At 72.8% G+C, this 57,671-nt stretch carries 43 protein-coding genes, 2 pseudogenes and 1 riboswitch (2 of these 46 cut by a window edge); of the genes and pseudogenes, 23 read left to right on the top strand and 22 right to left on the bottom strand.

Annotated features, from left to right (window positions below; all coding sequences use genetic code 11):
• From ABT345_RS11945 to ABT345_RS11890, 12 genes are all read right to left on the bottom strand, one after another.
• Nucleotides 1–468 carry the 5' portion of an alpha/beta fold hydrolase gene (locus tag ABT345_RS11945; RefSeq protein WP_345086021.1) on the bottom strand. 441 nt of this gene lie to the left of the window's left edge, so the window shows 468 of its 909 coding nt (coding positions 1–468); it begins with the start codon at nucleotides 466–468; the stop codon falls past the left edge of the window.
• 85 nt (nucleotides 469–553) lie between these two features.
• Nucleotides 554–1,852, bottom strand: a complete 1,299-nt coding sequence (locus tag ABT345_RS11940; RefSeq protein WP_345086023.1) for an ATP-grasp domain-containing protein — start codon at nucleotides 1,850–1,852, stop codon at nucleotides 554–556.
• Nucleotides 1,842–2,786: an alpha/beta hydrolase gene (locus tag ABT345_RS11935; RefSeq protein WP_345086025.1), complete on the bottom strand. Its 945-nt coding sequence runs from the start codon at nucleotides 2,784–2,786 to the stop codon at nucleotides 1,842–1,844. The genes ABT345_RS11940 and ABT345_RS11935 overlap by 11 nt, the downstream gene beginning before the upstream one ends.
• A gap of 74 nt (nucleotides 2,787–2,860) precedes the next feature.
• The gene (locus ABT345_RS11930; RefSeq protein ID WP_345086027.1) at nucleotides 2,861–4,192 is read right to left on the bottom strand and encodes an MFS transporter; all 1,332 of its coding nucleotides are present in this window, start codon (nucleotides 4,190–4,192) and stop codon (nucleotides 2,861–2,863) included.
• 222 nt (nucleotides 4,193–4,414) lie between these two features.
• The gene (locus ABT345_RS11925) at nucleotides 4,415–5,461 is read right to left on the bottom strand and encodes an ABC transporter ATP-binding protein (RefSeq protein WP_345086648.1); all 1,047 of its coding nucleotides are present in this window, start codon (nucleotides 5,459–5,461) and stop codon (nucleotides 4,415–4,417) included.
• Nucleotides 5,462–5,856: 395 nt separating this feature from the next.
• The gene (locus ABT345_RS11920; protein WP_345086029.1) at nucleotides 5,857–6,945 is read right to left on the bottom strand and encodes an ABC transporter ATP-binding protein; all 1,089 of its coding nucleotides are present in this window, start codon (nucleotides 6,943–6,945) and stop codon (nucleotides 5,857–5,859) included.
• On the bottom strand, nucleotides 6,942–7,952 hold the full coding sequence (locus tag ABT345_RS11915; RefSeq protein ID WP_345086031.1) for an ABC transporter permease: 1,011 nt from the start codon (nucleotides 7,950–7,952) through the stop codon (nucleotides 6,942–6,944). The genes ABT345_RS11920 and ABT345_RS11915 overlap by 4 nt, the downstream gene beginning before the upstream one ends.
• Nucleotides 7,953–8,028: 76 nt before the next feature.
• Entirely contained in the window at nucleotides 8,029–9,774 is a 1,746-nt protein-coding gene (locus ABT345_RS11910) for an ABC transporter substrate-binding protein (protein WP_345086033.1), read from the bottom strand.
• A gap of 97 nt (nucleotides 9,775–9,871) precedes the next feature.
• A complete protein-coding gene (locus ABT345_RS11905; protein ID WP_345086035.1) occupies nucleotides 9,872–10,873 on the bottom strand; it encodes an ABC transporter permease in 1,002 nt (333 codons plus the stop codon).
• Between the two features lie 409 nt (nucleotides 10,874–11,282).
• A complete protein-coding gene (locus ABT345_RS11900) occupies nucleotides 11,283–12,020 on the bottom strand; it encodes an enhanced serine sensitivity protein SseB C-terminal domain-containing protein (RefSeq protein WP_345086650.1) in 738 nt (245 codons plus the stop codon).
• Nucleotides 12,021–12,126: 106 nt separating this feature from the next.
• The gene (locus ABT345_RS11895; RefSeq protein ID WP_345086652.1) at nucleotides 12,127–12,930 is read right to left on the bottom strand and encodes an enhanced serine sensitivity protein SseB; all 804 of its coding nucleotides are present in this window, start codon (nucleotides 12,928–12,930) and stop codon (nucleotides 12,127–12,129) included.
• A gap of 177 nt (nucleotides 12,931–13,107) precedes the next feature.
• On the bottom strand, nucleotides 13,108–13,935 hold the full coding sequence (locus ABT345_RS11890; RefSeq protein ID WP_345086037.1) for an AAA family ATPase: 828 nt from the start codon (nucleotides 13,933–13,935) through the stop codon (nucleotides 13,108–13,110).
• A gap of 291 nt (nucleotides 13,936–14,226) precedes the next feature.
• Nucleotides 14,227–14,319, top strand: a riboswitch (glycine riboswitch).
• 147 nt (nucleotides 14,320–14,466) lie between these two features.
• On the opposite strand from ABT345_RS11890, the gene gcvT reads away from it, so the two are divergent.
• The 8 genes from gcvT to ABT345_RS11850 all read left to right on the top strand — a co-directional run bounded on the left by gcvT (nucleotide 14,467) and on the right by ABT345_RS11850 (nucleotide 22,160).
• Nucleotides 14,467–15,594, top strand: coding sequence for a glycine cleavage system aminomethyltransferase GcvT (gcvT, locus tag ABT345_RS11885; RefSeq protein WP_345086039.1), 1,128 nt, complete (start codon nucleotides 14,467–14,469; stop codon nucleotides 15,592–15,594).
• 154 nt (nucleotides 15,595–15,748) lie between these two features.
• Nucleotides 15,749–16,126, top strand: coding sequence for a glycine cleavage system protein GcvH (gene gcvH, locus ABT345_RS11880; RefSeq protein ID WP_345086041.1), 378 nt, complete (start codon nucleotides 15,749–15,751; stop codon nucleotides 16,124–16,126).
• Nucleotides 16,127–16,194: 68 nt separating this feature from the next.
• On the top strand, nucleotides 16,195–17,454 hold the full coding sequence (glyA, locus tag ABT345_RS11875; protein WP_345086043.1) for a serine hydroxymethyltransferase: 1,260 nt from the start codon (nucleotides 16,195–16,197) through the stop codon (nucleotides 17,452–17,454).
• Between the two features lie 419 nt (nucleotides 17,455–17,873).
• On the top strand, nucleotides 17,874–19,256 hold the full coding sequence (locus ABT345_RS11870) for an L-serine ammonia-lyase (protein WP_345086045.1): 1,383 nt from the start codon (nucleotides 17,874–17,876) through the stop codon (nucleotides 19,254–19,256).
• 222 nt (nucleotides 19,257–19,478) lie between these two features.
• Entirely contained in the window at nucleotides 19,479–19,934 is a 456-nt protein-coding gene (locus ABT345_RS11865) for a MarR family winged helix-turn-helix transcriptional regulator (protein WP_345086047.1), read from the top strand.
• Nucleotides 19,935–20,126: 192 nt separating this feature from the next.
• Complete coding sequence (locus ABT345_RS11860) at nucleotides 20,127–20,681, top strand: GH25 family lysozyme (protein ID WP_345086048.1); 555 nt, start codon at nucleotides 20,127–20,129, stop codon at nucleotides 20,679–20,681.
• 60 nt (nucleotides 20,682–20,741) lie between these two features.
• Complete coding sequence (gene nadE / locus ABT345_RS11855; protein ID WP_345086050.1) at nucleotides 20,742–21,569, top strand: NAD(+) synthase; 828 nt, start codon at nucleotides 20,742–20,744, stop codon at nucleotides 21,567–21,569.
• Between the two features lie 249 nt (nucleotides 21,570–21,818).
• Nucleotides 21,819–22,160 carry a hypothetical protein gene (locus ABT345_RS11850; protein ID WP_345086052.1) on the top strand — a complete coding sequence of 114 codons (342 nt, stop codon included), beginning with the start codon at nucleotides 21,819–21,821 and terminating at the stop codon, nucleotides 22,158–22,160.
• A 110-nt stretch (nucleotides 22,161–22,270) separates the two neighbouring features.
• Here ABT345_RS11850 and ABT345_RS11845 read toward each other — a convergent pair whose 3' ends face one another.
• From ABT345_RS11845 to ABT345_RS11815, 7 genes are all read right to left on the bottom strand, one after another.
• Complete coding sequence (locus tag ABT345_RS11845; protein WP_345086054.1) at nucleotides 22,271–23,164, bottom strand: cytochrome c biogenesis CcdA family protein; 894 nt, start codon at nucleotides 23,162–23,164, stop codon at nucleotides 22,271–22,273.
• On the bottom strand, nucleotides 23,161–23,931 hold the full coding sequence (locus ABT345_RS11840; protein ID WP_345086056.1) for a DsbA family protein: 771 nt from the start codon (nucleotides 23,929–23,931) through the stop codon (nucleotides 23,161–23,163). Before ABT345_RS11840 ends, ABT345_RS11845 begins: the two co-directional genes overlap by 4 nt.
• 131 nt (nucleotides 23,932–24,062) lie before the next feature.
• Complete coding sequence (locus ABT345_RS11835) at nucleotides 24,063–24,575, bottom strand: hypothetical protein (protein WP_345086058.1); 513 nt, start codon at nucleotides 24,573–24,575, stop codon at nucleotides 24,063–24,065.
• A 553-nt stretch (nucleotides 24,576–25,128) separates the two neighbouring features.
• The gene (locus tag ABT345_RS11830; RefSeq protein WP_345086060.1) at nucleotides 25,129–25,656 is read right to left on the bottom strand and encodes an ATP-binding protein; all 528 of its coding nucleotides are present in this window, start codon (nucleotides 25,654–25,656) and stop codon (nucleotides 25,129–25,131) included.
• A 269-nt stretch (nucleotides 25,657–25,925) separates the two neighbouring features.
• The gene (locus tag ABT345_RS11825) at nucleotides 25,926–26,696 is read right to left on the bottom strand and encodes an enoyl-CoA hydratase/isomerase family protein (protein ID WP_345086062.1); all 771 of its coding nucleotides are present in this window, start codon (nucleotides 26,694–26,696) and stop codon (nucleotides 25,926–25,928) included.
• An 83-nt stretch (nucleotides 26,697–26,779) separates the two neighbouring features.
• A complete protein-coding gene (locus tag ABT345_RS11820) occupies nucleotides 26,780–28,033 on the bottom strand; it encodes a L,D-transpeptidase (protein WP_345086064.1) in 1,254 nt (417 codons plus the stop codon).
• Between the two features lie 329 nt (nucleotides 28,034–28,362).
• A complete protein-coding gene (locus ABT345_RS11815) occupies nucleotides 28,363–29,598 on the bottom strand; it encodes a L,D-transpeptidase (protein WP_345086066.1) in 1,236 nt (411 codons plus the stop codon).
• Between the two features lie 382 nt (nucleotides 29,599–29,980).
• On the opposite strand from ABT345_RS11815, the gene ABT345_RS11810 reads away from it, so the two are divergent.
• The 9 genes and pseudogenes from ABT345_RS11810 (at nucleotide 29,981) to treS (ending at nucleotide 45,598) form a co-directional block, all read left to right on the top strand.
• Nucleotides 29,981–31,993, top strand: a complete 2,013-nt coding sequence (locus tag ABT345_RS11810) for an ABC transporter ATP-binding protein (RefSeq protein WP_345086068.1) — start codon at nucleotides 29,981–29,983, stop codon at nucleotides 31,991–31,993.
• Nucleotides 31,990–33,849, top strand: coding sequence for an ABC transporter ATP-binding protein (locus ABT345_RS11805; protein ID WP_345086070.1), 1,860 nt, complete (start codon nucleotides 31,990–31,992; stop codon nucleotides 33,847–33,849). The genes ABT345_RS11810 and ABT345_RS11805 overlap by 4 nt, the downstream gene beginning before the upstream one ends.
• 254 nt (nucleotides 33,850–34,103) lie before the next feature.
• Nucleotides 34,104–35,312: a methyltransferase gene (locus ABT345_RS11800; protein ID WP_345086072.1), complete on the top strand. Its 1,209-nt coding sequence runs from the start codon at nucleotides 34,104–34,106 to the stop codon at nucleotides 35,310–35,312.
• 31 nt (nucleotides 35,313–35,343) lie between these two features.
• Nucleotides 35,344–37,257 carry an ABC transporter ATP-binding protein gene (locus tag ABT345_RS11795; RefSeq protein WP_345086074.1) on the top strand — a complete coding sequence of 638 codons (1,914 nt, stop codon included), beginning with the start codon at nucleotides 35,344–35,346 and terminating at the stop codon, nucleotides 37,255–37,257.
• Nucleotides 37,254–39,128 (top strand): ABC transporter ATP-binding protein, encoded by a 1,875-nt coding sequence (locus ABT345_RS11790; RefSeq protein ID WP_345086076.1) that lies wholly within the window; start codon nucleotides 37,254–37,256, stop codon nucleotides 39,126–39,128. Before ABT345_RS11795 ends, ABT345_RS11790 begins: the two co-directional genes overlap by 4 nt.
• A 516-nt stretch (nucleotides 39,129–39,644) precedes the next feature.
• A pseudogene (locus ABT345_RS11785) lies at nucleotides 39,645–41,309 on the top strand (M4 family metallopeptidase); the annotation flags it as partial.
• Nucleotides 41,310–41,608: 299 nt separating this feature from the next.
• The gene (locus ABT345_RS11780) at nucleotides 41,609–43,234 is read left to right on the top strand and encodes a M4 family metallopeptidase (protein ID WP_345086080.1); all 1,626 of its coding nucleotides are present in this window, start codon (nucleotides 41,609–41,611) and stop codon (nucleotides 43,232–43,234) included.
• Nucleotides 43,235–43,407: 173 nt separating this feature from the next.
• A pseudogene (locus ABT345_RS11775) lies at nucleotides 43,408–43,883 on the top strand (alpha-1,4-glucan--maltose-1-phosphate maltosyltransferase); the annotation flags it as partial.
• A complete protein-coding gene (gene treS, locus ABT345_RS11770; RefSeq protein ID WP_345086082.1) occupies nucleotides 43,880–45,598 on the top strand; it encodes a maltose alpha-D-glucosyltransferase in 1,719 nt (572 codons plus the stop codon). The pseudogene ABT345_RS11775 and the gene treS, both read left to right, overlap by 4 nt.
• A 207-nt stretch (nucleotides 45,599–45,805) precedes the next feature.
• Here treS and ABT345_RS11765 read toward each other — a convergent pair whose 3' ends face one another.
• Both ABT345_RS11765 and ABT345_RS11760 read right to left on the bottom strand, forming a co-directional pair.
• Complete coding sequence (locus ABT345_RS11765) at nucleotides 45,806–46,306, bottom strand: DUF4259 domain-containing protein (protein WP_345086084.1); 501 nt, start codon at nucleotides 46,304–46,306, stop codon at nucleotides 45,806–45,808.
• 239 nt (nucleotides 46,307–46,545) lie between these two features.
• On the bottom strand, nucleotides 46,546–47,943 hold the full coding sequence (locus ABT345_RS11760) for a cation:dicarboxylate symporter family transporter (RefSeq protein WP_345086086.1): 1,398 nt from the start codon (nucleotides 47,941–47,943) through the stop codon (nucleotides 46,546–46,548).
• A 140-nt stretch (nucleotides 47,944–48,083) separates the two neighbouring features.
• Here ABT345_RS11760 and ABT345_RS11755 point away from each other — a divergent pair, with 140 nt between their 5' ends.
• From ABT345_RS11755 to ABT345_RS11740, 4 genes are all read left to right on the top strand, one after another.
• On the top strand, nucleotides 48,084–49,778 hold the full coding sequence (locus ABT345_RS11755) for a sensor histidine kinase (RefSeq protein WP_345086088.1): 1,695 nt from the start codon (nucleotides 48,084–48,086) through the stop codon (nucleotides 49,776–49,778).
• Nucleotides 49,775–50,458 carry a response regulator gene (locus ABT345_RS11750; protein ID WP_345086090.1) on the top strand — a complete coding sequence of 228 codons (684 nt, stop codon included), beginning with the start codon at nucleotides 49,775–49,777 and terminating at the stop codon, nucleotides 50,456–50,458. The genes ABT345_RS11755 and ABT345_RS11750 overlap by 4 nt, the downstream gene beginning before the upstream one ends.
• A gap of 279 nt (nucleotides 50,459–50,737) precedes the next feature.
• Entirely contained in the window at nucleotides 50,738–51,520 is a 783-nt protein-coding gene (locus ABT345_RS11745; protein ID WP_345086092.1) for an ABC transporter ATP-binding protein, read from the top strand.
• Nucleotides 51,521–51,585: 65 nt separating this feature from the next.
• Nucleotides 51,586–54,129, top strand: a complete 2,544-nt coding sequence (locus ABT345_RS11740) for an ABC transporter permease (RefSeq protein ID WP_345086094.1) — start codon at nucleotides 51,586–51,588, stop codon at nucleotides 54,127–54,129.
• 74 nt (nucleotides 54,130–54,203) lie between these two features.
• Here the strand turns inward: ABT345_RS11740 and ABT345_RS11735 are convergent, their stop codons facing one another.
• A complete protein-coding gene (locus tag ABT345_RS11735) occupies nucleotides 54,204–55,229 on the bottom strand; it encodes an ATP-dependent 6-phosphofructokinase (RefSeq protein WP_345086096.1) in 1,026 nt (341 codons plus the stop codon).
• Between the two features lie 251 nt (nucleotides 55,230–55,480).
• Here ABT345_RS11735 and pta point away from each other — a divergent pair, with 251 nt between their 5' ends.
• Together pta and ABT345_RS11725 are read left to right on the top strand one after the other, a co-directional pair.
• Complete coding sequence (gene pta, locus ABT345_RS11730) at nucleotides 55,481–57,571, top strand: phosphate acetyltransferase (RefSeq protein ID WP_345086098.1); 2,091 nt, start codon at nucleotides 55,481–55,483, stop codon at nucleotides 57,569–57,571.
• Between the two features lie 38 nt (nucleotides 57,572–57,609).
• A protein-coding gene (locus ABT345_RS11725) for an acetate kinase (protein ID WP_345086100.1) crosses the window boundary here: on the top strand, nucleotides 57,610–57,671 show its start. The gene runs 1,150 nt beyond the window's last position; the window shows 62 of its 1,212 coding nt (coding positions 1–62); the start codon lies at nucleotides 57,610–57,612; its stop codon lies beyond the right edge, outside the window.

Below are 57,671 nucleotides of genomic sequence, written 5' to 3'. Positions count from 1 at the left end.
GAACTGCAACTCCAGCTCGCGGTTGATGTTCTCGTGGTTGAGCTGCCACATCTGCGGGCTGTGCAGGCTGTTGGCGAGGGTGAGGGTGCGCACCGTCTCCGGGTGGTCCAGCGCCAGGGCCTGACCGATCAGTCCGCCGTAGGAAAAGCCGTAGAGGTGGACCGGGCCGAGGTCGAGGGTGGTGAGGAGGGCGGCGATGTCGGCGACGTCGCGGGCGAAGGTCAGCTCGGTGAGGTCGTCGGGGGCATCGGAGCGGCCGCGTCCGTGCAGGTCGACGTAGAGGACGCGGTGGTCGGAGGCGAGCGCGTCGAAGTGCGGGTGGAAGACGACGTGCGATCCGGCCGGGCCGAGCCCGGCGAGCAGCAGAACAGGGTCGCCCTGTCCTTCGCTCTCCACCCAGAGGCGGTGGCCGTTGACTTCGTGGTACGCGCCGTCGGGGTGCCGGACGGCCGGTGCGTCGTGGGACATGGTTCGGCTTCTTCCTGTTCCGTGTGGTGCGTTGTCGCAGGGTGCGGTCGCACGTGGGGCGTGCCGCATGGGGCGGTGCGGGGCGTCAGACGGGGTCGAGCCGGAGGCGTTCCTCCATCCGCCGCACCGCCCGGCAGTCGGCCTCGACCTGCTCGGGGTCTTCGTGGGCGAGGACCACGAAGCCCAGGGTGAGGGTCCCCAGCAGGTCCTGGGTGACGCCCAGGCGCTGGCCGTTGCGGAGATGGACGGCGGAGTGGTGGAGCGACGGCAGATTCTGGACGGCGTCGAAGACCTCGGCGTTGGTGACCGTTCCGGCGGCGCGGCTGATGAGGAACACCACCCGCATGTGCCGATGCAGGTCGAAGCCGTCGGGTATGGGCGCGCCGGGGCCGCCGAGCACGCTGCGGACGGTCCGGTCGATCTGGCTGTCGCCGGTGGCGTGGCGGTTGAACGGGGGGTGGCCGCCGCCGTGCGGGCGGGCGTTCAGCTCGATGAGGCGGGGGCCGTCGGCGGTCCGCATGACCTCGACATGGGCGGCGCCGAACCGCATGCCGACGGCGTCCAGGACGCCTCGGGTGTAGTCGGTCAGCTCGGCGACGACCGGGTCGTCGGGGGCCAGCCACTCCATCGTCGAATAGACCGCCATGTGCGGGCCGTTGTCGACCTTGGAGTAGCGGGTGACATCGGCGACGGTGTGCCGGCCGTGGTGGCTGAAGGTGTCGACGACGTACTCGGTGCCGGTGGCGTACTCCATCAGCAGCATGCGGTCGTTGATGACGTCCCACTGGTTGGGGCTGCCGAGCTGCTTCTCGAACGCCTCGCGCCATCCCTCGCCGCGTGGCAGGCGTTCGACGCCGTCCGTGCTGGCGCTGCGGGGCGGCTTGATCACCAGATCACGGCCGGTCAGCCCCGCGCGGGCGATCCAGGCGCGGGCCTCCTCGGGATCGGCGGTGCAGATCTGGGCGAGGGTGGGCAGCCCCGCGGCGGCGACCGCGGCGGCCATCGCGCCCTTGTCGCGGCGGGCGGCGGTCAGGGCGGGGACGTTGGCGATGCCGGGCAGCAGCCGCGCGGCGAGCAGATCGGCCAGCTCGACGCCAGGGTCGGCGCCGGCCACCACACAGCTCGGGGCCACCTCCCGCAACCGGGCGACGACCGGCTCCGGATCGCCGTCGTACCGGATGATCTCGTCGAAGTCCTCCGGATGCCACGAGGGGGCGTAGACCGGCATGACCTCGGGGCGGGAGAGGACGGCGACGGTCCGTACGCCCGCCTCCCGGAAGGCCGGGGCGAAGTACATGCCGGAGGAGTACGGGTCGACGATGACGGCGGGGCCGGGTGCGCCACCCGGGGCGGGTGCGGTGGCGCCGGGGAGATCAGTGGTCATGGGGCGTGCCTCCTTCGGCGAGTGCGGCGGCGGCGTGGCAGAAGCGTTCCCAGGCGTCGTCGACCGCGGGGCTCAGCGCGCGGGCGCGGACGGCGGCGTGCACCAGGCCCTCCTCGATGACGAGCTGGACATCGGTGGAGTGGGTCCGGAGGTTCTTGGCGTACTCCTCGGAGTCGACGCGGAGAGAATCCATCTCGGCGCCCATGATGTAGGCGACGGGCAGCCCTTCGAAGGTGCCGGAGACCAGCGGGGAGACGTAGGGGTCGGCGGCTTGGGCGGGCTCGGGGCAGTAGCAGGCGGTGTAGTACTCCATCTCGCCGCCGGTGAGCAACGGGACGTCCTCGCCGCCGTGCCGCCAGCGGGTGAAGTCGAGAACCGGGCTGATCAGTGCCTGGCCGCGAAGCGCGGGGCCACGGCGGTCCCGGCTCATCATGGCGAGCACCACGGCCATGTTGCCGCCGGAGCTGTCACCGCAGACCACGACGCGCTCCGGGTCCACATCGAGGCGGTCCGCCTCGGCGACCACGCCGCACAGGGCGCCGTAACAGTCCTCCAGCGCGGCCGGGAAGGGGTGCTCGGGCGCCATCCGGAAGTCGACGGCGACGGCGGTCAGCCCGGAGCGGGCGGCGAGTTCGGCGACGGCGGTGTGGTGGGTCTCCAGGGAGCCGACGACGAAGCCGCCGCCGCGGAGGTAGAGCAGCACGCCCCGGCCCCTGCGCCGCTCGGGGCGGTAGACGCGGATGCGGTGCTCGGCGCTGCCGTGCCGGACGGTGTCGTCGGTGTGGGTGACGCCTTCGGGTTCCGCGTAGGGGAATTCGGCGGTCAGGCCGTGGTAGAGACGGCGCTGCTCGGCCACCGGGTGGCGGTAGAAGTCCGGCGGCATGGCGTTGTTGCTGCGTGCGACGAATTCCTCGATGCCGGGCGCGTAGGGCATGTGCGGTTCTCCTCACGTGCGGATCGCCGGTGCGGCGGACGTCGGGCGGTGCGGGCGGGCCGGCAGGGGCCGGTTCAGGTGTCGAGGGGCTGAGCGGCGGCGGCCGGCGGGGCCGGGAGCGCGGCGTCCGCGGCGGCGTCGGCTCCCGGGACGGGGTGGCCGCGGAACTGGGCGCGTATGCCCTTGCGGACGAGGACCGGCAGGCACAGGACCGTGCCGAGCGCGCCGACCCAGACGGCCGCGCTGAGACCGGCTCCGGCGATGACCGCGGAGGCCAGGGCGCTGCCGAGCGGGATGCTGCCCCACAGCAGGAAGCGCTGGACGGAGTTGACGCGGCTGAGGAGTTCGGGCGGGGAGTCCGTCTGCCGCAGGGTCTGGGAGGTGGGGCCGAAGGCGCCTTCCCCGACGCCGTGGATGACGCTGCCGGCGACGAGTCCGGCGACCGAGCCCAGGCTGCCGGAGAGCGGCATCAGCACCAGGCCGAGGACCGAGACAAAGGCTCCGGCGACCAGCGTGCGGGCCATGCCCCAGCGCTCCACCAGCCGGCCGCTGAGCAGATTGCCGACCGGGAATCCCGCGGCCGCGGCGCCCACCACGAGGCCGATGCCGACGGCTCCCAGATGGAGTTCCGCGCGGCTGTAGAGCACCAGGGACGCCTCGACCATGGTGAGGAAGAGGACGTAGACGGTGCCGCAGAGGATCACCGGCTCCAGCCGGGGGTGCTTGATGAAGAACCGCAGGCCCTCGCCGACGTCCCGGATCAGCCAGCCGCGCTCGCGGGTCCGCGCCTGCGCCGGCTTCCTCGGTTCGCGGATGCGGATCCATGCCACGGCGAGCACGGAGAGCGCGAAGGTGAGGGAATTCAGCGCGACGGCCGCCGCCACTCCGACGAAGGCGATGACCGGGCCCGCGATGACCGGGCCGAGCGACCGGCTGACCGATTCGGAGAGGAAGAGCCGGGCGTTGCCGCGGTGCAGCTTCTTCTCGCCGGTGAAGAGCACGGGCAGATAGGAGGTGTAGGCGACCTGGAAGAAGACCGTGCCGCAGCCGGCGACGCCGACCAGGGCCAGCAGACCGGTCAGCGAGAGCGAGTCCGTCAGCGCGAGCACCGCGATCAGGGCGAAGCAGACGGCCTGGAGCGCATCGCAGCCGAGCATGACCGTGCGCCGCGGCAGCCGTTCGATGATCGCTCCGGCCGGAAGCCCGAGCAGCAGGAACGGACCGAAGAGAAACATCGGGATCAGCGCCGCCTGGGCCGGGGTGGCGTCCAGCGCCGCCACGGCGAGCAGGGGCAGCCCCAGCACCATGATCTGGTCGCCCAGCAGGCTGGCCGACTGGCCGGCCCAGAGCTTGGCGAAGTCGCGGTCGGCTCCGGCCGGCTCCTCGGCAGGGGTTTCGGTGGTCATGATCGGGCGCACTCCCGTCTCTCCGGACCACGGGAGGGCGTCGGCCGGCCACGGCGCCACCGGCGCCGCGGGAGCGTCCGCCGTCCCGTCTCACAGAAGAAACACCGGCCGGACGCCGGGGGTTGCAAGGAATGCACAGAGATTTCGGGGCGCCGGCACCGGCTGCCGACGCCCCGAAGGACATCCGAATCCCGTGCCCCGGCCGCCGCCGGGGCACGGCCGTCACGCCGTCCCGGGCCCGGGCGCGTTCTCCGGGTGGTGGCAGGCCACCTTGTGTCCGTCCTTGAGCGAGACCAGCGGCGGTTCGGTCGTCGTGCAGGTCTCGGTCGCCTTCCAGCAGCGGGTGCGGAACCGGCAGCCGGAGGGCGGGTTGATCGGGGACGGTACGTCGCCCTTGAGCAGGATGCGGTCCCGCTCGGTGCGCCGCTTCGGGTCGGGCACCGGCACCGCCGACATCAGCGCCTTGGTGTAGGGGTGCATCGGCGTGGTGTAGAGGGAGGTGCGGTCGGCCAGTTCGACGATCTTGCCGAGGTACATGACCACGATCCGGTCCGAGACGTGCCGGATGACGGACAGGTCGTGCGCGATGATCACATACGTCAGGCCCAGTTCGTCCTGGAGGTCGTCCATGAGGTTGACGACCTGCGCCTGGATGGAGACGTCCAGCGCGGAGACCGGCTCGTCGGCGACGACCAGCTTCGGCTTGAGGGCGAGGGCACGGGCGATGCCGATGCGCTGGCGCTGGCCGCCGGAGAACTCGTGCGGGTAGCGGTTGTAGTGCTCGGGGCTGAGGCCCACCAGCTCCAGCAGCCGCTGGACCTCCTTCTTGACGCCGCCCTCGGGCTCGACGCCCTGGAGGCGGAAGGGTGTGGAGACGATGCCGCCGATGGTGTGCCGCGGATTGAGCGACCCGTACGGGTCCTGGAAGATCATCTGCACGTCGCGGCGCATCGGGCGGAGCCGCCCCGGGGAGAGGTGGGTGATGTCCTGCCCTTCGAACTCGACGGTGCCGCCGGTGGGCTCGTCGAGCCGGGTGATGAGCCGCCCCATGGTCGACTTGCCGCAGCCGGACTCGCCGACCACGCCCAGCGTCTCGCCCGGGTACACGTCGAAGTCGATGCCGTCGACCGCCTGGACGGCGCCGACCTGCCGCTTGAGCAGCCCCTTGGTGATCGGGAAGTGCCTGGTCAGCCCGCGTACCCGCAGCAGCGGGGTGCGCACCTCGTCGCCGTCCGCCCGGGGCGCGGGCACGGCCGCGGCAGGCTTCACGGACGCGTCGGACTCCCCGTCGGCGGCCTCGGCGGGCGTCTCGGAATCCGCGGGCGTCTCGGGCTCGGCAGACTCCTCGGGCTCCGCGGGCTTCTGGGCCTCAGCCGCCTCGGCAGGCGCAGGCTCCACAGCCTTCTCGACCTCAGCAGACTCGGTGGCCTTCTCGACCTCAGCAGGCTCGGCGGCCTTCTCGACCTCACCGGCCTCCGCAGGCTTCCCGGCCTCCGCAGGCTTCCCGGCCTCAGCCGCCTCGGCAGGCTCCATAGCCTTCTCGGCCCCAGCAGCGCCAGCAGTCCCAGCCGCCGACGCGGCCTCCGCCACCTCCACCGCCTCCGCGGCCTCCGCCGCCTTCCCGGTTTTCCCGGCCTTCCCGGACTTCTTCTTCTCGTTCTGGCTCACAGCTTCGGCGCAATCTCTTCGGTCCAGATCCGCTTCCGCTCCGCCGGTGCCATGTGGCACGCGGAGAAGTGGCCGGTCGTGGCCTCGGTGAGGTCGGGGCGGACCGTACGGGTGAGGTCGTCCTTGGGCACGTCCGCGTACGGGCAGCGCGGGTTGAAGGCGCATCCGGAGGGGACGTTGATCAGGCTGGGCGGCGAGCCCTTGACCGGGATCAGCCGGTCGGTGTGGTCCCGGTCGATGCGCGGCATGGAGCCCAGCAGGCCCCAGGTGTAGGGGTGTTGCGGCGCCGAGAAGATCTTGTCGGCGGGGCCGCGCTCGACGCACCGTCCGCCGTACATGACCAGCAGGTCGTCCGCGAGTTCGGCGACCACGCCCAGATCGTGGGTGATCACGATGACGGCGGAGCCGAACTCCTTCTGCAGATCGCGGATCAGGTCGAGGATCTGCGCCTGGACGGTGACGTCCAGCGCGGTCGTCGGCTCGTCCGCGATGAGCAGTTCGGGGTTGTTGACCAGCGCCATCGCGATCATCGCGCGCTGGCGCATCCCGCCGGAGAACTGGTGCGGATGGTCGTCCACCCGCTTGTCCGGCTGCGGGATGCCGACCCGGTCCAGCATCTCGATCGCCCGCTTGCGCGCCGTCTTCTTGTCGACGTCGTGGTGGACGCGGTACGCCTCCACGATCTGCTTGCCGACGGTGTAGTAGGGGTGCAGCGCGGAGAGCGGGTCCTGGAAGATCATCGCCATCCGGCGGCCGCGCAGCCGGCGCACCTCGTCCGGGTCGGCGCCGATCAGCTCCTGGCCGTCCAGCCGGATCTCGCCGGACATCCGGACCTTGGCGCGCTGCCGCCGCGACGCCCGGTGCAGGCCCATCACGGCGAGCGAGGTGACGGACTTGCCGGAGCCGGACTCGCCGACGATGCCGAGGGTCTTGCCCTTCTCCAGCGTGAAGGAGAGGCCGTCGACGGACTTGACCAGGCCGTCGTCGGTCGGGAAATGCACCTTCAGATCGCGGACGTCGAGGAACGGGGAGCCGCCGTCGGCCGGGCCCGGGGCGCCGGATGCGGTGTCGTCGGAGTCGGTCACGAGAGCCTCACGCGCGGGTCGACGGCGGCGTACAGGACGTCCACCACCAGGTTGCACAGGACGATGAAGAACGCGGCGAGCAGGGTGACGCCGAGGATGTTGGGCAGGTCGTTGGCGGTGATCGCCTGGACGGCGAAGGCGCCCACGCCCTGGAGCGAGAAGACCTGTTCGGTGATGAGCGCCCCGCCGAGCAGCAGCCCCAGGTCCATGCCGAACACGGTGATGAGCGGGGTGAGGGCGGCGCGCAGCCCGTGCCGGACGACGACGGTGCGCTCCCCCAGACCCTTGGCGCGCGCGGTGCGGATGTAGTCCTCGCTCAGCGTCTCCAGCATGCCCGCCCTGGTCAGCCGGGCGTAGAGCGCCGAGTAGAGGAACGCCAGCGTCACCCAGGGCAGGACCAGCGTTCTCGCCCACAGCAGGGGGTTGTCGAAGAGCGGGACGTAGTCGCTGCGTTCGAAGATCGGCCACTGGTAGGTGAAGAGCGCCAGGGCGATGGCTCCGGTGAAGAACATCGGCAGCGACACGCCGGCCAGGGCGACGCCCATCGACAGCCGGTCGAAGAGCGAGCCGGGGCGCAGTGCGGAGATGACGCCGGTGGTGATGCCGGAGACGAGCCAGACGACGGCCGCGCCGAAGGCGAGCGACAGGGTGACCGGCAGCCGGGACTGGATCTCCGGCCAGACCTCGATGTGGGTCTTGAAGGAGTAGCCGAAGCACGGGACGTGGCACCGGGCCGCCTCGGGGCCGAACTTGTAGTCGACGCCGGTGAAGATGCCCTTGAGGAACTCCCAGTACTGTTCGTACACGGGCTTGTCCAGGCCGAGGTTCTTCTTCACCGCCGCGATGTCGGCGGGCGTCGGCGACTTGCCGATGTACTGCTGCGCGAGCTGGTCGGTGGTCTGCCCGGCGATCTTCGGCAACAGGAAGAAGATGCCGAAGGTGACCGCGCTGACGATCAGCAGCAGGATCACCGCGCTGATCACCCTGCGGATGAGGTACGAGAACACGGGGATGCGGCGTCGGTGCCCGCGGGGCCGAGGGGGCCGGCCGCGGGCACCAATGCCTTCACCTGCCTTCCGGGACTTACTTCTTGACGCCGATGTTGAGGTAGTCGTACTGCCCGCTGTAGGCCGAGGTCGCCACCATGTTCGTGGCCTTCGGGGAGCGGTAGTTCAGGACCTTGAAGTAGGTGAGCGGGACCATCAGGGCCTGGCTCATCGCCTTCTTGTCGATCTCGGCGTACGCCTTCTCGCGCCCGGCCTTGTCGGGGTTGGCGACGGCCGAGTCGAGGAGCTTGTTGATCTCCGGGTCGTCCGTCTCGGAGAGGTTGACGTTGCCGGAGCTGGAGATGGCCTTGCCGTTGAGGATCTGCTGGAGGTAGCCGTAGCCGGTCGGGAAGTCGGCGCCCCACTGCATCATGATCAGGCCGACGTTGTTCTTCTTGTTGAACGACGGCACGCCCGCGTAGTCCGAGAAGTACTTGCTGCTCGGGTACTGCTGGATCTTGGCGTTGATGCCGATCTTCTTCAGCGAGGAGATGACGGAGGTCGCCGCGTCCACCTCCTCCTGCCGGTCACTGCGGGCGAGGATGGTGGTGGAGATGTTCCCGGCGCCGCACTCGGCCCACTTCTTCTTGGCCTCGGTGAGGTCGAGGGTGTCGCCCGAGTACTTCTGCGGGTACTGGTCGAACTTCTGGTAGCCGGGGATGTCCGTCGGCAGGACGGTGGAGGCGATGTCGCCGCGGATCGGGCCGCCGAGGGAGGTCTGCACGGCCTTCTTGTCGACGGCGTACTCGACGGCCTGGCGGCAGGCGAGCTTGTCGAACGGCTTCACCTTGGTGTCGATCGACAGGTAGTTGAGCCGCTGGCCGAGCGCGTTGTCGGTGTTGCCCTTCTCCTTGGCGTCGGTCAGCAGCTGCGCCTGGGTCTGCGCGTCGACGCCCTTGCCGGCCAGGTCGACGGTGGTGTTGCCGGCCAGCAGGTCCTTGTCGATGGTGGACTGCGCCACCTTCAGCTTCAGGACGATCTTGTCCGGCAGCTGCTTGCGCAGCGGGTCCGTCTTGGCCGACCAGTGCGGGTTGCGGACGAGGGTGAGCTGCTTGCCCTCCTGGTAGTCCTGGAACTTGTACGAACCGGAGGAAACCACGGCCCTGGTGTAGTCGGCGCCCTTGTCCTTGGCCTGCGGGACCGGCGCCGTCTGCGGGGCGCTGACCAGCTGGTCGAACTCCGCGAACGCCTTCTTCAGGTGGAAGACGATGGTGTGGTCGTCCGGCGTCTCGATGGACTTCAGGCCGGCCTTGCTCTTGTCCTTGTACGGACCCTTGTAGCCGCCGTCGTTGTCCTTGAGGAACTGCTGGAAGTAGTTGGGGCCCAGGGACAGCGTGTCGCGGGCGAAGTTGGAGCGCTCGACGGCGTACTTGACGTCCTGCGAGGTGACGTCGGTGCCGTCGTCGTACTTCACGCCCTTGCGGAGCTTGTACGTCCAGGTCTTGCCGCCGTCGGAGGACTTGCCCATGGATTCGGCGAGGTCCGGGACGATCTCGTTGCCCTTGGGCCCGGGGCCCGGCTTGAAGGTCGTCAGGGAACGCGCGTAGAGACGGCTGAAGTTGTACACGAACGCGTAGTAGGTGTTGCCCGGGTCGAAGGACTCCGGGGCGTCGCTCATCGCGTAGGTGACCGTGCCGCCCTTGGCGTCCGAGGTGTTGACGATGCCCTCGGTGGCGGCGTTCGCCTTGCCGGAGGCGGTGGATCCGGCGCCCCCCGTGCAGCCGGCCAGCAGGCCTGCGCTGGTGATGGCCGCTATCGCCGCGACCGGAACTGACCTTCGCATGTTGGTGGCGCTCCCCTTCAATCGTCGAGCACTTCGAGAGATGACTTCGGAAAACTTCGGAACGACCGGACGCGGTTGCGGCGGGCGGGGGGCCGGCTCAGCGGCCGCCGCGGGGGTCCAGTGCGTCCCGCAGACCGTCACCGAGCAGGTTGAACGCGAGCACGGTGACGAAGATGGCGAGACCGGGGACGAGCATGTACTGCGGGTCGACCTCGTAGTACTTGACCGCCTGGTTGAGCATGCCGCCCCAGGACGCCTGGGGCGGCTGGATGCCGACGCCCAGGAAGCTCAGCGCCGCCTCGAAGAGGATGTTGGAGGGGATCAGCAGCGTCGAGTAGACGACGATCGGGCCGACGAGGTTGGGCAGCAGTTCGCGGAAGAGGATGAACGGACCGCGCGCACCCATGCCGCGCGCCGCGTCGACGAACTCCCGCTCCCGCAGCGACAGGGTCTGTGCCCGCACGATGCGGCCCATGTACGGCCAGTTGAAGAAGCCGATCACGAAGATCAGCACGGAGAGGTGGAGCGGCAGTCCGGTGAGGCCGAAAGCGCCTCCCTGGAGCGAGGCGGAAATCGCGATGGCGAACAGCAACAGCGGGAACGCCAGGAAGACATCCATCAGCCGGCTGATCACCGCGTCGACGCGCCCGCGGTAGAAACCGGCGACGACTCCCATGACCGTGCCGATCGCCACCGACAGCAGGGTGGCGCCGAAGGCGACGATCAGCGAGACCCAGGAGCCCTCCAGCACCCGGGCGAGCAGATCGCGGCCGAACTTCGGGTCGACGCCCAGCGGATGGTCACCGCTCATCCCGCCCAGGTCGCCCTTGGGGAGCGTGGTGTTGGGGTCGATCAGCGACTGGTTGGGGCTGTCCGGGTCGAGACCGAGCAGCGCCTGGAGCGGGCGGGAGAGCGCGGCGACGGCGATCAGCAGGATGACAACGATGGCACCGGCCATCGCGACCTTGTCGCGCCGGAAGCGCAGCAGTGCGATGCGGCCCAGCGAGCGGCCTTCGATCCGCTTGCTCTCCACGCCCTCCAGCACCGCTTCCGGCTGCGCCTGGGCAGCCGCGCCGGTGGTCTCGATCGGTGCGGTCACAGTGCCTTTGACCCCTCTCGGCCGACGACGGCCGGCCTCACACCCCGCCGCGCTCGCGGCCTGGCCCCATCACCGCCGCACGCCTCGTACGGATTGCCACGGAACGTTCGCAACACGAAACGCTGCGCGTTCACCTGGCAGGTGTCCGGATGGTGTTCGTACACAGGGCCGATGCCCTGCTGCCGGAGTCTTCATCCGATTCGCGATCACTCACCAGCCCTCAAGGCCAATGGATGCGCAACTGTGATCTGGTCCACAACTCTCCGCTATACGGACGCAAGGGACGTCTGAGCGGCGATTTCGGTGGCGCGAAAGAGCCCGTCAACTCACGGGCGAACAGGGAGATTTGCGGCGCGGCGTCCGAGGCGGCGGATCGCCCGGGAGCGTCCCGGCGGGCGCGCCGCCCGGGTCAGTAGGGGCGCGGGTAGCCGTACCCGGGGGCGGGCGGCTGGGCCGGGACGCCGTAGCCCTCGCGGTCGAAGAAGGGGCGGGCGCAGGCCCGCATCCACATGGCGACCGGGTCGTACTCGTCGTTCATCGCGACGGTCGAGACGGGCAGCCCCTCGGGGACCGCGCCCATGGACTGCTGGATCATCAACCGGGCGGAATCCACGCCCGGTTGGCCCGCGTCGTAGAGGTCCAGACCGAGGGCGAGGTACGGCGCGCCGAGGGCGGGCTGCACCCAGGCGCGGCGCAACGACCGTACGGCGGGCGTGCGGTGGGCGTTCTGTGCGAGCAGGGCGTAGAACTGCGGGAGGTCGATGACCGGTTCGGTGATGCGCAGCGGTCCGGCGGGGAGCCGGTCGAGGCCGCCGGCGATCCGGCGCAGATCCAGCCAGGGGATGCCGACGCCGCCGCCAGGGGCGTGCGGATTCAGCCACAGGCCCCAGCGGTCGGGGAAGAGGGCGGAGGCGATCTCGACACCGGTGACCAACTCGTGGTCGCGGTTCCAGCCGGAGGCGGCCAGCTCGGGCGCGGAGGTGACGCAGGGCGCGTAGCCCAGGCCGTCGACCTCCATGTTCCCGTACTGCGCGTCGGGCATCCCGGCGCGGCCGTGCCAGAGCAGCATCCAGACCTGACCGGCGGCGAGCGCGTGCAGCAGCGCTTCATAGGCGTCGTAGCGGCCGGGCGTGACCTGTCCCAGCATCTGCTCGACCCGGCCTGCCGCCGCTCCCTGATGCGCACCCGCGCTCACGTGGTCCGTCCCTTCTCCGGCGGCCGCGTGGGGTACGTCCGCCCGTCGTCCGTCCAGCTTACGAGTGGTCCCGCGAGTAGAAGGGCCGTACGCGCGCGCCCATCCAGTCGGCGACCGGGTCGCCCTGGGCGACGTCCAGCAGCACCAACTGGACGGGCCAGGCCACCGGGACCGCGCCGAGCGCGCGCCCCAGGGCCGCGACGGCCGCTTCGCGGGTGGCGTCGTCGAAGGGGTCGGCGAGGGTGGCGTCGATCTCGACTCCGACGAAGAGCGCGGGCGTGTCGCCCTCCACGCTCGCCAGGGCACGGCGGGCAGTTCGGACAATTCCGACGGAGGAGAACTCCAGCCCGGCGGCCGCGAGGAAGTCCACCGGCTCCTCCTGCCAGTCCGGCTCGAAGAGCCGCACCCGGCCGCCGACCGGTGCCGCCCCGGCCCCCGTCTCCCGGCACAGCGCGGCCACCGCGGGCGCCGGCAGCATCGTGCCGACCGTGCCGCCGGGGTTGACGGCGATACCGAGCTGGGGCGGCAGCCCGCGGGCGAACTCCTGCGCCGGGGCGACGGTGAACGACATGTGCGCGCCGACGGTCCGCAGGAACTCCTGCTCGGAGCTGAACACCGGGACGTACGCCACGTCGTCGATCAGAACGGTGGGCAGGTCCAGGCCCCGGCCACCGGGGCCCGCGCCGTCCGGGCCACCGCCGTTGGGCAGCGGCACCCACACCCGGCTGCGGCCCAGCACCTCCACGAGCCGGCCGCCCGCGCCGGGGTGGCCGACCGAGGCCGCGAGGACCTCTTCGAGTTCGTTGGCGGGCCACGCCAGCTGCGGTATTCCCTGCTCGATCCCCTGCTCGGGAAAGTCCATGTCCATCCATCCGCTTCCGTACCGCGCGCTCTGGCCGACGAGCCCGGGGTGGGTGTCCGTGAAGTCCCGTCGTCCGCCCGGCGCGCGCCAGGCGGGACTTTGCGGACACACCCTAGGGCCTGTCGCCACCCTCCCGCCGCCGCCCGGAGGGCGCGAACGGGAGTGTGACGACCGACCCTAGACGAGTGGCGGCGGCGCCGCGTCCGCCGCCCGGGGCGCGGGGCCCCCGCCGTCGAAGCGGAGTGCGCGCAACCGGTCCGCCGCGGCCCGGTCCAGCAGCACCGCCGAGGCGAAACCCCGGGGCGGACGCCCTGCCGCCGCGTCCCCGATCAGCCGCCGGGTGGCCGCGCGATGGCGGGCGAAGGCGTAGCCGGACACCCCGCGCCCGCGCGAGCGCTGACCGCACCGCGCCACCTCCGGCGGGACGTCGAGCAGCAGCAGGTGCGGGCGGCGCCCGCCGCGGGCGATCCAGCGGCGCACCCAGCGCTGCGTCCCGCAGTCGTGCACCACCGCGCCCCGGCCCGAGCGCAGCACCCGGCGCAGTCCGAGGTAGTGCGCCACCCGGACGAGTGGCCGGTAGAGCGCGTACGGCACCCGGCGCAGCCGGCCGCGCTCCCAGCGCTCGCGCACGTCCTGGGAGTCGACGCGGTGGACGGGCGCGCCGCCGTCGTCCGCCACCGGGACGACGCGGTGCATCAGGGTGCTCTTGCCGCCGCCCGGCAGCCCGGAGACGACGACCACCGCGCCCGCGGGGAAGCGGAGTTCGGCCGGCAGCGCGGCGGCGGGGCGGGCGCGCAGGTCGGTGACGGCGGGGGCGGCGGGCGACGCGGCCCCGCCCGCCGCCGGGGCGCAGGCCTCGCCCGGAGCAGGGGCGCAGCCCTCAGCCGGACCCGGGGCGCCATCCGGGTGCGGGCCCCGGCGCGGTCCGTGCGCGGCGTGCGGCTCCCGGGGCGGGCGGGGCCCGGGCACGAGGCGGGGCGGCGCGGTGCCTCGGGTCTCCGGCATGGCCGTGCGCATGGCTTCGCTCTGCACCGTGATCGCCCCTCCCCGTCCGGCGGGCCCGGGCTGCGGCCCGTCCCCTCCCCGCAGAGTGTCAAGGAAAGGTAATGCGCTTCAAGGCGCGGGGCGTTCCGGCGGCCGCCCCGGGTGCGGCGCGGACCGCGCGGAGGCGTTCGGTCCGGCCGGCCCGGCCGGTTCCGGACCGGGGCTCCTACGTGCGGCGATCCCGTGCAATGATGTCGGCGCCACGTGCACTTCGGTGTTCCGCCGTGCACGGTCAACTGCATACCGGCCGCTTGAATCCGCGCGGGAGAGTCCCCGGCCGCGCCGGGGCGCCGAAGGAGCAAGTCCTCCCTTGAATCTCTCAGGCCCCTATACCGCGCGGGCGAGGCAGATCTGAAAAGCGAACCGCGGCCCGGTCCGGGAGGCGGTTCCACCCAAGGTGCAAACCGGCCCGTTCGCGGGATTCCGGTGAACCTCTCAGGTTCCGATGACAGATGGGGAGACATGTCCTCTCATCCTGTCCGGGAGCCCACCATGACCGATGCCCCCCGCCGCACCGCGCTCGACGCCGTCCACCGCGCGCTGGGCGCGACCATGACCGACTTCGCGGGCTGGGACATGCCGCTGCGCTACGCCAGCGAGCGCGACGAGCACATCGCCGTCCGCACCCGCGCCGGCCTCTTCGACCTCTCCCACATGGGCGAGATCACCGTCACCGGCCCGCAGGCGGCCGACCTCCTCGACCACGCGCTGGTCGGCAACATCGGCTCCGTGAAGCCGGGCCGCGCCCGCTACACGATGATCTGCCAGGAGGACGGCGGCATCCTCGACGACCTGATCGTCTACCGCCTCGGCGAGACGGAGTACATGGTCGTCGCCAACGCCTCCAACGCGCAGACCGTCCTGGACGCGCTGACCGCCCGGGCCGGCGGCTTCGACGCCGCGATCCGCGACGACCGCGACGCCTACGCGCTGCTGGCCGTCCAGGGCCCGGCCTCCCCCGGCATCCTCAAGGCCGTCACCGACGCCGACCTGGACGGGCTGAAGTACTACGCCGGACTGCCCGGCACGGTCGCCGGGGTGTCCGCGCTCATCGCCCGTACGGGATACACCGGCGAGGACGGCTTCGAGCTGTTCGTCCGGCCGGACGACGCGGCCGCTTTGTGGGAGGCGCTGCTGGCGGCGGGCAAGGACGCGGGCCTGGTGCCGTGCGGCCTGTCCTGCCGCGACACGCTGCGCCTGGAGGCGGGCATGCCGCTCTACGGCCACGAGCTGACGACGGCGCTCACGCCGTTCGACGCGGGTCTGGGCCGGGTCGTGAAGTTCGAGAAGACGTCCAACGGCGGCGCCTTCGTCGGCCGCGCCGCGCTGGAGGCCGCCGCCGCGCGCGCCGAGGAGCAGCCGCCGCGCAAGCTCGTCGGCCTGATCGCCGAGGGCCGCCGGGTGCCGCGGGCGGGCTACGCGGTGGTCGACGCCGAGGGCACCGTGATCGGCGAGGTGACCTCCGGCGCGCCGTCGCCGACCCTGGGCAAGCCGGTGGCGATGGCCTACGTCGACGCCGCGCACGCCGCCCCGGGCACCGCGGGCGTCAAGGTCGACATCCGTGGCAGCCACGAGCCGTACGAGGTCGTCGCGCTGCCCTTCTACAAGCGGGAGAAGTAGCCCGTATCCCCCGCGGGCGAAGTAGCCCGTAGCGGGACACATCACCACCGTTGGGGCCGCCGCGCCGGGCCGGTGCGGCCCGGCCGCCACCGGTGTGTCTCACTGTGCAAGACCCCTTTCACCACCACACCCTCGCGTACAGGAGAATCGACCCATGACCAACCCCCAGCACCTGCGCTACAGCAAGGAGCACGAGTGGCTGTCGGACGCCGCGGACGGCGTCGCGACGGTCGGCATCACCGAGCACGCGGCGAACGCGCTCGGCGATGTCGTCTACGTGGACCTGCCGAAGGCCGGCGACACCATCACCGCGGGTGAGACCTGCGGCGAGCTGGAGTCGACCAAGTCGGTCAGCGATCTCTACGCGCCGGTCAGTGGCGAGATCACCGAGGTTAACGAGGATGTCAGCGCCGACCCCTCGCTGGTGAACACCGCCCCGTTCGAGGGCGGCTGGCTGTTCAAGGTGAAGGTCACCACGGAGCCGGCCGACCTGCTCTCCGCGGACGAGTACACCGCCTTCACCGCCGGCTGAGTCCGCCGCTCGGCCGCCGCCCGTACCGGAAGCGCTCCGCGCCCCCCTGACTCTCCAGGAGAAGACCCATGTCGCTTCTCGACAGCTCCCTCCACGAGCTCGACCCCGACGTCGCCGCCGCCGTCGACGCCGAGCTCCACCGTCAGCAGTCCACCCTCGAAATGATCGCCTCGGAGAACTTCGCTCCGGTCGCCGTCATGGAGGCACAGGGCTCGGTTCTCACCAACAAGTACGCCGAGGGCTACCCCGGCCGCCGTTACTACGGCGGCTGCGAGCACGTCGACGTGGTCGAGCGGATCGCCATCGACCGCATCAAGGAGCTCTTCGGTGCGGAGGCGGCCAACGTCCAGCCGCACTCCGGTGCGCAGGCCAACGCCGCCGCGATGTTCGCGCTGATCAAGCCGGGCGACACCATCCTGGGCCTGAACCTCGCCCACGGTGGTCACCTCACCCACGGCATGAAGATCAACTTCTCCGGCAAGCTCTACAACGTGGTGCCCTACCACGTCGACGAGAAGACCAACCTGGTCGACATGGAGGAGGTCGAGCGGCTCGCCAAGGAGCACCGCCCGAAGCTGATCGTCGCGGGCTGGTCCGCCTACCCGCGTCAGCTGGACTTCGCCGCCTTCCGCAAGATCGCGGACGAGGTCGGCGCGTACCTGATGGTGGACATGGCGCACTTCGCCGGTCTGGTCGCCGCGGGGCTGCACCCCAACCCGGTGCCGCACGCCCACGTCGTCACCACCACCACCCACAAGACCCTGGGCGGACCGCGCGGCGGCGTGATCCTCTCCACCCAGGAGCTGGCAAAGAAGATCAACTCCGCGGTCTTCCCGGGTCAGCAGGGCGGTCCGCTGGAGCACGTCATCGCGGCGAAGGCGGTCTCCTTCAAGGTCGCGGCGTCCGCCGAGTTCAAGGAGCGCCAGCAGCGCACCCTGGAGGGCGCCCGCATCCTGGCCGAGCGCCTGGTGCAGCCGGACGTCACCGAGGCGGGCGTCTCGGTCCTGTCCGGCGGCACCGACGTCCACCTCGTCCTGGTGGACCTGCGCAACAGCGAGCTGGACGGCCAGCAGGCCGAGGACCGCCTCCACGAGGTCGGCATCACGGTCAACCGCAACGCCGTCCCCAACGACCCGCGGCCCCCGATGGTGACCTCGGGTCTGCGGATCGGCACCCCGGCGCTGGCCACCCGCGGTTTCGGCGCCGACGACTTCCGCGAGGTCGCCGACGTCATCGCCGAGGCGCTGAAGCCGTCGTACGACGCCGAGTCGCTCAAGGCGCGGGTCGCCGCCCTCGCCGCGAAGCACCCGCTCTACCCCTCGCTCTGAGCAGGGGCGCGCGGCACACCGCCGCGCGCCGTGGCCTCCGGGCGCCGCACCCCGCGGCGCCCGGAGGCGGTACGGGCCACGAGCCCGGGGCCTCGGTCCCGGGCTCGCCGTCTGCCTGCCCCACAACGCGGGACGAGCCGGTGTGAACGCCGCGAAGCGGGCGCCGGTCCCGGCCGCATGCGACGTCGGGGCCGTGCTCCGAGCGCCCCGCAGAACCGTTCCCGCAGGGAGCGCCGGTCGTCCGGCACCCGCCGTTTCCCGGGCCGACGGCCGCCCGCAGGGCCGTGTGCGACGGCCCGCCCCATGTCCGGGTTACGCTCGTCTGTCGGCACCGATACACCCTGAAAACCGCACCAACCCCCCGATCCCCCCTCCCCGCCCGCACCGCTCCTCACGAGCAGACAAGGGAGTCCGCCACCGTGGCCATCTCCGTCTTCGACCTCTTCTCCATCGGCATCGGCCCCTCCAGCTCCCACACGGTGGGCCCCATGCGCGCGGCCCGGATGTTCGCCCGCCGCCTCAAGAAGGACGGGGTCCTCGCCCAGACCGTCTCGGTGCGCGCGGAACTGTTCGGCTCGCTCGGCGCCACCGGCCACGGCCACGGCACCCCCAAGGCCGTCCTGCTCGGCCTGGAGGGCGAGTCCCCGCGCACCGTCGACGTGGAGAACGCCGACGCCCGCGTCGCCGAGATCCGCGAGAGCGGCCGGCTGCGCCTGCTGGCCGCCGAGATAGGGGACGCCCACGAGATCGCCTTCGACGAGGCGACCCAGCTGATCCTGCACCGCCGCCGCTCCCTGCCGTACCACGCCAACGGCATGACCCTCTTCGCCTACGACGAGCACGGCGCGCCGCTGCTGGAGAAGACGTACTACTCGGTGGGCGGCGGCTTCGTCGTCGACGAGGACGCGGCGGCCGAGGACCGGATCAAGCTCGACGACACCGTCTTGACCCACCCCTTCCGCACCGGCGACGAACTGCTGCGGCTGACGCAGGAGACCGGGCTGTCCATCTCCGCGCTGATGCTGGAGAACGAGAAGGCGTGGCGCACCGAGGAGGAGATCCGCGCCGGGCTGCTGGAGATCTGGCGCGTGATGCAGGCGTGCGTGGAGCGCGGCATGACCCGCGAGGGCATCCTGCCGGGCGGCCTGAAGGTCCGCCGCCGGGCCGCCAACGCCGCCCGCGCCCTGCGCACCGAGGGCGACGCACAGGCGCACGCCATGGAGTGGATCACCCTCTACGCCATGGCCGTCAACGAGGAGAACGCGGCCGGCGGCCGGGTGGTGACCGCCCCCACCAACGGCGCGGCCGGGATCATCCCCGCGGTCCTGCACTACTACGTGAACTTCGTGCCCGGCGCCGACGAGGACGGCGTGGTCCGCTTCCTGCTCGCGGCCGGCGCGATCGGCATGCTCTTCAAGGAGAACGCCTCCATCTCCGGCGCGGAGGTCGGCTGCCAGGGCGAGGTCGGCTCGGCCTGCTCGATGGCGGCGGGCGGCCTCGCCGAGGTCCTCGGCGCCACCCCGGAGAAGGTGGAGAACGCCGCCGAGATCGGCATGGAGCACAACCTCGGCCTGACCTGCGACCCGATCGGCGGCCTGGTGCAGATCCCGTGCATCGAGCGGAACGGCATGGCGTCCGTCAAGGCCGTCACCGCCGCCCGGATGTCGCTGCGTGGCGACGGCCGCCACCACGTCTCGCTCGACAAGGTCATCAAGACGATGAAGGACACCGGCGCGGACATGTCGGTGAAGTACAAGGAGACCGCGCGCGGCGGGCTCGCGGTGAACATCATCGAGTGCTGAGCGCCGGCCCGGGCCCGCGCACGCCTGCGGGCCCGGACGGGGCCGCCCGGCGGGCCGCCCCGTCCGTTCCGGAGCCCCGGAAACCTCCCCGCCAGCTGGATTTCCGTACCACACCCGCCTGATCGAAGCGCCCGTCCGGGCCCCGGCGCGCCGCTACAATAAGTGCCGCTCCGGACGCGCAGTGCGTACGGGCCCGAGCTTCGACGGGGAAGGAGAGGCGGCGTGACCACGCTCGACCTCAGCAGCCATCCGGGGCCCCTGGCCAGGCGGTTCCAGCAGGCACACACCCTGCTGTGGACGACGATGGTCTCCGAGGAGGTCACCTCCCCGCAGTTCGCGGTCCTCAACTCCCTGGTCGGCGAGGACGGGCTGGATCAGCGCACGGTCGGCGAGCGGGTCGGGCTGGACCGCTCCACCATCGCCGAGGTGATCCGCCGGCTGGTGGTGCGCGGGATGGTCGACAAGATCCGCGATCCCCGGGACGGCCGCCGCGCGGCGCTGCGCGCCACCGACGAGGGCGTCCGCGTCCACAAGAAGCTCGCGGTGCGCACCGCGCGGATGAACCAGCTCTTCCTCTCCCCGCTGGCGCCCGCCGAGCAGACGGTCTTCGTGGAGCTGCTGCACCGCGTCTCGGACGCCGCCGAACAACTGCGCCACCCCACGCAGCCCACGGCCTGACCCCCGGTCACCCTTTCGACTCCCCCGCCCCAACCGCCGCACGCCGTAGGGGTTCTTCCGCTCCGCGTCAACCGGTCGTCACGCTGCGGAACTTCTCGGTAGCGATCTGGCGTCCTCCTCGGTGAACGTGCTGAACTGCTGGAACGCAGTGGACGGTTCGGACAGGCAGGTCGCGACGGCGGGAGGCCGCTCATGCTGCACGGTGTCGATGTCAGCTCGTACAACACGTCGTTCTCCACCGACGGGCTGGACTTCGTGATCATCAAGGCCACCGAGGGCCGCTCGTACATCAACCCCCATCAGACGGCGCAGGCGGCGAAGGCGCGCAAGGCCGGGTGCGTGGTCGGCTTCTACCACTTCCTGTGGCCGGGGAACATCGCGGCGCAGGCGCGGTACTTCGTCGAGAAGTGCGCATCGGTCGGCGGTGACATCCTCGCCGCCGACTGGGAGACCACCGGCAGCGGCACCTACGCGAGCAACGCGCAGAAGGACCAGTTCCTGAGAGAGGTCAAGAAGCTCCGCCCCACGCACCGGGTGATGCTCTACTGCAACCGCAGCTTCTGGCTGAACCACGACACCACCTCGTACGCCGGTGACGGACTGTGGATCGCCGACTACGTCAAGGCCGGGCATCCGCGGATCAAGGCGAAGTGGCGGATCCACCAGTACACCGACCGGCCGCTCGACAAGGACGTCGCGGACTTCGCGAGCAAGGCCGCCCTCAAGAAGTGGGCGCACCCGGCATAAGGTTTCCGGTGGCCGGTCCTTTTCCCCGGCCGACGGATTCCGACAGTACGAGGAGCAGCCGTGAGTGACCCGGCGTCCATGGCCCAGCAGGAGATCGCCCGGGATCTCCAGGTGAGCGCGTCCTTCGACGCCGGGCACGAGATCGAGCGCCGGGTCGCGTTCCTCACGGAGCGGCTGACCTCCACGGGGCTGCGCTCCCTGGTGCTCGGCATCAGCGGCGGCGTCGACTCCACGGCCGCGGGCCGCCTGTGCCAGATGGCCGTGGAGCGCGCCCGGGAGGCCGGCCACGACGCGACGTTCTTCGCGATGCGGCTGCCCTACGGCGTCCAGGCGGACGAGAAGGACGCGCAGCGGGCGCTGGACTTCATCCGGCCCGACCGGCTGCTGACGGTGGACGTCCGGCCGGCGAGCGATGCCGCGCTGGCGTCGGCGGTCGCCGGCGGGCTGGAGTTCCGCGACGCCGCCCACCAGGATTTCGTCCAGGGCAACATCAAGGCCCGGCAGCGCATGATCGCGCAGTACGCGGTGGCGGGCGCCCAGGACGGCCTGGTCGTCGGCACCGACCACGCCGCCGAGGCGGTCTCGGGCTTCTTCACCAAGTTCGGCGACGGCGCCGCCGACGTCGTCCCGCTGACCGGTCTGACCAAGCGGCGGGTGCGCGCGGTGGCCGCGGCCCTGGGCGCCCCGGAGGAGCTGGTCGTGAAGGTGCCGACGGCGGATCTGGAGACGCTGGACCCGGGCAAGCCGGACGAGGTCGCGCTGGGCGTGACGTACGACCAGATCGACGACTTCCTGGAGGGCCGGCCGATGGACGACGTCGTGCGCGAGGCCATCGTGCGCCGCTACCGCTTCACCGCCCACAAGCGGGAGCTGCCGCTCGCGCCGTGACGGACGGCGCAGGAGACGAAGGGCCCGCCGGAGTGCTTCCGGCGGGCCCTTCGCCGTGCGACGGGCGCCCGGGACGGCACGGCCGGCCGGCCGGTCCGGACGGGTGACCGAGCTGTCATGCGCCGGTAAGGCGACAGCAAGGTTTTGGGGGCTAAGACGTCGGCCGCGGCGGGCAGGGATGCGGCCATGGGAGACCACGAAGCACGCGCGGAAGATCCACTGTCAGTGGGGGCGCCTACGCTCCGGGGCATGGGTTACGCACAGCTGCGCGAACTCCGCACCGCGCTGGACACCGCCTCCGACATCGCCTCGTCCCTGCGGGCCACGCCGACCCGGCGGGACGCCGACCAGCTCGTCGACGCACTCCGGAGGGCGCTCACCGCCGCCGGATCGCTCGGCGAGGCCACCGGCCCGACCGGCTGTGCGCTCCATCCGCACGGCGCGGTCGATCCCCTCCACGGCGACCCGGAGGACCCGCTGCCGCCCGGGTACGGCAAATGCCTACTCTGCAACGACCGCCGCAGACGCGCCGACGCCCCGATCCGCCTGCACCACCGCCGCCCGCAGCCGGGCCGGCGGCGCAGCGCGTAGGCGGGGCGGGCCTCGCGGCCCGCGCCTGCGAGATCCGGGAACGCCGGGGCCCCGGCCGGCGGTGGCGCCGGGCCGGGGCCCGCGGGTGCCGTCTCACACCGGCGGTCGCCTCACTCCGCGGCCCCCTGCCCCTGCGGCTCCTGCTCCGCGTCCTTCGCCGCGTCCTTCTCCGGCGTTTGCCGCGGCGCCTTCTCCGGGCGCAGGGCGATCCGGCCGAGGACGGCGGCGACGACGAGGGCGCCCAGCGCGATCAGTACGTAGTCCGGCACGGCGTTGCCGATCGACGCCGCCCACTCCTCGATGCGGAACTCCGACTCGGCGTCGAGGACACCGGGCAGCGCGCTGGTCCCGTTGTAGCGCAGGAAGAGCACGCCGATGGCGATGAAGAAGAGGCCGGACAGGAGCGAGGTGGTGTGCAGCCGCAGCCTGCCCAGCCGCAGTTCCCGGCCGCGCAGCCAGCCGCGGCTGCCCAGCCGGAAGCGGTCCCAGAGCAGGGCGAGGACGAACAGCGGCAGCGCCATGCCCAGCGCGTAGACGGCGAGCATCGACGCGCCGTAGACGGGTGAGCCGCTGACCGCGGTGACGGTGAGGACGGCGCCGAGGATCGGCCCGGCGCAGAACCCGGCCAGCCCGTAGACACAGCCCAGCAGGAAGGTGGAGACGGCCGAGCGGGGCGTGATCCGGGCTGCCGCGGCCTGGGCGCGCCGGGAGGCGAAGCCGAGGCCGAAGATCTGCGCGAGCCCCATGGCGATGACCACCCAGCCGCCGATGGTGATCAGCAGGTCGCGGTGGCCGTTGAAGAGCCGGCTGGCGGCGGTGGAGGCGACGCCGAGCGGCACCAGCGTGGTGGCGAGTCCCAGGTAGAAGACGCCGGTGCGGGCGAGCAGCCGCCCCGGGTGGGAGAGCGAGTACGCGAAGAACGCCGGGAGCAGCAGCGCGCTGCACGGGCTGACGAGCGCGAGGGCGCCGCCGAGGAACGCCGCGAGATACCCGATGTCGGTCACTTGCCGCCTCCCCCGGCCGTCTTCCCCGCCGCGGCCTTCGCGGCGGTCTCGATCGCGTCGGCGAAGACGGAGGTGGGCTGGGCGCCGGACACCGGGCGGCCGTTGACCAGGAAGGACGGCGTGGACTGCACGCCCAGTTCGTACCCCTCCTCCTGATCCTTCTTCAGGGCGCTGCGGGCGGCGTCGCTGTCGAGGTCGGTGCGGAACTTCTCGATGTCCTCGACCCCGGCGGTGCGGGCCATCTCGACGAGCTTGTCCTCGGCGAGCGCGTCGCCCTTGCGGGTCTTGGCGTACAGCTCGTCGTGCAGCTGCCAGAAGCGGCCCTGGCGCCCGGCGGCCCAGGAGGCGCGGGCGGCGCGTTCGGAGTCGGCGCCGTAGAGGGTGAAGTTGCGGAACTCGATGCGCAGCGTGCCGGCGTCGACGTACTTCTTGATCAGTTCGGGCTGGGTCTCGCGGGTGAAGCGGCCGCAGAACGAGCACTGGTAGTCGGCGTATTCGACGAGGACCACCGGGGCGTCCTTCTTGCCGACGGCCAGCGCGTCACCGGCCTCGCGGCGGCTGGTGCGCTCGGCGAGCCGGTCGTAGACGCGCTGCTGCTCCGGGTCCTCACCGGCTGCGGGGCCCGCGCCCTGCGGTTCGTTGGGGGCGCGGCCGTCCTCGACGGCGCGTCCGGCGGCGATGCCGATGGCGACGACGGCGACGAGCAGGGCGATGATCGCGCCGACGGCGGCGAGCTTGCGGCGGGGTGTGCTGGGGGTGGTGGACACGGTTTCTCCAGTCGTACCGGGATGGCGGAGGGGCCGGACGGCGGTGGCGGGCCGCACGGGGCGGCCGGCGCGGCACGGGCCGGTCCGGATGCGGGCACACGGGAGTACGGCGGCGCTCCCGTGGGGCGCCGCTAAATCCGCAGTACGGGCAGGAGCGTGGCGGGATCGGCGGGCCCCGCGGGGCCGGTATCGGGGCGCGCCGGTACGGGCCGGCCGAGGGGCGCGGCGGCGGTCGTGGCGGGCACCGCGGTACTGGGGGCGAGCGGTTCCCCGCGGTGCGGGGCGGGCAGCGGCGCGGACTCGTCCGGCCCCGGCGCATGCCGCCCCGAACAGCGCCGGGGGACGTCGACGAGGTCGGTCCGCGCGGTGAGGCGGTGGGTGCGGTCGGGGCCGTCGCCGGCGCGGGCGCCGACCGGGGGCGCCGGGTCGGTGCGCGGGTCGGCGGTGTCCGCGTCCGCCTGGTCGGCGGTGTCGCGCAGGACGGGAGCGGCCGGTGCGTCGGCGGCGGGCCGCGGGCCGGCCGCATGGGCGGTCTGCGGGGCCCGCCACGACTGGTCGCCGCCGGTGCGGCAGAGCAGCGGGCCGAAGGTCACGGCGAGGAGGAGCAGCCAGATCACAGCCGCCGGTCGGCGGGTGGCGGTCATGGCCCTCCTTCCTCGTCCTGGCGTGCGGGGCCCGGTGCACGCCGCCGTCGCGGTCGGCCCGCGCGGCTGCGTGCGATCACGTCCGGGCGCGGCCCCATCCTACGGACCGCGGCGCCGCCTCCCGAGCACGGACCGCCATCCGGAGGAGGCACGGCCCCGGGCGCACGGTGCGGTGGAGCCGGGCCCCGTCGCGGCCGGTGCGGCTCCTGCCGGACGAGGGCACCGAGGGCGGCACCGGCGCGGCAAGCCACCGCAGCGCCGCATATTTATCGAGACAACCGGTAAACAAACCATCGTTTACAAGGTCGGTGGCATACCTCACCTGGGATCTCCCGAGACAAAATCCCTCGGTGTCCCGTATTGCCCGCAATGCACTTTTGGCATCGGAGGCCGGACCTGTCATAGTCGTTCGCAACGACCCCCATTGACCCGGGCCAGGTCGTTCCACCCCCGCGGACACACCCCTTCCGTCCGCCGAGGGGCGACACTGGGGCCTCACCCGCACAACCCTGCGGGAGGCCCCAGTCGCGTATCCGGGGCGAGGCGCCGCGGCTCAGCGGTCGCCGGTGCGCATCTCGAACCAGGTGGTCTTGCCGCGCGGCAGCAGATCCACGCCCCAGCGGTCGGAGAGCGTGTCGACGAGGAAGAGCCCCCGGCCGCTGACGTCCAGCTCGCGGACCGGCATCAGACACGGCAGCCCGCGCGAGGGATCGCGCACCTCGATCCGGATCCAGCCGCGCCGCCGCAGCATCCGCAGCCCGAACCGCCGCGCGCCGGTGTGCCGTACGGCGTTGCCCACCAGCTCCGACACGAGCAGGACGGCGTTCTCGGTGAGCTGGAAGGGCAGGCCCCACTGTTCGTGGAGGACCCGATGGGTGAGCCGGCGGGCGGCGCCGGCGGATTCCGGCCGCGAGGGGAACGGGACCTCGTCCACGGACGGGTCACCGAGCAGATCGAGCACCACGGGCCCCGGGAGGCCCGGCGCCGGTCCGTCGCTCTCCGGTGCGCCGGGGACTCCCCGGCAGATGGCAGCCGTGCCGCACAGCGGCTGCGGCTGCTCCGATTCCTCCAGGCCCGCCATGCCCCCATCATGGCCGCTGCGCCACGCCCACGGGAGCGGAACCGGCGGAAACCCGTACCGGGAAACACCGGGTTCCGGTCACCGCGGACCCCGTTCCGGCGGCGTTCATGACACCGCCGTCACCTGCCTGAGCTGCGGCGCGACCGGGCCGGACGGCGCCCGCCCGACCCGCGGCGCGGGGCGGGCGCGTACCGGGCCGGATCGGCGCGATTCCCCCGCACGGGGCACGGCGGCACCAGGCGTGCGCCCCTGCCCCGCCAACCCCCGGCTCAACGGCGGAACTTGGCCTTCCCCGGGCCGTCCTCGACGAAGCTGCGCATCCCGATCTCACGGTCCTCGGTCGCGAACAGCCCGGCGAACACGGAGCGTTCGATCGCCAGGCCGGTTTCGAGATCCGTCTCCAGCCCGGCGTCGACGGCCTCCTTGGCGGCGCGCAGCGCGAGCGCCGGGCCCTTCGCCAGCTGCGCCGCCCAGGCGTGCGCCGCCTCGAAGACCTCCTCGGCCGGGACGACCCGGTCGACCAGGCCGATGGCCAGCGCCTCGTCGGCCCGTACGTGCCGCCCGGTGAAGATCAGGTCCTTGGCCTTGGACGGGCCGACCAGCCGCGACAGCCGCTGGGTGCCGCCGGCGCCCGGGATGACGCCGAGCAGGATCTCCGGCTGGCCGAACTTGGCGTTCTCCGCCGCGATCCGGAAGTCCGCGCAGAGCGCCAGTTCGCAGCCGCCGCCCAGGGCGTAGCCGGTGACCGCGGCGACCACCGGCTTCGGAATACGGGCGATGGCGGTGAACGCGTCCTGCAGCGCCTTGGACCGCACCACCATGGCGGCGTGGTCCATCCGCTGCATCTCCTTGATGTCCGCCCCGGCGGCGAACACCTTCTCGCTGCCGCGCACCACGACGGCGCGGACATCGTCCCGGCGGGTGGCCTCCTCGCCCAGCTCGCGCAGCCGGTCCTGGGTGGCGATGTCCAGCGCGTTCATCGGCGGGCGGTCGAGCCGGATGGTCCCGACGCCGTCGGCGATCTCGAAGTTCACAGTCATACCGCGAAGGTTAGCCGTCGTTAACGGCGCTGGGTACGGTGCGCCGGCGTGCCACGCGCCACCCCGGACCGGGCCCCCTCGGCTCAGCGGCGGCCGGACTTCCACTCCTGCCAGGAGAGGTTCCAGTCGCTGAAGCCGTTGTCCGGCCGGATCGTCTCGTCCTGGGAGTTCTTGACGACGACCACGTCACCGATGAGGGAGTTGCGGAAGAACCAGGCGGCGGGGGTGGACGCGTCGCCGCCGCCGCGCCGGTCGAACAGGCCCACGCAGCCGTGGCTGGCGTTGCGGCTGCCGAACGCGCCCTGTCCCGACCAGTAGTTGCCGTGGATGAAGGTGCCGGACGTGCTCAGCCGCATGGCGTGCGGGACGTCCTCGATGTCGTACTGGCCGTCGAAGCCGACGGTGGCGCCGTTCATCCGCGTCACCCGGAGCTTCTCGCTGATCACCATCCGGCCGTTGTACGTCTCGGTGCCGGGCGCACCGGCGGAGATCGGGATGGTCTTGATCTTCTTGCCGTCGCGGACCACGGTCATCTTCTTCGACCGGGCGTCGACGGTGCTGATCTGGCTGCGCCCGACGGTGAACGACACCTTCCGGGACTGCTTCCCGTAGACGCCGGGACGGCCCTCGACGCCGTCCAGATCGAGCCGGAGGGTGACCTTGGTGCCGGGCGCCCAGTACTTCTCGGGGCGGAAGTCCAGCCGGTCGTTGCCGAACCAGTGGCCCTCGACGGGGACGGCGGGCTCCGCGGTGACCTTGACGGCCTTCTCCACGGCGGCGGGGTCGGTGATGCCGCGGCTGAAGCGCAGCGAGACCGGCATCCCGACGCCGGTCTTCTGCCCGTCGTCCGGCGTGTACGTCGCGGTGAAGGTTTCCTCGGGCGTGAGGGTGGTGAAGCGGGCGTGGCGGGTGACCTTGCGGCCCTCCGCGTCGGCGGCCTCGGCGTCGACGGTGTACGTCGTCGCCGTCCCGAGGTGCCCGGTGGGCTGCCATCCGGTGCCGCCGCCGGATATCCGGCCCGGTACGTCGTTCCCCTCGGCGTCCTTGACCTTGACGGAGCGGAGCTTGCCCCAGCGGGCCGTGACCGCGAGGGCGCCGCTGGTGGCGACGGAGTCCGCGCCGTCCCGGGGCGCGATCGTCACGACGGCTTTCGAGGGGCCGTGCGCGGCGCGCGCCCGGTCGGCCGAGCCCTTCGCGTCCGCGCCGTCGCCGCATCCCGCGGCGAGCAGGACGGAGCCGAGGGCGAGGGCCGCGGCGGCGCCGCGCCGCGCCCGCCGCCGAACCGCTCGCGGACGTATCGGCCGCCGTACCGGCTCTTCGGATATCGACTGGTGCATCTCCGGCCCCTCTTCCCCTCGCCCCGCGCGCACTCCCCCGTGCGCAGCACACCGCCACTCGGCGCGGCACCTCCCGCCGGGGGGCGGCCGCACCTTCCGTGTAGATAACCACATGGGTGTGACAGCGGGTTGCCCGGCGAGGGCGGCTCGGGGCGCGGCCCCGGCACCCCCGGGACGGACGGATGAGGGAAAAGCGGGAGGGGACGGGACGGAAGGGGCGGGCGTCAAGTCAGCGAGCGGGCAGCGAGGTTGATCGTCCGGGCGGTCCGGGACGCTGCGGGCCGCCCGGACCGGTCGCCGCTTCCGCCGGCTCGCCGCCGCAGCGGTCGCTACAGGGCCGTCCCCGCCCGCCACTGCGTCCAGGGCATGTTCCAGCCGCCGAGGCCGTTGTCCGCGGCGACGATGCGGTCCCGGGAGTTGCGGACCTCCACGATGTCGCCGATGAGCGACTGCGTGTAGAACCAGCCGGCCGGGGTGGCGCCCTTGCCGCCCTTGTTGTCGAGCAGGCCGACGCAGCCGTGGCTGGTGTTCTCGTCGCCGAAGATGTCGGGGTCGGCCCAGTAGTTGCCGTGCAGGAAGGTGCCGGAGGTCGTCAGGCGCATCGCGTGCGGCACGTCGGGGATGTCGTAGGCGCGGCCGAAACCGACCGTCCGGGCGTCCATCCGCGTCTTCGGCAGCCGCTCCAGGATCACCATCTTCCCGTTGTACGTGGGGTTCTTCTCGTCGCCCGCGGTGACCGGCAGCGTCACCGGCTTCTCCCCTTCCCGGGTGACCGTCAGGGTGTGCCGGGCCGCGTCGATGACGCTCGTCTGGTCCCGGCCGATCCGGAACCGGACGGTCTCGCTCTGGGTGCCGAACGTGCGGGGCCCGGCCCGGACGCCGTCCAGCGCGACCTCCAGGGTGACGGTGGTGCCGGGGCGCCAGCGCTCCTTCGGACGGAAGTCCAGCCGCTGGTCGCCGAACCAGTGGGGGGCCAGCTCGACGTCCGGGTCGGCGGTGACCCGTACGGCGCGCTGCACGGCGGCGAGATCGGGGATCGGGTGGTTGAACTGGAGCGAGACGATCATGCCGGTGCCGACGGTGGCGCCGTCCTCGGGGAGGAGGGTGGCGGCCAGCTTGGCGGGCCCGGTGGTGAAGGTGGTGTGGCGGGTCCTGCGGTCGCCCTCGCCGTCCAGCGCCACCGCGTCCACCGTGTACGTCGCCGCGGCCTCCAGCCGGCGCGCGGTGGGCCGCCAGGTCAGACCGTCGCGGGAGATCCGGCCCGGGACCCGCGCCGCGCCGCCGTCGCCGGTGCGCCGCACCGTCACCCGCTGGAGGCGCCCGTCGGACGCCCGGACGAGGAGTCGCCCGCTCTCGCTCACATCGCGGGCGCCGTCACCGGGCTCGATGTCGATGCCCCGCTCCGCGCCGGGCGGCTTGTCGCCGCCCAGCAGGTCGGGGACGGCGCAGCCGGTCACCGCGGTCAGAGCGCACACCGGCACCAGGGCGAGACGGAGGAGGCGCCGGAGCCGCACGGGGCGGCGGGCCGGCGGGCGGGGGGTGCGGTCCTTCTCATCACCGGACATATGGCGAATTGTGACCGATGCGACGGTGGACACACCGGAAGTGACGGCCCGGCAGGTCCGTGTCCCGCACGGGATACGGCGTTGCGGTGGCATGGGGGCGGCGTGGCGCCCGGTGCGTGGGGGATGGCGGTGCTACGGGAGGGGCGGACGCCGGTTCCCCGGCCGCGGCGCGGGGTGCGGGGCGTCGGAGGCGGCGGCCGGGCGGCGGTTCCGAGGGGGCGGTCCGGTGCGGGCGGCGGGGATTTCCTGGACGGAGGCGCAGGTCAGGCGAGGTGGGAGGGGGCGGGCGGCGACTCGGTGGACGGTGCGGCGGCTCGGCGGGGTCGGTGCGGCGCGAAAAACACATGAGCGTTGTCAGTGGCCGCCCTTACTCTCGCCTGTGATGGATGCCACCGCGAGCACACCCGCCCGTCCACCGTCCTCCGAGCCCCCGCGGCACTCCGCCGTGCGATCGCTGCTGCGCCTGTGGCCGTTCGTCCGGCCGGTGCGGGCGCGGCTGTTCACCGCCGCGGTCGTCGCCGTGGTCGCGTCCTGCATCAGCCTCGTCATCCCGTTGGTGCTCAAGTGGATCGTGGACGGCCCGGTCGCCGCGGGCGCGCCCGGCGGCGTCTGGCTGGGCGCCGGGTTCCTCCTGGCGCTCGGGGTGGCCGAGGCGGGGCTGTTCGGGCTGCGGCGCTGGCTGGTCGCGCGGCCGCTGGCGGGCGTCGAGGCGGCCATGCGGGAGCGGCTCTACACCCGCCTCCAGCGGCTGCCGGTCTCCTTCCACGACCGCTGGGCCTCGGGCCAGTTGCTCTCCCGCGCCACCACCGACCTCCAGCTGCTGCGGATGTTCCTGGCCTTCCCGCTGACGTTCCTGCTGGTCAACGGCGCGACGATCCTGGTGGGCTGCGCGATCCTGCTGGCCCAGCGCTTCTCGCTGGGGCTGGTGCTGCTGGCGCCGGTGCTGCCGCTGATGATCCTGTGCTCGGTCTTCGAGGCGAAGTACGCACTGGCCGCGCGCCGGGCGCTCGACCAGGTCGGCGATCTGACGACGGTGATCGAGGAGTCGGTCCTCGGCATCCGGATCGTGAAGGGCTTCGGCCGCCATCGCAGTCAGGCCCGGATGTTCCGGCGGCTGACCCATGAGCTGCGCACCACCGAGCTGCGCAAGGCCCGGATCCTGGCCACGATCTGGGGTGCCATCACCCTGCTGCCGGAGCTGGCGATCGGCGCCGCGCTGGTGCTCGGCACCGTCCAGGTGGCGGACGGCGCGCTCTCCGCCGGCACGCTGGTCGCCTTCCTCTCGACGGCGCTCGCGCTGCGCTGGCCGGTGGACTCCATCGGCTTCCTGCTGGCGATGAGCTACGAGGCGGCGATGGCCACCGACCGGTACTTCGAGGTGCTGGACGCGCCGGAGGCGGCGTCGTCGGGGGAAGCGTTGCCGGGGGCGGCGTTGCCGGGGGCAGCGTTGCCGGGAGAGGCGCCGTCAGGGGAGACGGCCGCGCTGCTTCCCGGGCCGCGGGCGGCCGCCGATGACGCCACGGACGGCTCCGGCTCCGACGCACCCGACGGTTCCGGCAGCCCCGGCACACCCGAGGCGTCCGGCCCCTCCCAGCGCCCGGGAGCCTCCGGCGGGCTCGTCTTCGCCGGTGTCGAGTTCCGTTACCCCGACGCGCCCCGGGGCGCCCCGCCGACGCTGCGCGGGGTCGATCTGCACATCGCGTCCGGGGAGACGATGGCGCTGGTGGGGGCCACGGGCAGCGGGAAGACGACGCTCACCGCGCTGGTCCCGCGGCTGTACGACCCGACCGGCGGGCGGATCACCCTGGACGGCCGCGATCTCACCGCGCTCTCCCGGGACGAGGTGCGCGGCCTGGTGTCGGTCGCCTTCGAGGAGCCGACGCTGTTCTCCGCGAGCGTCGCCGAGAACGTCCTGATGGGCGCCGCGGACCTCCAGGAGGCGGATCTGCGGCGGGCGTTGGCGGTGGCGCAGGCCGACGGTTTCGTCGCCGCGCTGCCCGAGGGGCCGCACACCCAGGTCGGGGAGCAGGGCATGAGCCTGTCCGGCGGCCAGCGGCAGCGGCTCGCGCTGGCCCGCGCGGTCGCCGGACGACCACGGTTCCTGATCCTCGACGACCCGCTCTCCGCCCTCGACGTCCACACCGAGGCGCTGGTCGAGGCGGCGCTGCGGCAGGTCCTGGCGACCACCACCGCGCTGATCGTCGCGCACCGCCCGTCCACGGTCCTGCTGGCCGACCGGGTGGCGCTGCTCTCCGGCGGCCGGATAGCCGCCGTCGGCACCCATCACCAACTGCTGCGTGACAACGCCGAGTACGCCGGGCTGATGTCCGGCACCGACCCCGTCGCGGCGGGGCCGGCGCCCCGGCCCCGCGACGCCTCCGGAGGCACCCGATGACGACCGCCCCCGCACCCGGCGCCGTACCCGCCGGTCCGCCCGCGCCCGGGCCGCCGGCCGGGGACGGCGACGCCTTCACCCGGGACGTCCTCCCGGCGCCGCCCGGGGCGTCGCGTCGGCTGCTGCGGTCGCTGCTGGCCCCGCACACCCGGTGGGTGACGGTCTCGGCGGTGATGCTGCTGCTCCAGCAGGCGGCGGTGCAGGCCGGGCCGCTGCTCGTGGCGTTCGCGCTGGACCGCGCGGTGCCCGCGCTGCGCGCCGGGGACCACGGCCCGCTGATCACCGTGGCGGTCGGGGCCGCGCTGTGCGCCGTGGTGTCGGGCGGGCTGAAGTACCTCTTCATCCGGCGCTCGGCCCGGATCAGCCAGGACGTCCTGCTGGATCTGCGCGGCCGCATCTTCCGGCATGCGCAGGCGCTCAGCCTCGACTTCCACGAGCGGTACACCTCGGGCCGGCTGATCTCGCGGGCCACCACGGACGTCGAGGCGCTGCGCGAACTCCTCGACGAGGGCCTGGAGGAGTTGATCTCCTTCGTCCTCTCCTCCGTCTCGATCACCGTGATGCTCCTCTACCTGGACTGGCGCACCGGCATCGCGGCGCTGGCCTCCACCGGGCCGCTGGCGCTGCTGATCCGCTCCTACCAGCGGCGTTCGATCCGGGTGTTCAGCAGCAAGTCGTCGGCGGTCGCCGCCGTCATCGTGAAGTTCACCGAGACGGTCAACGGCATCCGCCCGGTGCAGGCGTTCCGCCGTGAGCGGCCCAACGACGCCGCGTTCGCCGCGCTGAACCGCACTCACGAGGCCGTCAACGGCGACACCCTGCTGGAGATGGCCCGGTATGTCGTCGGCTCGCGGCTGGTGGCCAACTTCGCGGTCGCCGCGATCGTGCTGTGGAGCGCCTACCGCGTGGCGACCGGCACGCTGGAGCTGGGCGTGCTGGCCGCCGCGGTGCTGTACCTGCGGCGGCTGTACGACCCGATCGACCGGCTCGGCATGTTCCTCAACTCCTACCAGGGCGCGGCCGCCTCGCTGGAGAAGATCGCCGGGCTGCTGGCGCAGCGCCCGTCGGTCCCCGAGCCGTCCGCCCCGGCGGCGCTGCCGGCGGCCCCCGAGGGGCGGCCCGGCCGGGAGGTCGTCTTCGAGGAGGTGCGGTTCGCGTACCGGACCGGCGGCGAGGTGCTGCCCCGCTTCGGGCTGCGGCTGGCCGCGGGCGAGACGGTCGCCGTGGTCGGCTCGACCGGCGCCGGCAAGTCGACGCTGGCCAAGCTGCTGGCCCGCTTCTACGACCCGACCGCGGGCCGGGTCCTGCTGGACGGCGTGGACCTGCGGGAACTGCCCTCGGCCGAGCTGCGCCGGAGCGTGGTGATGGTCACCCAGGAGGCGTTCCTGTTCTCCGGGACGGTCGCCGAGAACATCGCGCTGGGGCGGCCCGACGCCACTCGCGCCGAGATCGAGGACGCCGCCCGGGCGATCGGTGCGCACGACTTCATCGCCGCGCTGCCGGACGGGTACGACACCGACGTCCGCAAGCGCGGCGGCCGGATCTCCGCGGGCCAGCGGCAGTTGGTCGGCTTCGCGCGGGCGCTGCTCGCCGACCCCGCCGTGCTGATCCTGGACGAGGCGACCAGTTCGCTGGACATACCGGGCGAGCGGGCGGTGCAGCGGGCCATGGACACCGTGCTGCGCGGCCGGACGGCGGTGGTGATCGCGCACCGCCTGTCGACGGTGGAGATCGCCGACCGGGTGCTGGTCATGGCCGGTGGCCGGATCGTGGAGGACGGCACCCCCGCCGAGCTGATATCCGACCGCGGCCGCTTCGCCGAGCTGCACCAGGCGTGGCGGGAGAGCGTGGGGTGAGCCGGGGTGGATCCGGAGCTGCCGGGGCGGGTCCGGATCCGCGGCGACGGCGGTCGCCGCCACTGCCGGCTGCGGGCGGAAGCCGCCGCCGTCCGCTGCGTGCGGAAGCCACCGGGCCGGCGGGAACGGCTGCGCCCGGATGCACCGGGCCCGGCGCGTGCCCGGGGGCCACGAGGCCAGCGGGGACGCCGCGACGTCGGCGCCCCCCGGCTCCCGATCCGTCCGCCCCCTGCCTCGGCTAGCCTGAGTCCACGATGAACCGTTTCACGACGTCATGGGGTGCGTTCGGCCTCAGCCGCTTCCCCGAGGACCCCCGCGACCCGCTCCGTGCCTGGGACGCCGCCGACGCCTATCTGCTGGACCACCTCGCGGAGGGCGGGGCCGAAGACGCCGGGGCCGCCGAGGCGCCCCCGGGCCCGTCCCCCGCCGGCACCACCGTCGTCCTCGGCGACCGCTGGGGTGCCCTCGCCACCGCGCTGGCCACGGCCCACGCCGCAGCCGAGCCCGGCGCCCCCCGCCTCGTCCAGATCACCGACTCCTACCTCACCCAGCGCGCCACCGAGGCGAACCTGCGGCGCAACGGTGTCGCCGAGGGCGCCGTACGGCTGCGGACGGTGCTGGACGCGCCGCCGGAGCGGATCGATCTGCTGCTGGTCCGGGTGCCGAAGAGCCTGGCGCTGCTGGAGGAGCAGCTGCGGCGGCTGGCGCCCGCGGTGCACGCCGGGACCCGGATCGTCGGCACCGGCATGGTCTCCGAGATCCACACCTCGACGCTGAAGCTGTTCGAGCAGATCCTCGGTCCGACCCGGACCTCCCTCGCCGTCCGCAAGGCGCGGCTGATCTTCTGCACCCCGGATCCGGCCCTCACCCCCGCCGCGCCGTCCTGGCCGCGCAGCTACGCGCTGCCCGGGGACGTCGGCGTGATGTCCGGGCGGACGGTCACCAACCACGCCGGGATCTTCTGCGCCGACCGGCTGGACATCGGGACCCGCTTCCTCCTCGGCCACCTCCCCCGGCGGCAGGGCGCCGAACGCGTCGTCGACCTGGGCTGCGGCAACGGCGTCGTCGGCACCGCGCTGGCGCTGGCCAACCCGGCGGCCGAGACCGTCTTCGTCGACGAGTCGTTCTCCGCCGTGGCCGCCGCGCGCGCCACCTTCGCGGCGAACGCGCCGGAGGGCGCGCGGGCGGAGTTCACCGTCGGCGACGCGCTGACGGGTCTGGAGCCCGGCTCGGTGGACCTCGTGGTGAACAACCCGCCGTTCCACACCCACCGGGCGACGTCCGACGCGACCGCCCGGCGGATGTTCGGCGGGGCGCGCGCCGTGCTGCGGCCCGGCGGTGAGCTGTGGGTCGTCGGCAACCGCCATCTCGGCTACCACGTACGGCTGAAGCGGCTCTTCGGCACCTGCGAAGTCGTCGCCTCCGACCCGAAGTTCGTACTGCTGCGGGCGGTCCGCCGCTGACCCCTCGGGGCCGTCCCCATAGGGTGCGGCCATGGGGAGACCAGGCCGCAGCGCGGCGCGTCCGGGGCGTGAGACGCCCGACCACCGCAGCTCCGCGCGGTATCTGCTCTGGTTGACGCGCTGTCAGCTGCCCCGGGTGGCGGCGGGCGCCACCTTCGGCACGCTGTGGATGACGGGGCTGATGATGCCGCCGTACCTGCTCTCCCGCGCCGTCGACGACGGGCTGGTGCCGGGCCACCGGGGGCCGCTGCTCGGCTGGACGGCGGCGCTGCTGGCGATGGGCGCGCTCAACGCCGCCCTCGCCATCGCCCGGCACCGCACCATGACCAAGGTCCGGATGGACGCCACGTTCCGTACGGTGCGGGTCGTCGTCGACCAGACGCTGCGGCTGGGCGCGTCGTTGCCGCGCCGGGTGACGGCGGGCGAGGTGGTCACCATCGGCATCGGGGACGCCGGGGTGATCAGCCAGACGCTGACGCTGACCGGCCCGGGGGTGGGCGCGGTCCTCGCGTACGGGGTGGTGGCGGCGCTGCTGCTGGCGGTGGATCCGGTGCTCGCCGCGCTGGTGCTGCTGGGGGTTCCGGCGCTGGCGGTGCTGGTGGGGCCGTTGCTGCGGCGGTTGGAGGGCGCCGAGGCGCGCTACCGGGAGCGGCAGAGCGGGCTGACCGACCGGCTGGCGGATCTGGTCGGCGGGGTGCGGGTGCTCGGCGGGCTGGGCGGCAAGGAGGTGTTCGCGGCGCGGTACCGGCGGGAGTCGGCGGCGCTGTGCGCCGAGGGGTACCGGGTCGGCGCGCACGCCAGCTGGATCCAGGCGCTGGGCGTGGGGCTGCCGGCGCTGTTCCTCGCCGCGGTCGTCTGGCTCGCGGCCCGGATGGCCGCCGACGGGGCCATCTCCGTGGGCGAGTTGGTCGCGGTGTACGGCTACACGGCGGCGCTGGCGGGGCCGGTGTCGTTCCTCATCGAGGCGGGGTACGACGTGACGCGGGGGCTGGTCGCGGCCCGCCGGGTGGTGCGGTTCCTGGCGCTGGTGCCCGACGCACGGGGCGGCGGGGACGAGGGGCCCGCGGTGCCGTCGGTGCTGCGGGACCCGGTCTCCGGCGTCGAGGTGGTGCCCGGGACGCTGACCGCGCTGGCCGGGGCGCGGCCGGAGGAGTCGGCGGCGGTGGTCGACCGGCTCGGGGGCATCGCCGAATCCGCCGCGACGTGGGGCGCGGTGCGACTGGACGCGGTGGACGCGGCGCGGCTGCGGGAGCGGATCCTGGTCGCGGACAACGAGGCGGCGCTGTTCGCGGGCACGGTGCGCGAGGCGGTCGAGGGGCGGCGGGCGCGCCCGGCGGACGCGGTGGCCCGGGCGCTGCACACCGCGGTGGCGGAGGACATCGTGCGGGCGCTGCCCGGTGGCCTGGACGCGCGGCTGGACGCGGACGGCCGCAATCTCTCCGGTGGGCAGCGGCAGCGGCTGCGCCTGGTGCGGGCGCTGCTGGCCGACCCGGAGGTGCTGCTCGCCGTCGAGCCGACGTCGGCGGTGGACGCGCACACCGAGGCGGCCGTCGCGGCGCGGCTGCACACCGCCCGGGCGGGCCGGACGACCGTCGTCGCCACCACCTCACCGCTGGTGCTGGACCGGGCGGACGTGGTGTACCTGCTGTCCGGCGGCCGGGTGGCGGCGGTCGGCACCCATCGCGAACTGCTCGCCGCACAACCGGAGTACCGCGCCCTGGTGGCACGGGGCGCGGATGGTGCGGAGGACGGACCGGCGGCGGAGGGCGGACCGGCGACGGGCGGCGTCCTGGACACCCCCGGGCTCCCGGAAGCCCTAGACCCCCCGACCACCGCGGCTACCCCGGATGCCCCGCCCGCTCCCGCGGGCGAGGTCCCCGCGCGCCGCGGCCCCGTGGACGACGTAGCCGGACGGACCGCCCCCGTGGCCGAGGAGACCCCATGACGACCGCCGCCGCGCCCTCCGCACCCGACGGTGCCCTGCCGGTCGCCTCCGCCCGGGAGACCCGGCGCGCGGCCGGCCGGCTGATCCGGCGCGACGGCCGGGCCTTCGCGCTGATGCTCGCGCTCAACGCGCTCGCCGCGGGCGCCGGGCTGGCCGGTCCGTGGCTGCTGGGCCGGATCGTCGACACCGTGCGCGACGGCGGTGGCGCCGCCGCGGTGGACCGGCTGACGCTGCTCATCGTGGTCGGCACGGTCCTCCAGCTGCTGCTGGGCCGCTTCGCGCGCTACGTCGGGCACCGCTTCGGCGAGCGGGCGCTGGCCCGGGTCCGGGAGGGGTTCGTCGACCGGGCGCTGGCGCTGCCCCCGGCGGTCGTGGAGCGGGCCGGTACCGGCGATCTGACGGCGCGGGGCACAACGGATGTGGCATCGGTCGCCGGGACGCTGCGCGATGCGACGCCCGAGGTGTCGGTCGCGGTGGTCCAGGCGCTGTTCCTGCTGGGCGCCGTGACGGTGCTCCATCCGCTGCTCGGGGCGTGCGCGCTGGGGCTGGTGGGGTGCGGGTTCGCGGTGCGCTGGTATCTGCGGCGGGCGCGGCGCGCGTATCTCGACGAGGGCGCGGCCGTGTCGGAGCTGGCCGGGCTGCTCGCGGCGACCGCCGCCGGCGCCCGGACCGTCGATCTGCTCGGCCTGGCGGAGCGCCGCGCGTCGGCCGCCCGGCAGGCGATCGAGCGGTGCCGCCGCGCCCGGCTGCGCACGCTGTTCCTGCGCAGCGTGCTCTTCCCGGTGGTCGACTTCTCGTACACGGTGCCGGTGGCCGCCGCGCTGACGGCGGGCGGGGCGTTGCACCAGGCGGGCGTGGTGAGCCTGGGCGCGGTGGTGTCGGCGGCGGTGCTGCTGGGCCAGTTGTCGGCGCCGCTGGACACCCTGCTGTTCCGGACGGAACAACTCCAGGCCGGTGCCGCCGCGTTCGCGCGGGTGACGGGCGTGGGAACGGAGCCGGACGGCAGCGGCCCGCAGCCCACCGCCCCGCAGGCGGACGGAGTTCCGGCGCCCGCCGCGGCTGTGCCCGCGGACGGTACGGAACCGGCCGCCGCCGGGGCGCCCGCGCCGCGCGGCCGGATCGAGGCGCGCGGGGTGCGGTACGCGTACCCGGGCGGGGCGGGTGACGAGGTGCTGCGCGGGGTGGAGCTGACGGTGCGGCCCGGGGAGCGGCTGGCGCTCGTCGGGCCGTCCGGGGCCGGGAAGTCGACGCTGGGCCGGCTGCTGGCCGGGATCGAGGCGCCGCGCGCGGGGACGGTGACGGTCGGCGGGCTGCCGGTGGCCGCGCTGCCGCCGCGGGCGCTGCGCCGTCAGGTGGCGCTGGTCACCCAGGAACATCATGTCTTCCTGGGGACGGTCCGCGACAATCTGCGGATCGCCGCGCCCGGCGCCGCCGACACAGCGCTGCACGCCGCGCTCGCCGCGGTCGGCGCGGACTGGGCGGCGGCGCTGCCGTCCGGGCTCGCCACCGAGCTGGGACCCGGCGGATTCCGCCCGGACGGGGCGCAGAGCCAGCAGCTCTCCCTGGCCCGGGTGGTGCTGGCCGATCCCGGCATCCTGATCCTCGACGAGGCGACGGCGCTGCTGGACCCACGGACCGCACGGCGCACCGAACGGGCGCTCGCCGCCGTGCTGGAGGGCCGTACGGTCATCGCCGTCGCGCACCGGCTGCACACCGCGCACGACGCGGACCGGGTGGCCGTCATGGAGGCGGGCCGGATCACCGAACTCGGCACCCACGACGCCCTCGTGGCGGCCGGTGGCGCGTATGCGGCCCTGTGGCGCACCTGGCACGGGGACGCGCCGGAGCCGGAGCGGCCTACGGAGGTCTGACCGGCCGGGTCCGCCGGCGATGCGGGGGCGGGCACCGGCGGGCGGCCAGGGGCCCGGTCCCGCCGGGCGCCGCCGACGCGCCCCGAGCCCCCGTCAGGCCCCTTCATCCCGCAGCCGTTTCGGTCCCGCACCGGCGTCGGCGAGGCGTGCGAGGCCCGGTCTCACGGTGGGCAGCGTTCTCAAACCTGCGACTTCCGGCCCCGCCTTTCCTCTCCTGGCACCGTGTGGACCTGCGCCGTTCCATCGCCTGCAACCCTCCGTCCGCATTCCGGACCCGCATTCCGGGCTACGGACGGTTTCCGGCCAATTAGTTGAAGGGACCCTGACAAGCGGCGCGCGGCGGTGGCACTCTTCCCGGCAGCCGCCACACGGACCCCCACAGTCCCACCGTGCGGCAGTCGGCACCGTCTCCCCCCACACGTTCCAAAGTGTTCTGCCTCTCTGCCCGGACGGCTTCCCGCCGCCCGGTCCCCCTCGGCCGCGGCCCCACGCCGCCGCCCCGCAGAAGGAGTCAGCGTGAGACGTACCCCCCCTCGTCGCGCCGTCGCAACCGGAGCCGTCGTCGCCGCCGCTGCCATGCTCGCCGTCGGCGTGCAGGCCGGCACCGGCACCGCGGCCACCCCCCAGCCGGCCGCGCCCCACGCGGCCCCGGCCGCGGGCGCCCTGCCCGCGAAGCTCTCCCCCGCCCAGCGCGACCGGCTGCTGCGCAGCGCCGACGCCGCCACCAAGGCGACGGCCAAGGAGCTGAAGCTCGGTGCGCAGGAGAAGCTGGTCGTCAAGGACGTCTCCCAGGACGCCGACGGCACCACCCACACCCGCTACGCGCGGACCCTGGACGGCCTGCCGGTCCTCGGCGGCGATCTGATCGTCCACGAGGCGAAGGGCGGCGCCGTCAAGGGCGTCACCAAGGCGCAGGCCAAGCAGCTGAAGGTCGCCACGACCACCGCGAAGGTCGCGCCGTCCGCCGCGTCCGCGAAGGCGCTCTCGTCCGCCCGTTCGCTGGGCGCGTCGAAGGCCGCCGCCGACAAGGCGCCGCGCAAGGTGGTCTGGGCCGCCGACGGCACCCCGCGGCTGGCCTACGAGACCGTGGTCGGCGGTCTCCAGAAGGATGGCACCCCCAACCAGCTCCACGTCATCACGGACGCCACGACCGGCGAGAAGATCTTCCAGTACCAGGGGATCGAGAACGGCGTCGGCAACACCGAGTACAGCGGCAAGGTCACCCTGGGCACCACCGCCTCCGGGTCGTCCTACACGCTGACCGACGGCGGCCGCGGCGGGCACAAGACGTACAACCTCAACCACGGCTCGTCCGGCAAGGGCACCCTCTTCACCAACTCCACCGACGTCTGGGGCAACGGCACCCCGCAGAACGCGGAGACCGCCGCCGCGGACGCCGCCTACGGCGCGGCCGAGACCTGGGACTACTACAAGAACGTGCACGGCCGCACCGGCATCAAGGGTGACGGCGTCGCCGCGTACTCCCGCGTCCACTACGGGAACAGCTACGTCAACGCGTTCTGGGACGACAGCTGCTTCTGCATGACGTACGGCGACGGCTACGGCAACGCCGCGCCGCTGACCGCGCTGGACGTCGCCGGGCACGAGATGTCCCACGGCGTCACCGCCGCGACCGCCGGCCTCATCTACAGCGGTGAGTCCGGTGGCCTGAACGAGGCGACGTCCGACATCTTCGGCACCGCGGTGGAGTGGTACTCCAACACCGCCGCCGACCCGGGTGACTACCTCATCGGCGAGAAGATCGACATCAACGGCGACGGCACCCCGCTGCGCTACATGGACAAGCCCTCCAAGGACGGCGCGTCCGCCGACTACTGGTCGAGCACGGTCGGCAACAAGGACGTGCACTACTCGTCCGGCGTCGCCAACCACTTCTTCTACCTGCTGTCCGAGGGCAGCGGCTCGAAGGTGGTCAACGGCGTGCAGTACAACAGCCCGACGTACGACGGGAAGTCCGTGCCGGGCATCGGCCGGGCCAACGCCGAGAAGGTCTGGTTCAAGGCGCTCAGCCAGTACATGACCTCGTCCACCAACTACGCCGCCGCGCGCACCGCGACCCTCAAGGCCGCGGCCGACCTCTTCGGTCAGGGCAGCGCGACGTACAACACGGTCGCCAACACGTGGGCCGCGGTGAACGTCGGCGCCCGGGTGTCGGCCGGAAAGTGACATCTTGACCGGGTGACGGCACCCACCGGTCATCTCGGTGTGGCACGGCCGGGCGGCCGGCCGGGGTAACTGAACCCACCAGCGAAAACGGCGAATTGGGCGCCGCTTCCGGACCTCCGGGGGCGGCGCCCTTTTCCGTTGCGTGGGGTTCGCACAAGGTCCTACCGACGAGTTTCGGCCAACCTGGCCCCAGCGTCCTGACATGAACGCGTTCGGAATGGCAGTGTTCCCGACGCACGTCACACCCACATCGCTTTGCACCCCCACCACTTGGCAAAGTTGAAGGAGCACGCGTGACCCCCCGCATATCCCGTAAGGCCCGCATCACCGGTACCGCCGTCGCCGCCGCCGCGGCCCTCGTCGCCGGCGTCGCCGCCACGGCGGGCGCCTCGACCGCCCCGGCCTTCACCAGCGCCTCGCCGGTCGCCCTCACCACCTCGCACCGTGCCGAGATGATCCGCGACGCGAGCGCCGCCAAGGCGCAGACGGCCAAGGAGCTGGGCCTGGGTTCCCAGGAGCAGCTGGTCGTCAAGGACGTCATCAAGGACGCCGACGGCACCGTCCACACCCGCTACGACCGCACCTTCGCCGGTCTGCCGGTGCTCGGTGGCGACATGGTCGTGCACCGCGCCAAGGACGGCTCCATCAAGAGCACCACCAAGTCCACCCAGAAGACCATCAAGGTCGCCTCCCTCACGCCGAAGATCTCCGCTGCCGCCGCCGCGCAGAACGCGCACGGCACCGCCGCGAAGTCGATCAGCGCCAAGCAGACCGGCGCGCAGGCCGCGAAGAAGGTCGTCTGGGCCGCCTCCGGCACGCCCGTCCTGGCGTACGACACCGTCGTCAAGGGCGTGAAGAAGGACGGCACCCCGAGCCGGATGCACGTCATCACCGACGCCAACACCGGCAAGAAGCTCTTCCAGTACGACGACATCCGTACCGGCAAGGGCGAGAGCGAGTTCAGCGGCACCGTCGACCTGACCACCACCAAGGACGGCAGCAACTACACGCTGACCGACGGCGAGCGCGGCGGTCACAAGACCACCAACCTCGAGAACGCCGAGGACGGTGACGGCAAGCTCTTCACCAACTCCACCGACACCTGGGGCAACGGCAAGCCGGACAACCCGGAGACCGCCGCCGTCGACGCGCACTACGGTGCCGCCGAGACCTGGGACTACTACAAGGAGGTGCACGGCCGCTCCGGTATCAAGGGTGACGGCAAGGGCGCCTTCTCCCGCGTCCACTACGGCGACAACTACGTCAACGCCTTCTGGGACGACAGCTGCTTCTGCATGACGTACGGCGACGGCGAGGGCAACAAGGCTCCGCTGACCGCCATCGACGTCGCGGCCCACGAGATGTCGCACGGCGTCACCTCCGCCACCGCCAACCTCACCTACAGCGGTGAGTCCGGCGGCCTGAACGAGGGCACCTCCGACATCTTCGGCACCTCGGTCGAGTTCTACGCGAAGAACGCCGAGGACCCGGGCGACTACCTCATCGGCGAGAAGATCGACATCAACGGCGACGGCACCCCGCTGCGCTACATGGACAAGCCGTCCAAGGACGGTCAGTCGCAGGACAACTGGGACTCCAGCACCGGTGGCCTGGACCCGCACTACTCGTCGGGTGTCGCCAACCACTTCTTCTACCTGCTGTCCGAGGGCAGCGGCGCCAAGGAGATCGGTGGCGTCAAGTACGACAGCCCGACCGCCGACGGCTCCAAGGTCGAGGGCATCGGCCGGGACAAGGCCGAGAAGATCTGGTTCAAGGCCCTGACCGAGTACATGACCTCGAACACCGACTACAAGGCGGCCCGTGAGGCCACCGTCAAGGCCGCGACCGACCTGTACAAGGCCGACAGCGCCGAGGTCAAGGGTGTCGAGGCCGCCTGGAACGGCGTCGCCGTCAAGTAACGCACCCCGCCGGGCGCCGTACGACACGGCGCCCGGCACCGCACCGATCCGCCCGGGACCCCTGTGACGTGTCCCCGGGCGCGGCCGGCGCCCACGAACGGCGGAACGGCCGGGGAATCCCTCCCCGGCCGTTCCGCCGTTCCGTCATGTTCCGGCCCGCGGAGCCGGGAAGTGCCGAGCCGGGAAGTGAGGAGTACCGGGATTCGGAGAAGTATCAACTGCGGCCCTGTGGACGGGAGTCCGCACCCCGTAACGGAAAGAATCTCGCCCCGCTGATCATCGTCCTCGACCGGGCCCGCCGCCGCCCTCTCGCCCTTCGGCAACTGCGGCGGCCGCATTTCCACGACACCGGCAGCGAGGTGATCCTCGCCCATTCCCCATGCACGGGCCGTGTGGACGCACCCCCGATACCGTCCTGACCGTGGTGAACCTTGATCCACACCACACCCAGGAGGCCACGTTCTCGTTGGACATGCCGGAACTCGGCCTCGGCCGGGACGATTCCTTCCCGGTGCGCGACGAGCTCACCGGCGACACCTACCACTGGGGCAGGGACAACTATGTACGGCTCGATCCGGGCCAGTCGCCCGCGCCCGCGCACGTACCGTCCCTGCGACCGTCCTCACCGATCGGAGGGTCACCCAATTGATCGTCAACGAGCCCGTGCATGACACGTTCGAGGACACTCCGGAAAAGGACCGCGATCCGGACTGGTTCAAACGCGCCGTCTTCTACGAGGTCCTGGTCCGCTCCTTCCAGGACAGCAACGGAGACGGCGTCGGCGACCTCAAGGGCCTCACCTCGCGGCTCGATTATCTGCAATGGCTGGGCGTGGACTGCCTCTGGCTCCCGCCCTTCTTCAAGTCCCCCCTGCGGGACGGCGGTTACGACGTCGCCGACTACACCGCGGTCCTCGACGAATTCGGGGACCTCGCCGATTTCGTGGAATTCGTCGACGCCGCCCATCAGCGCGGGATGCGGGTCATCATCGACATGGTGATGAACCACACCAGCGACCAGCACCCGTGGTTCCAGTCCTCCCGCACCGACCCCGAAGGGCCGTACGGCGACTACTACGTCTGGGCGGACGACGACAAGCAGTACGCCGACGCCCGGATCATCTTCGTCGACACCGAGACGTCCAACTGGACCTTCGACCCGGTGCGCAAGCAGTACTACTGGCACCGCTTCTTCTCCCACCAGCCGGACCTCAACTACGAGAACCCGCAGGTCCAGGAGGAGATGATCTCCGCGCTGCGGTTCTGGCTCGACCTGGGCATCGACGGCTTCCGGCTGGACGCGGTGCCGTACCTCTACGCCGAGGAGGGCACCAACTGCGAGAACCTGCCGCGCTCGCACGCCTTCCTGCGGCGGGTCCGCGCCGAGATCGACGCGCACTACCCGGACACCGTGCTGCTGGCGGAGGCCAATCAGTGGCCCGAGGACGTCGTCGACTACTTCGGTGACTACGCGAGCGGCGGCGACGAATGCCACATGGCGTTCCACTTCCCCGTCATGCCGCGCATCTTCATGGCGGTGCGCCGCGAATCGCGCCATCCGGTATCGGAAATCCTCGCCAAGACCCCGGCGATTCCGTCCGGCTGCCAATGGGGCATCTTCCTGCGGAACCACGACGAGCTGACCCTCGAAATGGTCACCGACGAAGAGCGCGACTACATGTACGCGGAGTACGCCAAGGACCCGCGTATGCGAGCCAATATCGGTATCCGCCGCCGCCTCGCCCCGCTCCTCGACAACGACCGCAACCAGATCGAACTCTTCACCGCCCTGCTCCTCTCCCTGCCGGGCTCACCGATTCTCTATTACGGCGACGAGATCGGCATGGGGGACAACATCTGGCTCGGCGACCGCGACGCGGTGCGCACCCCGATGCAGTGGACCCCGGACCGCAATGCCGGATTCTCCTCCTGTGACCCCGGGCGGCTCACCCTGCCGACCATCATGGACCCGGTCCACGGATATCAGGTCACCAATGTCGAGGCGGCGATGAGTTCCCCGTCCTCCCTGCTGCACTGGACCCGCCGGATGATCGAGATCCGTAAACAGAATCCGGCATTCGGGCTCGGCAGTTACACCGAACTCCCCTCCAGCAACCCGGCGGTCCTCGCCTTTTTGCGGGCCGCACCGGGCGAGGGCGGCGCGGACGACGATCTCGTCCTGTGCGTCCACAATTTCTCCCGCTTCGCCCAGCCGACCGAGCTGGATCTGACGGAATTCGACGGCCGCCGTCCGGTGGAACTGATCGGCGGTGTGCATTTCCCGCCGATCGGCCGGCAGCCGTATCCGCTGACGCTGGCGAGCCACGGCTTCTACTGGTTCCGCCTGCGCCGCAACGCGCCCTGACCGGGGCCCCGCCGCGCCCGACCGGCGGCGGGCCACCACGCCGCCCGCCGCCCGCCACCCGTCTTTCGCGGACCGTCCTCCGCCCGTACGCCCTCCGCCGCGTACGGGCGGAGCCGCGTACGGGGGCACCTGCGGGCGCGGGCTCCGTCGCCCGGCGCGAGGCAAGGGGCGGCCGCGGCGCCGCCCCTCCCGCCGGCTCCGCTCCCCTCAGAGCCGCTCGGCACAGGGCCCGAGCGCGGCCCGCAGCCCGGCGACCGAGGCGCGCCACTGCGGCCCGGAGTCCGACTCGTCCCACAGCTCGGCCAGTTCGGAATCGGGGGCGAGCACCCGGTCCAGGGCGCGCACGGCCAGGCCGGTCAGCTCGGGCGGCGGCTGCGGTATGACACAGCGCGGCGAGGACACCGCCGCGCCGCCGCACCCGACGGGCCCGGACGCGCCGGCCGTCCCCGCACCGGCCGGGCCCTCACCGCCCGGCTCCGCACCGGACTCCACTCCGCCCGCCCCGCCCGGCCGGGCCGCCGCCAGCAGGGCGGCCGCGGCCACCGCCGTCTCGCCCTCCGGCGCGTCCAGATACCAGCGCTCCTCGACGGCGTCGGCCAGCGCCGTGCGCACCGCGAAGAGGCGGCGGTCCTCCGGCAGCGCGCCCAGTCGCACCATGAGGTCCGCCGCGGCGTCGCCACCGAACGGACCCGTCCCCCATGTGCCCATGCCCCGCTCCTCGTTCGCCGGCGGCCGGTCCACCACCGGCCGCTGTCATCCCGTCCCCTGCATGGTGCCGCACACCACTGACAACGGGCGCCCGGCGACGGCGGGCAGCGGCCGACGGAGCAGCGTTTGCGCAGGTGGGGCGCGGAAAGCGGAAAGGGCGGGCACCCGGAGGTGCCCGCCCTTTCGGCGGTCGGAGGCGGCGCGGACGCCCCGGAGGGGGCCGCCGTCGCGCGCGGGGGTCAGACCCCGGCGGGCTCCTTCGCCCCGTCCGCCCGCGGCGCGTCGCCGGCCGGTGCGGGGGCGCCGTGGTCGTCGCTCAGCGTCGCCTCGTCGAACGGCACCCGGCCGGCGAGGACCTCGCCCACCCGGGTCTTGTCGATCTCCTTCGTCCAGGTGCCGATGAGGACCGTGGCGACGGCGTTGCCGGCGAAGTTGGTCAGCGCCCGCGCCTCGCTCATGAAGCGGTCGATGCCGACGATCAGGCCGACGCCGTCGACCAGTTCGGGGCGGTGCGACTGGAGGCCGCCGGCGAGGGTGGCCAGGCCCGCGCCGGTGACGCCGGCGGCGCCCTTCGACGCGATGATCATGAAGACCAGGAGGGAGATCTGCTGGCCCAGGGCGAGCGGCTGCCCCATCGCCTCGGCGACGAACAGGGCGGACATCGTCAGGTAGATGGCGGTGCCGTCGAGGTTGAAGCTGTAGCCGGTCGGGACGGTGATGCCGACCACGGGCTTGCTGACGCCCAGGTGCTCCATCTTGGCGATCAGCCGCGGCAGCGCCGACTCCGAGGAGGAGGTCGACAGGATCAGCAGGAACTCCCGCGCCAGGTACTTCAGCAGCAGGAAGATGTTCACCCCGGCGAAGAGCCGCAGCAGCGTACCCAGGACGACGATCACGAAGAGCAGGCACGTGATGTAGAAGCCGACCATGATGACGGCGAGGGACTTCAGCGCGTCCACGCCGGTCTCGCCGACCACCGCGGCGATGGCGCCGAAGGCACCGACCGGCGCCACCCACATGATCATCGACAGCACGCGGAAGACCAGCTTCTGCAGATGCCCGACGCCGCGCAGCACCGGCTCGCCCGCCTTGCCGAGCGACTGGAGCCCGAAGCCGACCAGCAGCGCGACCAGCAGCGTCTGGAGCACCTCGCCCCCGGTGAAGGCGGAGACCAGCGTCGTCGGGATCATGCCGAGCAGGAAGTCGGCGGTGGACTCGCCGCCGCCCTCGGTCTGCGCCTGGCCCGCGTGGCGGACCGTCTCGGTCAGGTGCAGGCCCGAGCCGGGCTCCAGGATGTTGCCGACGACCAGACCGATGGCGAGGGCGACGGTGGACATCACCATGAAGTAGCCGAGGGCGAGCCCGCCGACCGCGCCGACCTTGGCCGCCTTGCGGACCGATCCGACCCCCAGCACGATCGTGCAGAAGATGACCGGCGAGATCATCATCTTGATGAGGTTCACGAACCCGGTGCCGAGCGGCTTCAGTTCGACGGCGACGCCGGGCGCGACGAAGCCCACGGCGATGCCGAGCAGCACCGCGGCGATCACGGCGATGTAGAGGAAATGCGTCCGGTCCCGCTTCTTCGGCGCGCTCTCCTCGGTGGTACCGCCGGACGGCGGCGTCTTTGCAGCCACGGCTGCCTCCTCGCTCTACGGTTGCGCGCGGATCTGCGGCTCGGGCGCAACGAGTCCCGGAGACTATGCACCTGGCCTGTGGCGTGCGTCACCCTTACGTGCATTTCGTTCATATAAAAGTGACCGGGCAGACTGTTTGCATGCACCTTGCCCTTCCGCGGACGCCGTTGCGTCTGCGACGTCCCCGCAGCCTGGCCGGACAGCTCTTCGCGATGCAGGTCCTGCTGGTCACCGTGGTCGTCGCAGGCTGTGCGGTCTTCGCGTACGCAAGCGCCGGGCGGCAGGCGAAGGAGACCGCGCGGCGGCAGACGACGGCGGTGACGACGGCGGTCGCCGACTCGCCCGCGGTGGTCGCCGCCGTCCGCGGCGCCGATCCCACGGCGGCGCTCCAGCCGTACACCGAGCGGCTGCGGCGCGATGCGGGCGTCGACTTCGTCGTCGTCATGGCGCCGGACGGCACCCGCTGGACGCACCCCGAGCCGGACGCGATCGGCCGGACCTACCTCGGACACACCGGGCGGGCGCTGCGCGGCGAGACGTTCGAGGAGACCCATCTGGGCGTGCTGGGGCCGTCGGTGCGGGTCATCGCGCCGGTCCGCGACCGGGCGCACGGCAACCGCGTCGTCGCGCTGGTCAGCTCCGGCATCACCATCGCCACCATCAGCGAGCAGCTGCGCCGTCAGGTGCTGGCGCTGCTCGGGGTGGCCGCGGCGGCGCTGGTGCTGGGCGGGGCCGGGACGTACGTCATCAACGCCCGGCTGCGGCGCCACACCCACGGGATGAACGCCGCCGAGCTGAGCCGGATGCACGACTACCACCAGGCGGCGCTGCACGCGGTACGGGAGGGGCTGCTGATGCTCGACGGGCGGCGGCGGGTGTCGCTGATCAACGACGGCGCCCGGGAACTGCTCGGGGTGTCCGGTGACGCGGTCGGCCGCCCGGTGGCGGAGCTGGGGCTGCCCGCGCCGCTGGCGAAGGCGCTGACCGCGCCCGGTCCGCTCCGCGACGAACTGCAGCTGACCGATGAGCGGGTGCTGGTGGTCAACTCCGCGCCGGTCTCCGGCGGGGAGCACCGCGGCAGCGTCATCACCCTGCGCGACCACACCGAACTCCAGGCGCTCTCCGGCGAGTTGGACTCGGTACGCGGGTTCACCGAGGCGCTGCGGTCGCAGGCGCACGAGGCCGCCAACCGGCTGCACACGGTGGTGTCGCTGATCGAACTGGGCCGCGCCGACGAGGCGGTGGAGTTCGCCACCGCCGAGCTGGAGCTGGCGCAGGCGCTGACCGATCAGGTCGTCGGCGCGGTCGCCGAACCGGTTCTCGCCGCCCTGCTGCTGGGCAAGGCGGCGCAGGCCAACGAGCACGGCGCGGAGCTGGTGCTGACCGCCGACAGCCGGATCGACGACGGGCTGCTGCCGCCCGCGCTGCCCGCCCGCGATCTGGTGACGGTGCTGGGCAACCTCATCGACAACGCCCTGGACGCGGCGGCACCGGACGCCACCTCGGGCGCCGCGCCCCCGGAAACCGGCGATCCGGCCGATCCGCCGAAGGTCACCGTCACCGCCCGCTCCGACGGCGGCGAACTGCTGCTGTGCGTGGCGGACAACGGCCCCGGCGTGCCCGAGGAGAGCGCGGCGGAGATCTTCCGGCGCGGCTGGAGCAGCAAGCAGCCGGCGGCGGGCGCCCCGGGACGCGGCCGGGGCCTGGGCCTGGCCCTCGTCCAGCAGGCGGTCCGGCGCAACGGCGGCACCCTCGCGCTGGACCGCGCACCGGACGGCGGCGCACGCTTCACGGTCCGGCTGCCGCTGCGGGAGAAGGACGGAGGCACCGCATGACGACCGTCCCCGACATCAGCGTCCTCGTCGTCGAGGACGATCCGGTGGCCGCCGCCGCGCACACGCTGTACGTGGGGCGGGTGCCCGGTTTCACGGTCTCGGGCACCGTGCACTCGGGCGCGGACGCCCGCCGCCATCTCGACCACCACGCCGTCGACCTGCTGCTGCTCGACCTCTATCTGCCGGACGGGCACGGGCTCCAGCTGATGCGGACGCTGCGCGGCGCCGGGCACGGTGCGGACGTCATCGCGGTCACCTCGGCGCGCGATCTGGCGATGGTGCGCGAGGGCGTGTCGCTGGGCGTGGTGCAGTACCTGCTCAAGCCGTTCACCTTCGCGACGCTGCGCGACCGGCTCCAGCGGTACGCCGCGTTCCGCTGCACCGCGGGCGAGGCCAGCGGGCAGGACGAGGTGGACCGCGCCATCGCCGCGCTGCGCAATCCGCGCCCGGCGGCGCTGCCCAAGGGACTGACCTCCGCCACGCTGCGCGCGGTCACCGACGCGCTGCGCGGCGCCCCCGGCGGGCTCTCCGCCACCGAGGCGGGCACCGGCGTCGGCATCTCCCGGATCACCGCCCGCCGCTATCTGGAGTACCTGGTGGACACGGGCCGGGCGGCCCGCGCCCCGCAGTACGGTCAGGTGGGACGGCCGGAGCTGCGCTACCGCTGGTCGGAGCACTAGCCCGGCGGCGCGGGCGGACGGGCCGGGAGCGCGCTGCCCGGAAGGCCTGCCGCCAAGGGCACAGGACCTCAACTCCCGTGCCCTTACGGGGCGGTGGAACGCCCGGTACCTGACCGGCGTCGCTCCACGGGCTGACCGGGCATCCCCCTTGAGAGGGACGGCGGGCCCGGTGTCGGACTTCAGACCGGTGCCGCTTTCGGTCCCCTGGGGCGACGCCCCGGGCGGGGTCCGCGGCCGAGGATGGGAGCACATTCGCCCGTCCCGTTCCCAGGAGTTCCCGTGTCCCACGCGGCTGCCGTCCCCGCCCCCACCCTCGCGACGCCCGGTGTCGCCGCCCGCGCGGCGGGCCTCGGCAAGGTCTACGGCGAGGGCGAGACGAGGGTGGTGGCGCTGGACTCGGTCTCCGTCGACTTCGCCGCCGGCCAGTTCACCGCGATCATGGGGCCGTCCGGCTCCGGCAAGTCGACGCTGATGCACTGCATGGCGGGGCTCGACACCATCTCGTCCGGCTCGGTCCGCATCGGCGACGTGGAGCTGGCGGCGCTCGGCGAGAAGAAGCTGACCCGGCTGCGCCGCGACAAGATCGGCTTCATCTTCCAGGCGTTCAACCTGCTGCCGACGCTGACCGCCGCCGAGAACATCACGCTCCCGCTGGACATCGCGGGCCGTAAGCCCGATGCGGCGTGGATGAACGCGGTCATCGAGACGGTGGGCCTCTCCGGGCGCCTCGCCCACCGCCCGAGCCAGCTCTCCGGCGGGCAGCAGCAGCGCGTGGCGGTGGCCCGGGCGCTGGTCGCCCGGCCGGAGATCATCTTCGCGGACGAGCCGACCGGCAACCTCGACTCCCGCTCCGGCGCCGAGGTCCTGGGCTTCCTGCGGGAGTCGGTGCGCGCCATGGGCCAGACCGTCGTGATGGTCACCCACGACCCGGTCGCCGCGGCCTACGCCGACCGCGTCGTCTTCCTCGCCGACGGCCGCCTCGTCGAGGAGCTGCACCGGCCCACCGCGGACACGGTGCTGGACCGGATGCGGCGCTTCGACGGCCGCGGCCGCACCCAGTGACCCCGGCCCCGCGCCGCACCGCCCCGCCACCCCATCCGCGCCCCAGGCCCCAGGACTGACACCCCATGCTGCGAACAGCCGTGCGCAACCTCTTCGCGCACAAAGCCCGGCTGATGATGACCGTGCTCGCGGTCCTCCTCGGCGTCGCCTTCGTCTCCGGCACCCTCGTCTTCAGCGACACCGTCGGCAACGCCCTCAAGAACGCCTCCGCCAAGAACCTCGACGACGTCGCCGTCTCCGTCGTGGCGGAGCCGGGGCCCCCGAAGCCCGACGGGCTGCGCACCACCACCCTCACCGACAAGGTGGCCGAGCGGGTCCGCGCGGTGCCCGGCGTCCGGACCGTACGGGCCGACATCGACGGCGACGCGGTCCTCGCCGCCAAGGACGGCAAGCCGGTCGGCGACGCCTGGCAGAACCGCGCCGCCAACTACCAGCCCGGCCCGGACGGCAAGGACAGCCGCTACCCGCTGGTCGCGGGCCGCGGTCCGGCCGGCGCGGGCGAGCTGGCGATGGCCGAGGCCACCGCGCGCAAGGCCGGCTACCGCATCGGCGACACCGTGCGGTTCGCCACCAACGGCCCGGTGCTGACGAAGAAGCTGGTCGGCCTGGTCGCCACGGACGACCCGAAGGTGACCGCGGGCGGTTCGCTGGTGCTGCTCGACACCGCCACCGCGCAGCGGCTCTACCTCCACCCCGGCCAGTACGACGAGCTGGTCGTGGCGTCGGCGCCCGGCACCGACGAGGCGGCGCTGACCCGCGAGATCCGGGCGGCCGTGCCCGGCGAGGGGGCGCAGGTCACCAGCGGCACCGCGCTCGCCGAGGAGCAGAGCCGGATGCTCGCCGACCAGAACACGGCGCTGACCTCCACGCTGCTGACCTTCGCCGGGATCGCGCTGTTCGTCGGCGTCTTCATCATCGCCAACACCTTCACCATGCTGATCTCCCAGCGCCGCCGCGAGATCGCCCTGCTCCGCGCGGTCGGCGCCTCGCGCCGTCAGGTGGTGCGCTCGGTGCTCGTCGAGGCGACGCTGCTGGGCGTGGTGGCCTCCGCCGTCGGGCTGGGCCTGGGCGTCGGCATCGCCCTGGGCATCCGCGCGGTGCTCAACGCCAACGACGCCGGGCTGCCGGACGGCCCGCTCGTCATCAGCCCCACCGCCGTCCTCGCCTCGCTGGCCACCGGCACCGTCGTGACGGTCCTGGCCGCGTGGCTGCCGTCCCGCCGGGCCGCGAAGATCGCGCCGGTGGAGGCGCTGAGCACCGTCGACACCCAGCCGGCGCCGCGCAGCCTGGTGGTCCGCAACGTCTTCGGCGCGGTCATCGGCGGCATCGGCGTGGCCGTGATGTTCTGGGCCTCGACGCTGAAGTCCACCGACGACCTGCCGATCGCGATGCTCGGCTCCGCGCTCACCATGATCGGCGTGATCGTGCTGGCGCCGCTCCTCTCCCGTCCGCTGGTCCTCCTCACCGGCGCGGTCACCGGCCGGCTCTTCGGCACGGTCGGCAAGATCGCCAAGGAGAACGCGCTGCGCAACCCGCGCCGGACCGCCGCGACCGGCTCGGCGCTGATGATCGGCCTCACCCTGATCACCGGCATGGCCGTCGTCGGCAACTCCGCGGAGTCCGCCATCGACCGGATGACCGCGACCCAGCTGACCGCCGAGTACCAGATCAGCACGTCCAACTTCTCCGGCCTGGACCCGAAGCTGTCCGCGAAGGCGGCGCAGGTCCCGGGCGTGACGGCGGTGGCGCCGATCCGCAACTCCAGCTTTCTCCTGGGCCACGAGGGGGTGACCTTCAACGGCACCGACCCCCGCACCATCGGCAAGGTCACCGCGCTCAAGGTGACCGAGGGCTCGCTCGGCGCGGTGCACGGTGAGGCCATCGCACTGTCGAGGACCACCGCCGACAAGGCGGGCCTGACCGCCGGCCGGACCGTCGAGGTCGACCTCCCCGACCAGAAGAAGCACCGGCTGACGATCGCCGCGGTCTACGAGGACAACCAGATCGCCGGCGACTCCCTCGCCGACCTGCCGCTGGTCGCCACCGACGACCCGGTGTTCGTCAAGGACGACGCGCTGCTGGTCAAGACCGCGCACGGCACCTCCGAGGCGACGGCCGCGAAGCTGCGTGCCGCCTTCGGCGACAACCCGCTGGTCAAGGTACAGAACCACGAGGAGATGCGCCGGGAGACCGCGGGCCCGATCGGGATGATGGTCAACATGGTCTACGGGCTGCTGGGCATGGCCGTGATCATCGCGGTGGTCGGCGTGATCAACACCCTGGCGATGTCGGTCTTCGAGCGGACCCGCGAGATCGGGATGCTGCGCGCCATCGGCCTGGCGCGGGCCGGGATCAAGCAGATGGTCCGGCTGGAGTCGGTCGTCATCTCGCTCTTCGGCGCGGTGCTCGGCATCGGCGTGGGCCTGTTCCTCTCCTGGGCCGGCGGCTCGATGCTCTCCTCGTCCTGGAGCCTGTACGAGACGCAGCTGCCCTGGGGCCGGCTGGCGCTGTTCGTGGCGATCGCGCTGGCGGTGGGCCTGCTGGCCGCCGCCTGGCCGGCCCGCCGCGCGGCGAAGCTGAACATGCTGGAGGCCATCGGCTCCCAGTGACCGCATGCAACGCGGCGGCGCGCCTTCCCGGCCGGGGAAGGCGCGCCGCCGTTCGTATACGCAGGAGCCGCAGGTCAGAAGACCGACTCGGCCTCCCGCATCCGGTCGGCCGGCACCCGCTTCAGCTCGGTGACGGCATCGGCGAGCGGCACCATCGTCACCTCGGTGCCGCGCAGCGCCGTCATCTTCCCGAACTCCCCGCGGTGCGCCGCCTCGACGGCGTGCCAGCCGAAGCGGGTGGCGAGGACGCGGTCGTAGGCGGTGGGGGTGCCACCGCGCTGGACGTGGCCGAGGATGACCGGCCGGGCCTCCTTGCCCAGGCGCCGCTCCAGCTCGACGGCGAGGGCGTTGCCGATGCCGGAGAACCGCTCGTGGCCGTACTGGTCGATGGCGCCCTTCTTGTAGTCCATCGTGCCGGGCGCCGGGTGGGCGCCCTCGGCGACGCAGATCACCGCGAACTTCTTGCCGCGCGAGAACCGCTCCTCGACCATCCGGACCAGGTCGTTCACATCGAATTCGCGCTCCGGCAGGCAGATGCCGTGGGCGCCGCCGGCCATCCCGGACTCCAGGGCGATCCAGCCGGCGTGGCGCCCCATGACCTCGACGACCATCACCCGCTGATGCGATTCGGCGGTGGTCTTGAGGCGGTCGATGGCCTCGGTGGCGACGCCGACGGCGGTGTCGAAGCCGAAGGTGCGGTCGGTGGCGGAGATGTCGTTGTCGATCGTCTTGGGCACGCCGACGACCGGCAGTCCGGCGTCCGACAGCATCCGGGCGGCGGTCAGGGTGCCCTCGCCGCCGATCGGGATGAGGACGTCGATGCCGTGCTCGCGGGAGAAGTCCTTGGCGTTCTCGCACGCCTCGCGCAGCCGGGCCCGCTCCAGGCGGGCGGAGCCGAGGATGGTGCCGCCGCGGGCGAGGATGCCGCTGACGGCGTCCAGGTCGAGCTTGCGGTAGCGCCCGTCGAGCAGCCCCTTGAAACCGTCCTCGAAGCCGATGACCTCGTCGTCGTGGCCGGTCAGGGCGCGGTGGACGACGGACCTGATCACAGCGTTCAGCCCGGGGCAGTCGCCGCCTGCGGTGAGGACTCCGATACGCATCGTGCTGTGTCTCCTGTGCTCGCTGTCCAACGCGCGTCCGGTCCGATTCTTCCACGGGGCACCCGGAGCCGCCCTCACCCGCCCGGCGCCCCGGCCCTCTCCCGGCCCGCTCCCCCGGGGGAAGTCGGCCGCGCGGCCCGTCCGGCGCCGCGGGTATGGTCAAGAGGGCGAGCCCGCCATAACGGCTGTTTCCGACCCTACTCTGACTGCCCCGGCTGATCTTGACGACAACGGATGGACGGAGAGCACGCGTGACACGCAGCGTGTACGTGACCGGTACCGACCGCGGCGACGGCCGTCAGGTCGTCGAGCTGGGAGTGATGGAGCTCCTGACCCGCCACGTCGACCGGGTGGGCGTCTTCCGCCCGCTGGTCCACGACGGACCGGACCGCCTCTTCGACCTGCTGCGGGCCCGCTACCGCCTCAGCCAGCCCGCCGAGTCCGTCTTCGGCCTCGGCTACGACGAGGCCGCCGCCCTCCAGGCCGAGCACGGCACCGACGAGCTGGTCTCCCGGCTGGTCGAGCGGTTCCACGCGGTGGCCAGGGAGTACGAGTACGTCCTGGTCCTCGGCTCGGACTACGCGGCCACCAACCTGCCGGACGACCTGAGCCTCAACGCCCGCCTCGCCAACGAGTTCGGCGCCGCGGTCATCCCGGTGGTCGGCGGCCAGGGCCAGGACGCCGAGTCGGTGCGCGCGGAGGCGCGGAACGCCTACCGCGCCTACGATGCGCTCGGCTGCGACGTCGTCGCCCTCGTCGTCAACCGCGTCGATCCGGGGCAGCTGAAGGCCGTCGCCGAGCGGCTGGCGGCGCGGCTGCCGGTGCCGTGCTACGCCCTGCCGGAGGACGGCGCGCTCTCCGCGCCGACCGTCGGGCAGCTGGTGCACAGCCTGGGCGCCGAGGTGCTGCTGGGCGACGACTCCGGGCTCGCCCGCGACGCCCGCGACTTCGTCTTCGGCGGCGCGATGCTGCCGACGTTCCTGGGGGCGCTGACGCCGGGCTGCCTGGTGGTGACGCCCGGGGACCGCGCCGACCTCGTCATCGGCTCGCTCGCCGCCCACAGCGCGGGCGCCCCGCCGATCGCCGGGGTGCTGCTCACGCTGGACGAGCGGCCCGGCCCGGACATCATGGCGCTGGCGGACCGGCTGGCGCCCGGCACCCCGGTCATCTCGGTGCCCGGCGGCTCCTTCCCGACGGCCGCGGAGCTGTTCGCCGTCGAGGGCAAGCTCAACGCCGCGGCGCCGCGCAAGGCGGAGACCGCGCTCGGCCTGTTCGAACGGCATGTGGACACCGCCGAGCTGACGAATCGTATCTCCGTGGCCCGCTCCGGCCGGGTCACGCCGATGATGTTCGAACACGAGCTGATCGAGCGCTCCCGCTCCGGGCGGCGCCGGGTGGTGCTGCCCGAGGGCGGCGAGGAGCGGGTGCTGCGCGCCGCCGACGTCCTGCTGCGCCGCGACGTCTGCGCGCTGACGCTGCTCGGCGAGGAGGAGGCGATCCGCAAGCGCGCCGCCGACCTCGCCATCGATCTGGCCGACGCCCAGATCATCGACCCGCAGTCGTCGCCGCTGCGCGAGCGCTTCGCCGAGCGGTACGCGGAGCTGCGCGCCCACAAGGGCGTCGGCTACGAGCTGGCGTACGACGTCGTCGCGGACGTCTCGTACTTCGGCACCCTGATGGTGCAGGAGGGCCTGGCCGACGGCATGGTCTCCGGCGCGGTGCACTCCACGGCGGCGACGATCCGCCCCGCCTTCGAGATCATCAAGACCAAGCCGGATGCGCAGATCGTCTCGTCCGTCTTCTTCATGTGCCTGGCCGACCGGGTCCTGGTCTACGGCGACTGCGCGGTCAACCCGGATCCGGACGCCGAGCAGCTCGCCGACATCGCCATCCAGTCGGCGGCCACCGCCGCGCAGTTCGGGGTGGAGCCGCGGATCGCGATGCTGTCGTACTCCACCGGCACCTCCGGCTCCGGCGCCGACGTCGACAAGGTCCGCCGCGCCACCGAACTGGTCCGCAAGCTCCGCCCGGATCTGCTGGTGGAGGGCCCGATCCAGTACGACGCGGCGGTCGACGCCTCCGTGGCGCGCACCAAGCTGCCCGGCTCCGAGGTCGCCGGCCGCGCGACGGTGCTGATCTTCCCGGACCTCAATACCGGCAACAACACCTACAAGGCGGTGCAGCGCTCGGCGGGCGCCATCGCCGTCGGACCGGTCCTCCAGGGGCTGCGCAAGCCGGTCAACGACCTCTCGCGCGGCGCGCTGGTGCAGGACATCGTCAACACCGTCGCCATCACCGCGATCCAGGCGCAGGGCGCCCCGCCCGGCGCCGGCGCCGTCTGACCCGCGCCCGCCCGTCCGCAACCACCGGAAAGCGCTCCATGACTGCCAACGCCACCCGCGTCCTCGTCCTCAACTCCGGCTCCTCGTCGCTCAAGTACCA

This window comes from Streptomyces sp. NPDC000404 (assembly GCF_040300365.1).
Lineage (GTDB): Bacteria > Actinomycetota > Actinomycetes > Streptomycetales > Streptomycetaceae > Streptomyces > Streptomyces ramulosus.
This window is presented reverse-complemented; position numbering and strand designations above follow the sequence as displayed.

Excerpts from the sequence above, each read along its gene's own strand:
- ABT345_RS11940 (WP_345086023.1), bottom strand. The coding sequence starts at position 1,852 with ATGACCACTGATCTCCCCGGCGCCACCGCACCCGCCCCGGGTGGCGCA.
- ABT345_RS11935 (WP_345086025.1), bottom strand. The coding sequence starts at position 2,786 with ATGCCCTACGCGCCCGGCATCGAGGAATTCGTCGCACGCAGCAACAAC.
- ABT345_RS11930 (WP_345086027.1), bottom strand. The coding sequence starts at position 4,192 with ATGACCACCGAAACCCCTGCCGAGGAGCCGGCCGGAGCCGACCGCGAC.
- ABT345_RS11910 (WP_345086033.1), bottom strand. The coding sequence starts at position 9,774 with ATGCGAAGGTCAGTTCCGGTCGCGGCGATAGCGGCCATCACCAGCGCA.
- ABT345_RS11900 (WP_345086650.1), bottom strand. The coding sequence starts at position 12,020 with ATGCTGGGACAGGTCACGCCCGGCCGCTACGACGCCTATGAAGCGCTG.
- ABT345_RS11895 (WP_345086652.1), bottom strand. The coding sequence starts at position 12,930 with ATGGACTTTCCCGAGCAGGGGATCGAGCAGGGAATACCGCAGCTGGCG.
- ABT345_RS11890 (WP_345086037.1), bottom strand. The coding sequence starts at position 13,935 with ATGCCGGAGACCCGAGGCACCGCGCCGCCCCGCCTCGTGCCCGGGCCC.
- gcvT (WP_345086039.1), top strand. The coding sequence starts at position 14,467 with ATGACCGATGCCCCCCGCCGCACCGCGCTCGACGCCGTCCACCGCGCG.
- gcvH (WP_345086041.1), top strand. The coding sequence starts at position 15,749 with ATGACCAACCCCCAGCACCTGCGCTACAGCAAGGAGCACGAGTGGCTG.
- glyA (WP_345086043.1), top strand. The coding sequence starts at position 16,195 with ATGTCGCTTCTCGACAGCTCCCTCCACGAGCTCGACCCCGACGTCGCC.
- ABT345_RS11860 (WP_345086048.1), top strand. The coding sequence starts at position 20,127 with ATGCTGCACGGTGTCGATGTCAGCTCGTACAACACGTCGTTCTCCACC.
- ABT345_RS11850 (WP_345086052.1), top strand. The coding sequence starts at position 21,819 with ATGGGTTACGCACAGCTGCGCGAACTCCGCACCGCGCTGGACACCGCC.
- ABT345_RS11835 (WP_345086058.1), bottom strand. The coding sequence starts at position 24,575 with ATGACCGCCACCCGCCGACCGGCGGCTGTGATCTGGCTGCTCCTCCTC.
- ABT345_RS11830 (WP_345086060.1), bottom strand. The coding sequence starts at position 25,656 with ATGGCGGGCCTGGAGGAATCGGAGCAGCCGCAGCCGCTGTGCGGCACG.
- ABT345_RS11825 (WP_345086062.1), bottom strand. The coding sequence starts at position 26,696 with ATGACTGTGAACTTCGAGATCGCCGACGGCGTCGGGACCATCCGGCTC.
- ABT345_RS11820 (WP_345086064.1), bottom strand. The coding sequence starts at position 28,033 with ATGCACCAGTCGATATCCGAAGAGCCGGTACGGCGGCCGATACGTCCG.
- ABT345_RS11815 (WP_345086066.1), bottom strand. The coding sequence starts at position 29,598 with ATGTCCGGTGATGAGAAGGACCGCACCCCCCGCCCGCCGGCCCGCCGC.
- ABT345_RS11810 (WP_345086068.1), top strand. The coding sequence starts at position 29,981 with ATGGATGCCACCGCGAGCACACCCGCCCGTCCACCGTCCTCCGAGCCC.
- ABT345_RS11805 (WP_345086070.1), top strand. The coding sequence starts at position 31,990 with ATGACGACCGCCCCCGCACCCGGCGCCGTACCCGCCGGTCCGCCCGCG.
- ABT345_RS11800 (WP_345086072.1), top strand. The coding sequence starts at position 34,104 with ATGAACCGTTTCACGACGTCATGGGGTGCGTTCGGCCTCAGCCGCTTC.
- ABT345_RS11795 (WP_345086074.1), top strand. The coding sequence starts at position 35,344 with ATGGGGAGACCAGGCCGCAGCGCGGCGCGTCCGGGGCGTGAGACGCCC.
- ABT345_RS11790 (WP_345086076.1), top strand. The coding sequence starts at position 37,254 with ATGACGACCGCCGCCGCGCCCTCCGCACCCGACGGTGCCCTGCCGGTC.
- ABT345_RS11765 (WP_345086084.1), bottom strand. The coding sequence starts at position 46,306 with ATGGGCACATGGGGGACGGGTCCGTTCGGTGGCGACGCCGCGGCGGAC.
- ABT345_RS11755 (WP_345086088.1), top strand. The coding sequence starts at position 48,084 with ATGCACCTTGCCCTTCCGCGGACGCCGTTGCGTCTGCGACGTCCCCGC.
- ABT345_RS11750 (WP_345086090.1), top strand. The coding sequence starts at position 49,775 with ATGACGACCGTCCCCGACATCAGCGTCCTCGTCGTCGAGGACGATCCG.
- ABT345_RS11740 (WP_345086094.1), top strand. The coding sequence starts at position 51,586 with ATGCTGCGAACAGCCGTGCGCAACCTCTTCGCGCACAAAGCCCGGCTG.
- ABT345_RS11735 (WP_345086096.1), bottom strand. The coding sequence starts at position 55,229 with ATGCGTATCGGAGTCCTCACCGCAGGCGGCGACTGCCCCGGGCTGAAC.